53 protein-coding genes and 1 other RNA gene (1 of these 54 running past the window's edge) are annotated in these 56,672 nt (G+C 61.3%); 33 read left to right on the top strand and 21 right to left on the bottom strand.

The genetic code is table 11. The features are described from left to right. On the top strand, positions 1-576 hold the 3' portion of the coding sequence (gene fba / locus CON77_RS04660; protein WP_101047980.1) for a class II fructose-bisphosphate aldolase. The gene continues 492 nt to the left of window position 1, outside the view; the window shows 576 of its 1,068 coding nt (coding positions 493-1,068); the start codon falls outside the window, past its left edge; it ends in the stop codon at positions 574-576. A gap of 72 nt (positions 577-648) precedes the next feature. Continuing rightward, entirely contained in the window at positions 649-1,362 is a 714-nt protein-coding gene (locus CON77_RS04655; protein ID WP_101047979.1) for a Crp/Fnr family transcriptional regulator, read from the top strand. Positions 1,363-1,386: 24 nt separating this feature from the next. On the opposite strand, the gene lapB is transcribed toward CON77_RS04655, so the two are convergent. The 9 genes from lapB to gyrA form a co-directional block, all read right to left on the bottom strand. Next, complete coding sequence (lapB, locus tag CON77_RS04650) at positions 1,387-2,535, bottom strand: lipopolysaccharide assembly protein LapB (protein ID WP_101047978.1); 1,149 nt, start codon at positions 2,533-2,535, stop codon at positions 1,387-1,389. Beyond that, positions 2,525-2,815 carry a LapA family protein gene (locus CON77_RS04645; RefSeq protein ID WP_101047977.1) on the bottom strand — a complete coding sequence of 97 codons (291 nt, stop codon included), beginning with the start codon at positions 2,813-2,815 and terminating at the stop codon, positions 2,525-2,527. The genes lapB and CON77_RS04645 overlap by 11 nt, the downstream gene beginning before the upstream one ends. 55 nt (positions 2,816-2,870) lie before the next feature. Beyond that, positions 2,871-3,167 carry an integration host factor subunit beta gene (locus CON77_RS04640; RefSeq protein WP_101047976.1) on the bottom strand — a complete coding sequence of 99 codons (297 nt, stop codon included), beginning with the start codon at positions 3,165-3,167 and terminating at the stop codon, positions 2,871-2,873. A 73-nt stretch (positions 3,168-3,240) separates the two neighbouring features. Next, positions 3,241-4,917 carry a 30S ribosomal protein S1 gene (gene rpsA, locus CON77_RS04635; protein ID WP_101047975.1) on the bottom strand — a complete coding sequence of 559 codons (1,677 nt, stop codon included), beginning with the start codon at positions 4,915-4,917 and terminating at the stop codon, positions 3,241-3,243. A 168-nt stretch (positions 4,918-5,085) separates the two neighbouring features. Then, on the bottom strand, positions 5,086-7,131 hold the full coding sequence (locus CON77_RS04630) for a bifunctional 3-phosphoshikimate 1-carboxyvinyltransferase/cytidylate kinase (RefSeq protein ID WP_101047974.1): 2,046 nt from the start codon (positions 7,129-7,131) through the stop codon (positions 5,086-5,088). Between the two features lie 51 nt (positions 7,132-7,182). Then, positions 7,183-8,085 carry a prephenate dehydrogenase gene (locus CON77_RS04625; protein WP_101047973.1) on the bottom strand — a complete coding sequence of 301 codons (903 nt, stop codon included), beginning with the start codon at positions 8,083-8,085 and terminating at the stop codon, positions 7,183-7,185. Between the two features lie 11 nt (positions 8,086-8,096). Then, the gene (pheA, locus tag CON77_RS04620; RefSeq protein WP_101047972.1) at positions 8,097-9,215 is read right to left on the bottom strand and encodes a prephenate dehydratase; all 1,119 of its coding nucleotides are present in this window, start codon (positions 9,213-9,215) and stop codon (positions 8,097-8,099) included. A 28-nt stretch (positions 9,216-9,243) separates the two neighbouring features. Next, positions 9,244-10,350: a 3-phosphoserine/phosphohydroxythreonine transaminase gene (serC, locus tag CON77_RS04615; RefSeq protein WP_101047971.1), complete on the bottom strand. Its 1,107-nt coding sequence runs from the start codon at positions 10,348-10,350 to the stop codon at positions 9,244-9,246. Between the two features lie 58 nt (positions 10,351-10,408). Further along, a complete protein-coding gene (gene gyrA, locus CON77_RS04610; RefSeq protein ID WP_101047970.1) occupies positions 10,409-13,054 on the bottom strand; it encodes a DNA gyrase subunit A in 2,646 nt (881 codons plus the stop codon). Positions 13,055-13,331: 277 nt separating this feature from the next. Between gyrA and ompA the strand changes: the two genes are divergently transcribed. The 23 genes from ompA (at position 13,332) to CON77_RS04495 (ending at position 35,609) form a co-directional block, all read left to right on the top strand. After that, positions 13,332-13,976, top strand: a complete 645-nt coding sequence (gene ompA / locus CON77_RS04605; RefSeq protein ID WP_101047969.1) for an outer membrane protein OmpA — start codon at positions 13,332-13,334, stop codon at positions 13,974-13,976. An 82-nt stretch (positions 13,977-14,058) separates the two neighbouring features. Next, positions 14,059-14,772 (top strand): bifunctional 2-polyprenyl-6-hydroxyphenol methylase/3-demethylubiquinol 3-O-methyltransferase UbiG, encoded by a 714-nt coding sequence (gene ubiG / locus CON77_RS04600; protein ID WP_101047968.1) that lies wholly within the window; start codon positions 14,059-14,061, stop codon positions 14,770-14,772. Next, positions 14,769-15,428 carry a phosphoglycolate phosphatase gene (gene gph, locus CON77_RS04595; RefSeq protein ID WP_101047967.1) on the top strand — a complete coding sequence of 220 codons (660 nt, stop codon included), beginning with the start codon at positions 14,769-14,771 and terminating at the stop codon, positions 15,426-15,428. Before ubiG ends, gph begins: the two co-directional genes overlap by 4 nt. A 22-nt stretch (positions 15,429-15,450) precedes the next feature. Next, positions 15,451-15,826, top strand: a transfer-messenger RNA (tmRNA) gene (gene ssrA / locus CON77_RS04590). Between the two features lie 19 nt (positions 15,827-15,845). Next, a complete protein-coding gene (locus tag CON77_RS04585) occupies positions 15,846-16,406 on the top strand; it encodes a DUF6538 domain-containing protein (RefSeq protein ID WP_157826844.1) in 561 nt (186 codons plus the stop codon). 48 nt (positions 16,407-16,454) lie between these two features. Then, positions 16,455-16,949, top strand: a complete 495-nt coding sequence (locus CON77_RS04580) for a MaoC family dehydratase (RefSeq protein ID WP_101047965.1) — start codon at positions 16,455-16,457, stop codon at positions 16,947-16,949. Positions 16,950-17,075: 126 nt separating this feature from the next. Further along, positions 17,076-18,119: an ArsJ-associated glyceraldehyde-3-phosphate dehydrogenase gene (locus CON77_RS04575; protein WP_101047964.1), complete on the top strand. Its 1,044-nt coding sequence runs from the start codon at positions 17,076-17,078 to the stop codon at positions 18,117-18,119. Positions 18,120-18,121: 2 nt separating this feature from the next. Next, positions 18,122-19,351 (top strand): organoarsenical effux MFS transporter ArsJ, encoded by a 1,230-nt coding sequence (gene arsJ / locus CON77_RS04570; protein WP_198552267.1) that lies wholly within the window; start codon positions 18,122-18,124, stop codon positions 19,349-19,351. Between the two features lie 11 nt (positions 19,352-19,362). Beyond that, positions 19,363-19,689 carry an ArsR/SmtB family transcription factor gene (locus tag CON77_RS04565; RefSeq protein ID WP_101047962.1) on the top strand — a complete coding sequence of 109 codons (327 nt, stop codon included), beginning with the start codon at positions 19,363-19,365 and terminating at the stop codon, positions 19,687-19,689. A 10-nt stretch (positions 19,690-19,699) separates the two neighbouring features. After that, complete coding sequence (locus CON77_RS04560) at positions 19,700-20,152, top strand: ArsI/CadI family heavy metal resistance metalloenzyme (protein WP_101047961.1); 453 nt, start codon at positions 19,700-19,702, stop codon at positions 20,150-20,152. A 70-nt stretch (positions 20,153-20,222) separates the two neighbouring features. Continuing rightward, complete coding sequence (gene arsB, locus CON77_RS04555) at positions 20,223-21,257, top strand: ACR3 family arsenite efflux transporter (protein WP_101047960.1); 1,035 nt, start codon at positions 20,223-20,225, stop codon at positions 21,255-21,257. A gap of 2 nt (positions 21,258-21,259) precedes the next feature. Further along, positions 21,260-21,682, top strand: a complete 423-nt coding sequence (gene arsC / locus CON77_RS04550) for an arsenate reductase (glutaredoxin) (RefSeq protein WP_101047959.1) — start codon at positions 21,260-21,262, stop codon at positions 21,680-21,682. Between the two features lie 121 nt (positions 21,683-21,803). Next, entirely contained in the window at positions 21,804-23,249 is a 1,446-nt protein-coding gene (locus tag CON77_RS04545; protein WP_101047958.1) for a permease, read from the top strand. Between the two features lie 27 nt (positions 23,250-23,276). Next, positions 23,277-23,513 carry a thioredoxin family protein gene (locus CON77_RS04540; RefSeq protein WP_101047957.1) on the top strand — a complete coding sequence of 79 codons (237 nt, stop codon included), beginning with the start codon at positions 23,277-23,279 and terminating at the stop codon, positions 23,511-23,513. Between the two features lie 456 nt (positions 23,514-23,969). Continuing rightward, on the top strand, positions 23,970-25,373 hold the full coding sequence (locus CON77_RS04535; RefSeq protein WP_157826843.1) for a site-specific integrase: 1,404 nt from the start codon (positions 23,970-23,972) through the stop codon (positions 25,371-25,373). Between the two features lie 257 nt (positions 25,374-25,630). Beyond that, complete coding sequence (locus CON77_RS04530) at positions 25,631-27,127, top strand: type I restriction-modification system subunit M (RefSeq protein ID WP_101047955.1); 1,497 nt, start codon at positions 25,631-25,633, stop codon at positions 27,125-27,127. After that, positions 27,124-27,477, top strand: coding sequence for a hypothetical protein (locus CON77_RS04525; RefSeq protein ID WP_101047954.1), 354 nt, complete (start codon positions 27,124-27,126; stop codon positions 27,475-27,477). The genes CON77_RS04530 and CON77_RS04525 overlap by 4 nt, the downstream gene beginning before the upstream one ends. Beyond that, on the top strand, positions 27,474-28,961 hold the full coding sequence (locus CON77_RS04520; RefSeq protein WP_101047953.1) for a type I restriction-modification system subunit M: 1,488 nt from the start codon (positions 27,474-27,476) through the stop codon (positions 28,959-28,961). Before CON77_RS04525 ends, CON77_RS04520 begins: the two co-directional genes overlap by 4 nt. A gap of 40 nt (positions 28,962-29,001) precedes the next feature. Further along, on the top strand, positions 29,002-29,331 hold the full coding sequence (locus CON77_RS04515; protein WP_101047952.1) for a type II toxin-antitoxin system RelE/ParE family toxin: 330 nt from the start codon (positions 29,002-29,004) through the stop codon (positions 29,329-29,331). Further along, positions 29,324-30,448 carry a helix-turn-helix domain-containing protein gene (locus CON77_RS04510; RefSeq protein WP_101047951.1) on the top strand — a complete coding sequence of 375 codons (1,125 nt, stop codon included), beginning with the start codon at positions 29,324-29,326 and terminating at the stop codon, positions 30,446-30,448. The genes CON77_RS04515 and CON77_RS04510 overlap by 8 nt, the downstream gene beginning before the upstream one ends. Positions 30,449-30,843: 395 nt before the next feature. Next, positions 30,844-31,998, top strand: a complete 1,155-nt coding sequence (locus CON77_RS04505; RefSeq protein WP_232788406.1) for a restriction endonuclease subunit S — start codon at positions 30,844-30,846, stop codon at positions 31,996-31,998. Next, positions 31,991-34,978: a type I restriction endonuclease subunit R gene (locus CON77_RS04500; RefSeq protein WP_101047949.1), complete on the top strand. Its 2,988-nt coding sequence runs from the start codon at positions 31,991-31,993 to the stop codon at positions 34,976-34,978. The genes CON77_RS04505 and CON77_RS04500 overlap by 8 nt, the downstream gene beginning before the upstream one ends. Before the next feature lie 115 nt (positions 34,979-35,093). Then, positions 35,094-35,609 (top strand): hypothetical protein, encoded by a 516-nt coding sequence (locus tag CON77_RS04495; RefSeq protein WP_101047948.1) that lies wholly within the window; start codon positions 35,094-35,096, stop codon positions 35,607-35,609. 174 nt (positions 35,610-35,783) lie between these two features. Here CON77_RS04495 and CON77_RS04490 read toward each other — a convergent pair whose 3' ends face one another. The 3 genes from CON77_RS04490 to CON77_RS04480 form a co-directional block, all read right to left on the bottom strand. After that, positions 35,784-35,987 carry a hypothetical protein gene (locus tag CON77_RS04490; RefSeq protein WP_101047947.1) on the bottom strand — a complete coding sequence of 68 codons (204 nt, stop codon included), beginning with the start codon at positions 35,985-35,987 and terminating at the stop codon, positions 35,784-35,786. 35 nt (positions 35,988-36,022) lie between these two features. Further along, positions 36,023-37,012 (bottom strand): toxin-antitoxin system YwqK family antitoxin, encoded by a 990-nt coding sequence (locus tag CON77_RS04485; RefSeq protein ID WP_157826841.1) that lies wholly within the window; start codon positions 37,010-37,012, stop codon positions 36,023-36,025. Positions 37,013-37,116: 104 nt separating this feature from the next. Continuing rightward, positions 37,117-37,470 carry a hypothetical protein gene (locus CON77_RS04480; protein ID WP_157826840.1) on the bottom strand — a complete coding sequence of 118 codons (354 nt, stop codon included), beginning with the start codon at positions 37,468-37,470 and terminating at the stop codon, positions 37,117-37,119. A gap of 64 nt (positions 37,471-37,534) precedes the next feature. On the opposite strand from CON77_RS04480, the gene CON77_RS04475 reads away from it, so the two are divergent. Further along, positions 37,535-37,789, top strand: coding sequence for a helix-turn-helix domain-containing protein (locus tag CON77_RS04475; RefSeq protein WP_101047944.1), 255 nt, complete (start codon positions 37,535-37,537; stop codon positions 37,787-37,789). Between the two features lie 38 nt (positions 37,790-37,827). Here the strand turns inward: CON77_RS04475 and CON77_RS04470 are convergent, their stop codons facing one another. The 4 genes from CON77_RS04470 to CON77_RS04455 form a co-directional block, all read right to left on the bottom strand. Beyond that, positions 37,828-38,865, bottom strand: coding sequence for a recombination directionality factor (locus CON77_RS04470; protein ID WP_101047943.1), 1,038 nt, complete (start codon positions 38,863-38,865; stop codon positions 37,828-37,830). Between the two features lie 99 nt (positions 38,866-38,964). Continuing rightward, positions 38,965-40,008 (bottom strand): YqaJ viral recombinase family nuclease, encoded by a 1,044-nt coding sequence (locus tag CON77_RS04465; protein WP_101047942.1) that lies wholly within the window; start codon positions 40,006-40,008, stop codon positions 38,965-38,967. 145 nt (positions 40,009-40,153) lie between these two features. Then, positions 40,154-41,119 carry a DUF932 domain-containing protein gene (locus tag CON77_RS04460; protein WP_101047941.1) on the bottom strand — a complete coding sequence of 322 codons (966 nt, stop codon included), beginning with the start codon at positions 41,117-41,119 and terminating at the stop codon, positions 40,154-40,156. Between the two features lie 89 nt (positions 41,120-41,208). Beyond that, complete coding sequence (locus tag CON77_RS04455) at positions 41,209-41,598, bottom strand: hypothetical protein (RefSeq protein ID WP_101047940.1); 390 nt, start codon at positions 41,596-41,598, stop codon at positions 41,209-41,211. Positions 41,599-42,029: 431 nt separating this feature from the next. Between CON77_RS04455 and CON77_RS04450 the strand changes: the two genes are divergently transcribed. The 4 genes from CON77_RS04450 (at position 42,030) to CON77_RS15085 (ending at position 46,193) form a co-directional block, all read left to right on the top strand. Further along, positions 42,030-42,263, top strand: a complete 234-nt coding sequence (locus CON77_RS04450; protein WP_101047939.1) for a helix-turn-helix transcriptional regulator — start codon at positions 42,030-42,032, stop codon at positions 42,261-42,263. Positions 42,264-42,276: 13 nt separating this feature from the next. Then, a complete protein-coding gene (locus tag CON77_RS04445) occupies positions 42,277-43,575 on the top strand; it encodes a DUF3987 domain-containing protein (protein WP_157826839.1) in 1,299 nt (432 codons plus the stop codon). Between the two features lie 243 nt (positions 43,576-43,818). Beyond that, entirely contained in the window at positions 43,819-44,952 is a 1,134-nt protein-coding gene (locus tag CON77_RS04440) for a YagK/YfjJ domain-containing protein (RefSeq protein WP_101047937.1), read from the top strand. 380 nt (positions 44,953-45,332) lie between these two features. Further along, complete coding sequence (locus CON77_RS15085) at positions 45,333-46,193, top strand: hypothetical protein (RefSeq protein ID WP_157826838.1); 861 nt, start codon at positions 45,333-45,335, stop codon at positions 46,191-46,193. Between the two features lie 84 nt (positions 46,194-46,277). Here the strand turns inward: CON77_RS15085 and CON77_RS04435 are convergent, their stop codons facing one another. Continuing rightward, positions 46,278-49,046: a hypothetical protein gene (locus CON77_RS04435; protein ID WP_157826837.1), complete on the bottom strand. Its 2,769-nt coding sequence runs from the start codon at positions 49,044-49,046 to the stop codon at positions 46,278-46,280. 364 nt (positions 49,047-49,410) lie between these two features. Here CON77_RS04435 and CON77_RS04430 point away from each other — a divergent pair, with 364 nt between their 5' ends. Then, on the top strand, positions 49,411-49,707 hold the full coding sequence (locus CON77_RS04430) for a WG repeat-containing protein (RefSeq protein ID WP_157826836.1): 297 nt from the start codon (positions 49,411-49,413) through the stop codon (positions 49,705-49,707). 374 nt (positions 49,708-50,081) lie between these two features. On the opposite strand, the gene CON77_RS04425 is transcribed toward CON77_RS04430, so the two are convergent. Together CON77_RS04425 and umuD are read right to left on the bottom strand one after the other, a co-directional pair. Continuing rightward, the gene (locus CON77_RS04425) at positions 50,082-51,398 is read right to left on the bottom strand and encodes a Y-family DNA polymerase (protein WP_101047934.1); all 1,317 of its coding nucleotides are present in this window, start codon (positions 51,396-51,398) and stop codon (positions 50,082-50,084) included. Positions 51,399-51,437: 39 nt separating this feature from the next. After that, positions 51,438-52,214 (bottom strand): translesion error-prone DNA polymerase V autoproteolytic subunit, encoded by a 777-nt coding sequence (umuD, locus tag CON77_RS15475; protein WP_232788402.1) that lies wholly within the window; start codon positions 52,212-52,214, stop codon positions 51,438-51,440. A gap of 412 nt (positions 52,215-52,626) precedes the next feature. Between umuD and CON77_RS04415 the strand changes: the two genes are divergently transcribed. Further along, positions 52,627-53,304: an SOS response-associated peptidase gene (locus CON77_RS04415; protein WP_101047933.1), complete on the top strand. Its 678-nt coding sequence runs from the start codon at positions 52,627-52,629 to the stop codon at positions 53,302-53,304. Positions 53,305-53,836: 532 nt separating this feature from the next. Further along, positions 53,837-54,910 carry an ImmA/IrrE family metallo-endopeptidase gene (locus CON77_RS04405; protein WP_101047931.1) on the top strand — a complete coding sequence of 358 codons (1,074 nt, stop codon included), beginning with the start codon at positions 53,837-53,839 and terminating at the stop codon, positions 54,908-54,910. 2 nt (positions 54,911-54,912) lie between these two features. Here CON77_RS04405 and CON77_RS04400 read toward each other — a convergent pair whose 3' ends face one another. Further along, entirely contained in the window at positions 54,913-55,833 is a 921-nt protein-coding gene (locus CON77_RS04400) for an alpha-glutamyl/putrescinyl thymine pyrophosphorylase clade 3 protein (protein ID WP_101047930.1), read from the bottom strand. Continuing rightward, positions 55,830-56,672, bottom strand: an 843-nt coding sequence (locus CON77_RS04395) for a thymidylate synthase (protein WP_101047929.1), incomplete at its 5' end; no start/stop codon positions are given. The genes CON77_RS04400 and CON77_RS04395, both read right to left, overlap by 4 nt.

The raw sequence follows: 56,672 nt of genomic DNA, 5'->3' as shown, positions 1-56,672 counted from the left end.
CAACTCGACCACGCCCAACTGTTGACCGACCCCGACGAAGCCGCCGACTTCGTCCAGCAGACCGGGGTGGACGCCCTGGCCATCGCCATCGGCACCAGCCACGGCGCCTACAAATTCAGCAGCAAACCCACCGGCCAGGTCCTGCGCATCGACCGCGTCAAGGCCATCCATGCCCGCATTCCCAACGTGCACCTGGTCATGCACGGCAGCTCCAGCGTGCCCGAAGACTGGCTGGCCACCATCAACCGCCACGGCGGCGAGATGGGCCAGACCTACGGCGTGCCGGTGGCCGAAATCGTCGAAGGCATCCGGCACGGCGTGCGCAAGGTCAACATCGACACCGACCTGCGCATGGCCAGCACCGGCGCCATCCGCCAGCACCTGGCCGAAGACCGCAAAAACTTCGACCCACGCAAGTTCTACCAAGCCGCCACCCAGGCCATGCAGGCCATTTGCGCCGCGCGTTACCAGGCCTTTGGCAGCGCCGGCATGGCCAGCAAGATCACCCGGGTGCACAGCCTGGAGGCGATGCAGCAACGCTACGACCGGGGCGAGCTGGCCCCGTGCCTGGCGTGATGCCTGCCGAACCCGTGGGGGTATGCCGCTGACGGCCGTTTTACACCGGTATTGCGGCGACAATCGGCCCCCATGATCCCGATCAAAACCGAATCGGCTTGGCGCGGCACCGCCGACTGCCAGGCCTGTGGCATCCGCGACATGGTCCTGTTTGCCGACCTGAACGAACACGATTTCGGTCTGATCCACGCCCCGATCGACGATCTGAGCCACCGCGGCGGGCAAACCCTTTACCTGGAGGGCGCCTCGGCCACCGGCATCTTCACTCTGCGCTCCGGCCTGATCAAGCTCACCCGTTTCACCCCCGACGGGCGCCAGCGCATCCTGCGCCTGCTGCGACCCGGTGACGTGGCCGGTCTGGAAGCCCTGGCCACCGGCCGCTACGACAGCGAGGCCGTGGCCATGACCGACGTCAGCGTCTGCCGCATCCCGACCGACGTCATCCACCGCCTGAGCCAGCACTCGCCCCGCCTGCACTGGCGCCTGTTGCAGAAGTGGCAGCAGGCCTTGAAAGAGGCCGACGACTGGCTGGCGGCCATCAATTTCGGCACGGCGCGGCAACGCGTCTGCAACTTCGTCCTGAAGATGCGGCACGCCACCGACCCGGGCGTCACCACCCTGTTCGCGCGCGAGGAAATGGGCGCGATGATGGACCTGAAGCTGGAGACGGTGAGCCGCGAGATCAGTGCCCTGGTGCGTGAAGGTGCGATCCAGCCGCTGGACAAGGGCGGTCGGCTGTACCGCGTGCTCGACGTGTCGATCCTGATGCCCCACACCGCCGCTTGAGGGCGGTGGGGCTGGCGTCGCGCGTCAGAGTTCTTCGACGCGTTTGGGCGGGTAACTGTCCCAGCCTTGGCAACCCGGGCATTGCCAGAAGTACTGGCGGGCCTCGAAGCCGCAGGCCGCGCAGCGGTAGCGTTTGAGCGGTTCGCTGGCGCGGTCGATGGCCTGTTTGACCAGCTTTTCCGGCTCGGTTTCACCGAAGTGGGTGCCCGTCAGCCAGAAGCCGGCCGCCACCAGCGACGGTTCCTGCTGCAGGTGCTCCAGGTAAAGCCGGCGGCCTTGCTCTGGGTCGTTCTGCAGGCTGGCCAGGGCCTGTGTCACGTCGAGCGAGGGCAGGTGCTGCTGGCGGTATTGCAGCAGCAACTGTTCGGCACGCTGGGGCGCGTGGCACAGGCGGGCCCACTGCACCAGGTTGTGTGCCACCAGCGGCAAGTGCAGGGGGGCGTGCACGGCCAGGGCTTCCAGGGCCTGGAGACCGCCTTCGGTGTTGCCCAGCGACTGGCGCATGTCGGCCAGGGCCACCCACGCCCGGGCCGAGTCGGGCACCTGGTCCACCAGGCTTTCCAGCATGGCCAGGGCTTCGGTGGTGTGGCCTTGTTGGCGCAGTTGCTGTGCCTGTTCGCAGCGGTAGTGCGCCAGGCGCAGGCGAAAACTGCCTTGCTCCCGGCCTTCCAAGCGCGCGGCGGTGTCGGCGGCCTTGTCCCAGTCCCGGCTGCGCTCGTAAATGGCGAGCAGGGCCAGTTCGGCTTCGGCCTCGAAGGCCGTGCCCTGCAGTTTCAGTAGGGCCGCTTCGGCCCGGTCCAGCAGGCCGGCCTTCAGAAAGTCCTGGGCCAGCGCCTGCTGGGCGCGTTCACGGTCTTTGGTGGCGAGATCGCCCCGGGCCAGCAGGTGTTCGTGCACGCGCACCGCGCGGTCGTAGTCGCCACGGCGGCGGAACAGGTTGCCCAGGGCAAAGTGCAGTTCGGAGGTGTCGGGGTCGTGCTGCACGGCCTCGATGAAGGCGTCGATCGCCTGGTCCTGCTGTTCGTTGAGCAGGTGGTTGAGTCCGCGGAAATAGGCCCGGGGCGCTTGTCGACCCTCCAGCCGCCACTGCCGCAGGTCGAAGCGCGAGGCCAGCCAGCCCAGGGCAAACACCAGCGGCAAAGCCCAGAGCAGCCAGGTGAAGTCAAATACCATGGGGCACGCTGTCCTGGGCGTCGGGGCCGGTGTCGGGGGAGGGCGCCGGTTCGGCCACGGCGCGCTGGGCCTGCCGGCGCGCGCGCAGCCACAGGGGCAGCATCACCGCGATCCCGAGGAACACCCCCAGGGTGAGGGCGGCCAGCAGCACCAGCACCAGCGGGGCGTGCCAGTAGGCGCCGAACAGCAGGTTCAGGCGCACGTCGTCCTGGTTGTTCAGGGCGAACGCGAACACAAGAAAAAAAATGGCTGCCTTGAGCAGCCACGCGAGGTATTTCACACAATCCCCTCAGTGGTGGGGGCATTGTAGCGGCCCCTGTCGGGTCCGCTGGGGGTCACGGGGCCTCGCCCGTGGCCGCGTCCACGGCCTGGCGCAAGGCCTTGCCCGGCTTGAAATGCGGCACCCGTTTTTCCGGGATCGCCACGCTTTCACCGGAGCGCGGGTTGCGCCCGATGCGGGGCGGCCGGTGGTTCACGGAAAAGCTGCCGAAACCGCGGATTTCGATGCGCTGGCCGCGCACCAGGGCGTCCGACATCGCTTCCAGGATGGCCTTGACCGCCCATTCGGCGTCGCGCTGGCCCAGTTGCGCAAACCGTGCCGCCAACGCTTCCACAAGATCGCTTCGGGTCATGTCATCGACGGGTTGAAACCATGAAAAAGGGCCCGACGCGTAGCGCACCGGGCCCCAGTGCAGCGGTTAAGAATTAACCGTTGTTGTCCAGCTTGGCGCGCAGCAGTGCGCCCAGGCTGGTGGTGCCGGCGTTGCCGGAGTTCTGGCTCAGGCTGGCCATGGCTTCTTGCTGTTCGGCCATGTCTTTGGCTTTGACGGACAGCTGGATGTTGCGGGTCTTGCGGTCCACGTTCACCACCACGGCGGTCACTTCGTCGCCTTCCTTCAGCACGTTGCGGGCGTCTTCCACGCGGTCGCGGGAGATTTCCGAAGCGCGCAGGTAGCCGACGATGTCTTCGCCCAGGTCGATTTCAGCGCCCTTGGCATCCACGGTCTTGACCTTGCCGGTCACGGTCGCGCCCTTGTCGTTGATCGACACGAAGGTGGTGAAGGGGTCGCTGTCCAGCTGCTTGATGCCCAGGCTGATGCGCTCGCGCTCGACGTCCACGCCCAACACGATGGCTTCGACTTCCTGGCCCTTCTTGAAGTTGCGCACGGCGGTTTCGCCGGCTTCGTTCCAGGACAGGTCGGACAGGTGCACCAGACCGTCGATGCCGGCGGCCAGACCCACGAACACGCCGAAGTCGGTGATGGACTTGATCGGGCCCTTGACGCGGTCGCCGCGCTTGGTCTGCTCGGCGAACTCGTGCCACGGGTTGGCCTTGCACTGCTTCATGCCCAGGCTGATGCGGCGCTTGTCTTCGTCGATCTCCAGGACCATGACTTCGACTTCGTCGCCCAGCGACACCAGCTTGTTCGGGGCCACGTTCTTGTTGGTCCAGTCCATTTCGGACACGTGCACCAGACCTTCAATGCCCGGCTCCAGTTCCACGAACGCGCCGTAGTCGGCGATGTTGGTGACCTTGCCGAACATGCGGGTGCCGGAGGGGTAGCGGCGGGCCACACCCATCCACGGATCGTCGCCCATCTGCTTCAGGCCCAGGCTGACGCGCTGCTTCTCGGCGTCGAACTTGAGCACTTTGGCGGTGACTTCCTGGCCAGCCTGCACCACCTCGGACGGGTGACGCACGCGGCGCCAGGCCATGTCGGTGATGTGCAGCAGGCCGTCGATGCCACCCAGGTCCACGAAGGCACCGTATTCGGTGATGTTCTTGACCACGCCGTTGACGATCGCGCCTTCGCGCAGGGTTTCCATCAGCTTGGCGCGCTCTTCGCCCATGGAGGCTTCGACCACGGCGCGGCGGCTCAGCACCACGTTGTTGCGCTTGCGGTCCAGCTTGATGACCTTGAATTCCAGGGTCTTGTTTTCGTACGGGGTCAGGTCCTTGGTCGGACGGCTGTCCACCAGCGAGCCCGGCAGGAAGGCGCTGATGCCGTTGACCATGACCTTGAGGCCGCCCTTGACCTTGGTGCCGGTGGTGCCGGTCACGAAGTCGCCGGATTCCAGGGCCTTTTCCAGGGCCATCCAAGAAGCCAGGCGCTTGGCCTTGTCGCGCGACAGGATGGTGTCGCCGTAGCCGTTTTCCACGGCTTCCACGGCCACGGACACGAAGTCACCCACTTGGACTTCGAGTTCGCCCTGGTCGTTCTTGAATTCTGCGATGGGCACGTAGGCTTCGGACTTCAGGCCGGCGTTGACGACCACGTGGTTGTGCTCGACGCGAACGACTTCGGCGGTGATGACCTCGCCCGGGCGCATTTCGGCGCGTTGCAGCGATTCTTCAAACAGGGCGGCAAAAGATTCAGACATGTGGTTTCCTAGACCGCGCACCCGGCTGAATGGAGGATTGGCGCGCGGCGAGTACAAAGACGCTCGGCCTAGCGGCCAAACGGGTTGCAGGTTGAGATCCCTCGGGCCTGCGGATTCAGAAACATCCGGCGGGGCCGTTGGGGCCATCGCCCCTTGCGGGGCTGGGGGTCACGCCCCCGTGAAGGGGCGCTGCGCCGCCCACCAGGCCAGCACCTGCTCCACCGATTGCTCGATGGTTTGCTCGGAGTTGTCGAGGTGGAAGGCGTCTTCGGCGGGCTTTAACGGGGCGTCCTGACGCGATGAATCGCGCAGGTCGCGGGCCTTGAGGTCCGCCAAAAGGTTTTCGAGTTTAGCAGGAGTGCCCTTGGAAATCAATTGCTTATGGCGCCGTTCGGCGCGTTGCTCGGCGCTGGCCGTCAGAAACACCTTGAGCGGCGCGTCCGGGAAGATCACGGTCCCCATATCGCGCCCGTCGGCCACCAGGCCGGGCAGGGCGCGGCAGCGGTGCTGCAGTTCCAGCAGGCCCTGGCGCACTGCCGGCACGGCGGACACGCGCGAGGCGGCCATGCCGGCGGCTTCGGTGCGCACCGCGTCGCTCACGTCCTCGCCGTTGAGCAGCACCCGGTCGCCGGCAAAGGCCACGGGCATCTCGCGCGCCAGCGTGCCCAGGCGCTCGGCGCTGTCCGGTTGTCGCAGCGCGGCCTCGTCGGTGGCCAGGCCGGCGCGTTCGGCGGCCAAGCCCACCAGCCGGTACAGCACGCCCGAGTCCAGCAGGCCAAAGCCCAGCGCCTGGGCCACGGCGGCCGCCAGCGTGCCCTTGCCCGAGGCGGTCGGGCCGTCGATGCAGATCACCGGGATGGCCGCGGGCGCCGCCTGGCAGACGCCGAACAGGGTTTCGAAGTAGTCGGGGAAGGTCTTGGCCACGCACTTCGGGTCTTCGATGCGCACCGGCACGCCGCCCGGGTTGAAGGCCGCCAGCGAGAAGCACATGGCCACCCGGTGGTCGTCGTAGGTGTGGATGGACGCGGCGCGCCAGCCGGCGGCCGCCAGCGGCCAGACGCGGATGAAGTCGGCCCCTTCCTCCACCTGCGCGCCCAGTTTGCGCAGCTCGCAGGCCATGGCGGCGATGCGGTCGGTTTCCTTCACCCGCCAGCTGGCGATGTTGCGCAGCGTGCTGGGGCCGTCGGCGTACAGCGCCATCACCGCCAGCGTCATCGCCGCGTCGGGGATGTGGTTGCAGTCCAGGTCGATAGCCCGCAGCGGCCAGGCGCCGCGCTGGATGTGCAGCGCATTGGCCGAGCCGCTGACCTCCGCGCCCATGGCCTGCGCGGCTTCGACGAAGCGGATGTCGCCCTGGATCGAGGCCAGTCCCACGCCCTGCACGGTGATGCCGTCGTGCCCCGCGCGGGCCGGCGCCAGTGCGCCCAGGGCGATGAAGTAGCTGGCGGAAGAGGCATCGGCCTCGACGTGGATGCTGCCCGGCGAACGGTAGCGGCTGCCGGCCGGGATGGTGAAGGCGGCCCAGCCCTCGCGCTGCACCACCACGCCAAAGCGCGCCAGCAGCTGCAGCGTGATCTCGATGTAGGGTTTGGAAATCAGTTCGCCCACCACCTCGATGCGCACGTCGTGCCGCGCCACCAGCGGCAGGGCCAGCAGCAGGGCGGTGAGGAACTGGCTGGAGACGTCGCCGCGCACGCGGATCGGCTGGTCCAGGGCCAGCGTGGTCGCCTGCCCATGGCCCAGGCGCAGTGGCGGGTAGCCTTCGTTGCCGAGGCATGTCACCGGGCAGCCCAGTTGGCGCAATGCGTCCACCAGGTCGCCGATCGGGCGTTCGTGCATGCGCGGGATGCCGCTGAGCTCGAATTGACCGCCGTGCTGGCTCGCCAGCAAGGCCAGGGCGGCGGTGAGCGGGCGCATGGCCGTGCCGGCGTTGCCCAGGAACAGCCGGGCCTGGCGCACCGGCAGCTGACCGCCCAGGCCGCGCACCTTCACGGTCTGGCCGGGCAGGCGCTCCACCCCGCAGCCCAGCGCGTCCAGGGCGTCGAGCATGACCCGGGTGTCGTCGGAGTCGAGCAGGTCGTGGACGGTGGTGTCGCCCTCGCTCAAGGCCGCCAGCAGCAGCACCCGGTTCGAGATGCTCTTGGAGCCGGGCAGGTGCACCGTGCCGCCGGCGCTGTGCAGGGGAGGGAGGTCGAGAAAATGGGTCGAATACATGGCCGGGTCAAGCGGGATGGCGGGGCGCCGATGGCGGCCCAGCCGGGTGGGTCAGGGCGAGTCGGTGGAGGCTGCGGGCAGGGCGGGTGTGCCGGCCGGTCCGGGCCAACCCGCGCGCGCCGCGCTGGCCTGGCGGATCAGGCGCTGCAAGGCCAGCGGGTCCTGGTCGCGCATGGTGGCCTCCAGCGCGTCGAGCGCGGCGCGGAAGTGTCGGGACTGGGTCAGCACCTCGGCCTGGTTGGCCAGCAGGATGTCGCGCCAGACGCTGGGGTCGCTGGCCGCGATGCGGGTGAAATCGCGAAAACCCGGACCGGCCAGGGCCAGGAAGCGCTGTGCCTCGGGCTGGGCCTGGATGGCGTTCATGGCCGCAAAGGCCAGCAGGTGCGGCAGGTGGCTGACGGTGGCGTAGGCGGCGTCGTGGTCCTGCGCGCTCATCTGGCGCACCCGGGCGCCCAGGGCGGTCCACACCGCGCTGGCCCGTTGCACCTGGGTGGGGTCGGTTTCGGGCAAAGGGGTCAGCACCACCTGGCAGCCTTGGTACAGGTCGGCGTCGGCGTGGTCCACGCCCGCCGTTTCCTTGCCGGCGATCGGGTGGGCCGGCACGAAGCCGGCCAGGTGCTCCTTCAGGGCACGCCGGGCCGCGGCCACCACGTCGCCTTTGGTCGAGCCCACGTCCATCAGCAGGGTGTCCGGGCCGATCAGGTGGCGGATGGTTTTGAAGGTGTCTTCGGTGGCGGCCACCGGCACGGCCACCAGCACGATGTCGGCGCCCGACACGGCCAGCAAGGCCGACGGTGCCTCCACGTCGATCACGCCCAGTGCGCGCGCGCGCTGCAAGGTGCTGGGCGACTTGCTGTACCCCGCCACCCGCTTGACCAGACCGGCCCGTTTCAAGGCCAGCGCAAAGGAGCCGCCCATCAGGCCGCAGCCGATCAGACCCAGTTGTTCGAACATCGCCGCGGTCCTCAGTCCGACACCGGGTAGGCGCCCAGCACCTTGTAGAAGGCGCACAGGCCCTGCAGTTCGCGCAGGGCGGCGGCCACGTGCGGCTGGCTGGGGTGGCCGGCGATGTCGATGTAGAAGTAGTACTCCCACTGCCCCGATTTGGCCGGGCGCGATTCGAAGCGCGTCATCGAAACGCCGTTGTTCTTCAGCGGCACCAGCAAATCGTGCACGGCGCCGGGGCGGTTCGGTACCGACACCACGATGCTGGTGCAGTCCTGGCCCGAGGCCGGCGGGGTGGCCAGCGTCTGCGGCAGGCAGATGACGGCGAAGCGGGTGCGGTTGTAGGCCTCGTCCTGGATGGCGTGCGAGACGATGTGCAGGCCGAATTGCGCGGCGGCGCGTTCGCTGGCGATCGCCGCCCAAGCCGGGTTGGTGGCCGCCAGACGGGCGCCTTCGGCGTTGCTGGCCACAGCGCGGCGTTCCGCGTTGGGCAGGTATTGCGTCAGCCAGTTCTGGCACTGGGCCAGCGCCTGGGGGTGTGCCATCACCACCTCGATGCCGTCGAGGGCGTTGGTCTGGCACATCAGGTTGTGGCGCACCAGCAGGCTGACTTCGCCCACCACGTGCACGGGCGAGCGCAGGAACAGGTCCAGCGAGCGCGCCACCACCCCTTCGGTCGAGTTCTCCATGCCCACCACGCCGTACTGGGCGGTGCCTGCCGCCGTGGCGTGGAACACCTCGTCGAAGTTGGCGCAGTAGATCAGGTTGGCGGCGCTGCCGAAGTATTCGATCGCGGCTTCCTCACAGAACGTGCCTTGCGGGCCCAGCACCGCCACCCGCTGCGGCGCCTCCAGCGCCAGGCAGGCCGACATGATTTCGCGCCAGATGGCGCCCACATGCTGGTTCAGCAGCGGGCCCTGGTTGGCGTTCTGGATTTTTTCAATGACCTGGGCCACGCGGTCGGGCCGGAAAAAGGGCGAGCCCTCGGCGCGCTTGATGGCGCCCACCTGTTCGGCCACCAGGGCGCGTTGGTTGAGCAGGCTCAGCAGTTGCTGGTCGATGGCGTCGATCTGCACGCGCAGGGTGCCCAGCGCCTCGCTTTGCACGGGGCCGTTGCCGGTCGGTTGGGGGTCGGTCATGTGGGGGGGTCTCCGCGCGGGTGGGGCTTTAAGCTTGGGTGCGCTCGAATTCGCGCAGGTAGTCCACCAGCGCCTGCACGCCTTCGATGGGCAGGGCGTTGTAGAGGCTGGCGCGCATGCCGCCCACCGATTTGTGGCCCTTGAGCTGCAGCAGGCCGCGCGCCTTGGCGCCGTCCAGGAAGGCGTCGTTGCGGCTTTCGTCCTTCAGGAAGAAGGGGATGTTCATGCGCGAACGGCAATCCTTGGCCACGCGGTTTTCGTAAAACGCCGATTGGTCGAGGAAGTCGTACAGCAAAGCGGCTTTGGCGGTGTTGCGCGCCTCCATGGCCGCTACGCCGGTCTTGTCGCCTTCGCGCTGGGCCTTGAGCCACTGGAAGATCAGCCCGGCCATGTAGATGCCGTAGGTGGGCGGCGTGTTGTACATGGAGCCGTTGTCGGCCACCAGCTTGTAGTCGAAGGCGCTGGGGCAGATGGGCAGGGCGTGGCCGATCAGGTCTTCGCGCACCACCACCAGCGTCACGCCGGCCGGGCCGATGTTCTTTTGTGCGCCGCCAAAGGCCAGGCCGACGCGGTTCCAGTCCACCGGGCGCGACAGCACGTTGGAGGAAAAATCGATCACCAGCGGGGCGTCGCAGCCCAGCGCTTTCAGGTCCGGCAGTTCCTGGAATTCGACGCCGTGGATGGTCTCGTTGCTGCACAGGTGCACGTAGCTGGCGTCGCGGCCCAGTTGCCAGGTGCCGGGGGCGGGCAGGGTGGTGAACTGGCTGGCCTGGCCGCTGGCCGCGGTGCGGGCCTGGCCGTATTTCTGCGCTTCTTTGGCCGACTTCTGGCTCCAGCTGCCGGTGAGCACAAAGTCCATCGGCTGGCCGCGCGACAGGTTCAGCGGCACGATGGCGTTTTCGGCCAGCCCGCCGCCCTGCATGAACAGAATTTTGTAGTGCGCGGGCACCGCCAGCAGCTCGCGCAGGTCGGCTTCGGCCTGCTCGTAAATCGAGATGAATTCTTTGCCCCGGTGGCTCATTTCCATCACGCCCATGCCGCTGCCGTGCCAGTCCAGCATCTCGGCGGCGGCCTGTTGCAGCACGGCCTCGGGCATGGTGGCGGGGCCGGCGGAAAAATTGTACGGACGGGTCATGGGCAATCGGTGGTGGGGGCCGGGCAGGGCCCGGCGGAGTCATCGGACAACGAAAGGCTCAAGCGGTGGGTGCATCGGCCTCGCCAGAGGCATCCGCACCGTCGCCACCCGCGTCCACATTCGCGTCGTTTTCCACGATGCGCTGCAGGCCGCTCAGTTGGGCGCCTTCGTCCAGGCTGATCAGCGTCACCCCCTGGGTGGCGCGGCCGAGTTCGCGGATTTCGCTGACCCGGGTGCGTACCAGCACGCCGGTGTCGGTGATGAGCATGATCTCGTCGTCCGCGTGCACCAGGGTGGCAGCCACCACCTTGCCGTTGCGCTCGGATTGCTGAATGGCGATCATGCCCTTGGTGCCGCGGCCGTGGCGGGTGTATTCGCCGATCGGGGTGCGCTTGCCGTAGCCGTTTTGGGTGGCGGTCAGCACGCTTTGCTGTTCGTCCTCGGCCACCAGCATGGCGATCACGCTCTGGGTTTCTTCCAACATCATCCCGCGCACGCCGCGGGCGTTGCGGCCCATGGGGCGCACGTCGTTTTCATCGAAGCGCACGGCCTTGCCGCCGTCGCTGAACAGCATCACGTCGTGGGCGCCGTCGGTCAGCGCCGCGCCAATCAAAAAGTCGCCTTCGTCCAGGTCCACCGCGATGATGCCGGCCTTGCGCGGGTTGCTGAATTCGTCCAGCGCGGTTTTTTTCACCGTGCCCATGCTGGTGGCCATGAACACGTAGCGGTCGTCCGGGAACTTGCGCATCTCGCCGGTCAGCGGCAGCACCACGTTGATTTTTTCACCGTCTTGCAGCGGGAACATGTTGACGATGGGGCGGCCACGCGAGCCGCGCGAACCCGCCGGCACCTCCCAGACCTTGAGCCAGTACAGCCGGCCGCGGTTGCTGAAGCACAGGATGTAGTCGTGCGTGTTGGCGATGAAGAGCTGGTCGATCCAGTCGTCTTCTTTGGTGGCGGTGGCCTGTTTGCCGCGCCCGCCGCGCTTCTGCGCCCGGTATTCGCTCAGCGGCTGGCTCTTGATGTAGCCGCTGTGACTCAACGTCACCACCATGTCGGTCGGGGTGATCAGGTCTTCGGTGCTCAGGTCTTGCGCGCTGTGCTCGATTTCGCTGCGGCGCGCGCCCAGCTTGGTCTGGCCGAATTCGGCCTTGATGGCGGTCAGCTCGTCGCCGATGATGGTGGACACGCGCTCGGGCTTGGACAGGATGTCGAGCAGGTCGTCGATCTCGGCCATCACGTCCTTGTACTCGGCGACGATCTTGTCCTGCTCCAGCCCGGTCAGGCGCTGCAGGCGCATTTGCAGGATTTCCTGCGCTTGCGTTTCGCTCAGGCGGTACAGGCCGTCGCCCTGCATGCCGAAGGCGCGCTCCAGGCCTTCGGGGCGGTAGTCGTCGGCATTCACCACCGTGCCATCTTCCTTGGCGCGGGTCAGCATCTGGCGCACCAGCTGGCTGTCCCAGCTGCGGTTCATCAGCTCGGCCTTGGCCACCGGCGGTGTCGGGCTTTCGCGGATGATGCGGATGAACTCGTCGATGTTGGCCAGCGCCACCGCCAAGCCTTCGAGCACGTGACCGCGGTCGCGTGCCTTGCGCAGGTTGAACACCGTGCGGCGCGTCACCACTTCGCGGCGGTGCTGCAGGAAGATGTCAATCAGGTCCTTCAGGTTGCACAGTTTGGGCTGGCCGTCCACCAGCGCCACCATGTTCATGCCGAAAGTGTCCTGCAACTGGGTCTGCTTGTACAGGTTGTTCAGCACCACCTCGGGCACTTCGCCGCGCTTGAGCTCGATCACCACCCGCATGCCGTCCTTGTCGGACTCGTCCTGGATGTGGCTGATGCCTTCGATCTTCTTCTCGTGTACCAGCTCGGCAATGCGCTCCAGCAGCGTCTTCTTGTTCACCTGGTAGGGGATTTCATCGACGATGATGGCCTGGCGCTGGCCTTTGTCGATGTCCTCGAAGTGGCACTTGGCGCGCATCACCACCCGGCCGCGGCCGGTGCGGTAGCCGTCTTTCACCCCGGTGATGCCGTAAATCAGGCCAGCGGTGGGGAAGTCCGGCGCCGGCACGATTTCCATCAGGTCGTCGATGGACGCGTCCGGGTGCTGGAGCAGGTGCAGACAGGCGTCCACCACCTCGTTGAGGTTGTGCGGCGGGATGTTGGTGGCCATGCCCACCGCGATGCCGGCCGAGCCGTTGATCAGCAGGTTGGGCAGGCGCGCTGGCAGCACCAGCGGTTCCGATTCGCTGCCGTCGTAGTTGGGCCCGAAATCGACGGTTTCCTTGTCGATGTCGGCCAACATTTCGTGGGCGATCTTGCTCAGGCGGATTTCGGTGTAACGCATGGCCGCGGCGCTGTCGCCGTCCACCGAGCCGAAGTTGCCCTGGCCGTCCACCAGCATGTGGCGCAGGGAAAAGTCCTGTGCCATGCGCACGATGGTGTCGTACACCGCGCTGTCGCCGTGCGGGTGGTATTTACCGATCACGTCACCGACGATACGGGCCGATTTTTTGTACGGCCGGTTCCAGTCGTTGTTCAGCTCGTGCATGGCGTACAGCACGCGCCGGTGCACGGGTTTCAATCCATCGCGCGCATCGGGCAGGGCGCGGCCCACGATCACGCTCATCGCGTAGTCGAGGTAGCTGCGGCGCATTTCCTCTTCGAGGCTGATGGGCAGGGTTTCCTTGGCGAAAGAGGTCATGGGCGCGGGCGTGGATGGTGCAGACAATCTGCCATTTTAAGAGGGGTCGGCACCGGGGGCGGGAAAGGCCGGCGTGGCCCAGTGGCGAGGCATGTGTTGCGATCGTGCAACATTTGCCTTTTACCGGCGCAGGCCATGGCAGCCTGTCGCCTCGGTCCCGCCCCCTTTCATTGGCTTGTGGCAAAATAAATTCCGCAGTAAAAAGCCATGGCCTGCAAGTCTTGGCCGACCAACCCCCAGTCGCAGAGTCATCTGTGCCAACATCAAGAGGAAATCGATGAAACAACTCAACAAGATCGCAGCGCTGTTCGCCACTGCCGCCCTGGCCACTGCCGCTGGCGCCCAGTCCATCGACAACTGGAAGAACGGTTCCGGCGACCTGGTGTGGAAGAACGGCACCAACGAACTGTGCTGGCGCGACGCCAACTGGACCCCGGCCACCGCCGCCCAAGGCTGCGACGGCGCCATCGTGCCCGCCGCTCCGGCGCCCGCTCCGGCTCCTGTGGCCGCCCCGGCTCCCGCCGCTGCCGCTCCGGCACCTGCTCCGGCTCCGGCACCCGTCGCCGCCTCCAAGGTGACCTACGCCGCCGACGCTTTCTTCGACTTCGACAAGGCCGTGCTCAAGCCCGAAGGCAAAGCCAAGCTGGACGATCTGGCCGGCAAGGTCAAGGGCATCAACCTGGAAGTGATCATCGCCGTGGGCCACACCGACGCCACCGGCGCCGACGCCTACAACCAGAAGCTGTCCGTCAAGCGGGCCGAAGCCGTGAAGGCCTACTTGGTGAACAAGGGCATCGAAGCCAACCGCGTTTACACCGAAGGCAAGGGCGAAGCCCAGCCGGTGGCCGACAACAAGACCAAGGAAGGCCGTTCCAAGAACCGCCGCGTTGAAATCGAAGTGGTGGGCACCCGCGCCAACTGATCGGTTCTTTGCTCCGACCCGAGAAACCGCGCTTCGGCGCGGTTTTTTCTTGGGGTCTTGCTTTCGTGGCCATAATCTGCGCATGGACAAAACCCTGAACGCCGATCCGGCCGAACTGGCCAAATTTTCCGAGTTGGCCCACCGCTGGTGGGACACCGAGAGCGAATTCCGCCCGCTGCACCAGATCAACCCCCTGCGATTGGACTGGATCGACCGCCAAACCCCTTTGGCCGGCCAACAGGTGCTCGACGTGGGTTGTGGCGGCGGGATTCTGGCCGACGCCATGGCGCGCAAGGGGGCGCGGGTGCTGGGCATCGACCTGGCCAGCAAGGCTTTGAAAGTGGCCCAGCTGCATGCCCTGGAGGCCGAGACCCCGAACGTCAGCTACCGTGAAATCAGTGCCGAGCACCTCGCCGTTGAATGCCCCGGCCGCTTTGACGTGGTCACCTGCATGGAGATGCTGGAGCACGTGCCCGACCCGGCGTCGGTGGTGCAGGCCTGCGCCACCCTGGTCAAACCGGGCGGCTGGGTGTTCTTCTCCACCCTGAACCGCAATCCCAAAGCCTTTCTGTTCGCCATTCTGGGGGCCGAATACCTGCTGCAGCTGCTGCCCAAAGGCACCCACGAGTACGCCAAGTTCATCAAGCCGAGCGAACTGGCCGCGCATTGCCGCTCGGCAGGCTTGGACCTGCAGGCCACCCGGGGCATGGAGTACAACCCCTTGACCCGCCGTTACTGGCTCAGCGCCGACAGCAGCGTGAACTACATGTTCTCCACCCGGAAGGCGGCCGCATGACGTTCACCGGTGTGCAGGCGGTGCTGTTCGACCTGGACGGCACCCTCATCGACAGTGCCCCCGACCTGGGGTACGCGGCCGACCTGATGCGGCTGCGGCGCGGGCTGCCCTCCTTGCCCATGGTGCATTACCGTCCGCTGGCCGGCGCCGGTGCGCGCGGGATGATCCAGGTGGCTTTCGGTCACGGCCCCGACCATCCCGAGTTCGAGGGCCTGCGCCAGGAATTCTTCGACAATTACCAGGCCTGCATGACGCGCAGCACCCAGCCTTTTGACGGGGTGGCGGACATGCTGGAGGCCTTGTGCCGCCAGGGTTTGCGCTGGGGGGTGGTGACGAACAAATCCGAACGCTTTGCCCTGCCGCTGACCGCAGGCATGCCCTTGTTTGCCAGTTCTTCCACCGTGGTGGGCGGCGACACCACGCCGCACCCCAAGCCACACCCGGCGCCATTGTGGGAGGCCGCGCGGCGCCTGGGTGTGGCGCCAGAGGCCTGCCTGTACGTCGGTGACGACGAGCGCGACATCGTGGCGGGCAAGGCCGCCGGCATGCCGACTGTGGCCGCCTGCTACGGCTACCTGGGTGTGCAGGCCGACGTGTCTGGCTGGGGAGCCGACGCGGTGATCGAAACACCGCAGGCGCTCTTGAACTTTCTGTAATTGCCTTAAACTAACGGGCATAGGGGCTGCATTGGTTTCGACGTGGGTTCGGGCACGCAGCAGGGCATGTCGAGGTTCTGTCACCTCGTAAAACCGCAGAAAAAAACTAACTGCAAACGACGAACGTTTCGCACTCGCCGCTTAATCCGGTGAGCCTCGCAACAGTTGGCCGATGGGCTGGGTGAGGGTGGTCGCAAGACTGTCCTGACTGCGAGGGAACTTACATGGGCTGGCCGTTGAGCGGGCAACTTGCTTGGCGGTGAGACTTTAGGTTGCTGGTTGGGCTGGCAGCGTGTCGCTGCGCGGCTGGTCCGACGAGATCAAATCAGACGACTACACATGTAGAACTGCGCGAAGAAGGCTTGCGGACGGGGGTTCAAATCCCCCCAGCTCCACCACATGCTTTGTAAGTCATTGATGGACTTGCAATTTTCGTCAAAGGCGTGGGCGTTTTCCAAACTGGTGTGCCATCTTGGTGTGCCATTGGAGAACCGCCGTGCCCTTGACGATCCCTCACACTTGTACTGCAACCGACACGGTACGTTTTATTTTCGTCTGTGCATCCCCCGCGACTTGCGGGGCTATGTCGGTGCCACTGAGGTTCGCCTCAGCATGGATACCGAGCAAAGGCGTGCGGCGATAATGCACGCTTTTCCTCTGGTGCTCGATCTGCCCAACCTTTGGGCTGGTCTCCGTGTCATATCAGCAAACGACGAGCTCATCCCTCCCGACTACTTCAAGCTTTGGCGACAGCAACTGCTTGAAAACGCCAGACTCAAGATGAGCGTCGTTCAGCTCAAAGAGCAGCTGGAGCAGCAACCAGTGCGCATCTGGCGGATGGTGCCCAAGAATCAGGCCTGCCTGGTGGTCAAGCAAGCCTATACGAAGAGGCGCACCTTGTATCGACATCAACGACATCGAAGCATCGGACATTGGGATGTCGCCTGCGGCGCAAAGGTGACGGGGGATTCGCGCTAGATTGTGGCGTTGGCCGCCCTTTGGCCCGTCCCTTCACCTGGAGCCCCCATGACCGCGATCAGCCCCGAACTCAGCCCGCACATCGAAATCTGGTGGGAAGATCTGCCGCTGGGGGAGGTGCGAGAGATGGGCAGCGTCAGCCCCACGGCCGAGGAGATCGTGAACTTCGCCCGCCAGTACGATCCGCAGCCTTTTCACCTGGACCCGGAAGCGGCCCGCCATTCGGTGTTCGGCGGCTTGTGCGCCAGCGGCTGGCACACCTGCAGCATGGCCATGGGCCTGATGGTGCGCAACTTTCTGCACAAAACCTCCAGCCTGGGCTCGCCGGGGCTGGAGAGCCTGAAGTGGCTCAAACCCGTTTACCCTGGGGATGTGCTCAGTCTGCGGCAGACCGTGACCGAAAAGCGCGGCATGAGCAAGCGGCCCGATGTGGGCCTGGCGCGCACCGTTTGGGAAATGTTCAACCAGCACGGCGACAAGGTGCTGCACATGGAAGGCTACGGCATGTTCCGGCGGCGCGAACCCGGCGCGGCGGAGGCTTGACGGCCGCCGCAGGACAGGCACCGCCATCGCCCGGAAGGATGGCTGGCTTCACCGGTGCCTGGGTGTTTGGCACACATTGCTATACAATAATTCAACATTTGTTTAAATATTGCAATTGGAGCTGGCATGAAAGTAGGCATCAACGGCATGGGTCGCATCGGTCGTTTGGCGCTGCGGGCCGCCATGGGCGCGGCAGAGCGTCCTTCAGACGACCCACGGGCGGGTCACCGCTTGGACGTGGTGGCGGTGAACGAACTCAAAGGCGGCGCGGCGGCCACGGCCCACCTGCTGGCCTTCGATTCGGTGCAGGGCAAGTGGCGCGAGCACATCCACGCCGAAGGCGAGGACGCAATTCGGATTGGCGACAAGCGCATCGCCTTCAGCAGCCACAGCGCAGCCGCCGACATCCCCTGGGGCGACTTGGGCGTGGACGTGGTGCTGGAGTGCACCGGCAAGTTCCTGACCCCCGAAACCCTGCAAGGCCACCTGGACCGCGGTGCCCGGCGCGTCATCGTCGCCGCACCGGTCAAGACCGGCGGTGTGCTCAACATCGTGGTCGGTATCAACGAACATCTCTACGACCCGGCCAAAGACCGCATCGTCACAGCCGCCAGCTGCACCACCAACTGCCTGGCCCCCGTGGTGAAGGTGGTGCACGAGGCGCTGGGCATCAAGCACGGGCAAATCACCACCATCCACGACCCGACCAACACCAACCTGGTGGTGGACGCCCCGCACAAAGACCTGCGTCGCGCCCGCAGCGCCATGATGAGCCTGGCCCCCACCACCACCGGCAGCGCCACCGCCATCGCACTCATCTACCCTGAGCTCAAGGGCAAGCTCAACGGCCACGCCGTGCGCGCCCCGGTGCTCAACGCCTCGCTCACCGACTGCGTGTTCGAGCTGCAACGCGCCACCACCGCCGAAGAGGTGAACGCCCTGTTCAAGGCCGCCGCCGAGGGCCCACTGCAAGGCATTCTGGGCTATGAAGAGCGCCCGCTGGTGAGCGCCGATTACGCCCGCGACACGCGCAGTTCCATCGTCGATGCGCTGTCCACCCTGGTGACCGACGGCACGCTGCTCAAGGTGTACGCCTGGTACGACAACGAGATGGGCTACGCCTGCCGCATGGTGGACCTGGCCAAGCACATGGAAGCCCAGGGTCTCTGAGGATGCAACACGCCGCCCGCAACTACGCCATCGTCACGGCGTCGTACTGGGGGTTCACCCTCACCGACGGCGCCCTGCGCATGCTGGTGCTGCTGCACTTCTACCAGTTGGGCTATTCGCCGTTCACCCTGGCGTTCCTGTTCCTGCTGTACGAGGCGGCCGGTATTCTGGCCAACCTCATCGGTGGCTGGCTGGCCACACGCTACGGCATCACCCGCATGCTCACCGTGGGGCTCACGACCCAAATCATGGGCTTCTTGGTGTTGTCGCTGCTGAACCCCGAGTGGACCGCTGCGATGTCGGTGGCCTGGGTGGTGGTGGCGCAAGGCATTTGCGGTGTGGCCAAAGACCTGACCAAGACCGCCAGCAAGTCGGCCATCAAGGTGACTCAAGCCGCCGCCAAGGAACAGGACAACGGCCAGCTGTTCAAGTGGGTGGCCTGGTTCACCGGCAGCAAGAACGCCATGAAAGGCTTCGGCTTTTTCCTGGGTGGTGTGCTGCTGCAGACGCTGGGTTTCCGGGGCTCGCTGTGGCTCATGGCCGGTCTGCTGGCCGTGGTGCTGCTGGGTGTGGTCACCTCGCTGCCGCAGATGATGGGCAAGAGCAAGGCCTCCAAGAACGCCAAGGAACTGTTCGCCAAGAACGCCGGCATCAACGCCCTGGCCGCCGCCCGCGTGGCGCTGTTCGGTGCGCGCGATGTGTGGTTTGTGGTGGGCGTGCCGGTGTTTCTGTACTCGGTGGGCTGGACCTTCACCATGGTGGGCACCTTCCTGGCCGCCTGGACCATCGGCTACGGACTGGTGCAGGCGCTGGCGCCGAACCTCGTCAAGCGCAGTGCCGACGGCCTGAGCCGCGAGGTGCCCGCCGCGCGCCTGTGGTCGGCCTTGCTGGCATTGGTGCCGGTGGCGCTGGCCGCCGTGGTGGTGCTGGACGTGCCCCACCTGGAATGGGTGGTGGTGGCCGGGCTGGGCGTGTTTGGCTTTGCGTTCGCCGTCAACTCGTCGGTGCACTCCTACCTGGTGCTGGCCTATGCCGGCAGCGAAAAGGCCGCCGAAGACGTGGGCTTTTACTACGCCGCCAACGCGCTGGGGCGCTTTCAGGGCACGCTGTTGTCCGGCCTGTTGTACCAATGGGGCGGGCTGCTGTACGCGCTCATCGGCTCGGCCGCGATGCTGGGCCTGTGCTGGCTGCTGACCCTGGGCCTGCCCACCCGATCCGCGCACGCGACCTGAGGAATAAAACCGTGAACGAACCTGAAGTCGTCAAAGCGCTGGGCGCCCTGGCGCAAGAAACCCGTCTCAAGCTGTTTCGCCTGTTGGTGGTGGCCGGCAAAGACGGCCTGACCCCCGGGCACATGGCCGAGACCCTGCAGGTCGCGCCCACGGCGTTGTCGTTCCATCTCAAAGAACTCAGCCACGCGGGCCTGGTGCGTTCGGAGCGGGAGGGGCGCCACATCATTTACCGGGCCGAATTCGCCGCCATGGACGCGCTGCTGGCCTTTCTGACCGCCGAGTGTTGCCAGGGGCAGCCCTGCCTGGCCTCGACCCCACCCACTTGCACCCAATGCTGAGAGGAACCGCATGAAACGCTTTCACGTCCACCTGCACGTCAGCGATTTGCCACAGAGCATCGCTTTCTACCGCCAGTTGTTCGCCAGCGAGCCGACCCGCACCGAGTCCGACTACGCCAAGTGGATGCTGGACGACCCACCGCTGAACTTCGCCATTTCCACCCGCGGTGAGGTGGCGGGCATCGACCACCTGGGCATTCAGACCGACAACGAGCAAGAGTTGTTGGAGCTCAAGCAGCGCGCGCAATCGGCCGACATGGCTCTGCTGGACGAGGGCGCGACCACCTGCTGCTACGCCCGCAGCGAGAAGCACTGGGTCACCGACCCCCAGGGCATGGCCTGGGAGCACTTCCACACCTTGGGCGACATCCCGGTGTTCCGTGAAAAGCAGGACGCGCCGGTGGCCGCTGCCTGCTGTGCCCCTGCGGACCAGCGGGCGGCCACATCCGGCCGCTGCTGCTGAGCGCCAGCCACAACCATGGGAGGCCGGGCGGGCCTCTTGCAGTGCAGACGGAGTTTCAAGGGGAAATGGGATGGGTTTGTTCGAGCGATTTCTGACCGTGTGGGTGGCGCTGGGCATCGCCGCGGGCGTGGGTCTGGGCCTGTGGTTGCCGGGGGCGTTCGAGGCCGTGGCGGTGTTGGAATACGCGCAGGTCAACCTGGTGGTGGCCGTGTTCATCTGGGTGATGATTTACCCGATGATGATCCAGATCGACTGGCAGGCCGTCAAGGGCGTGGGCCAGCGGCCGCAAGGCCTGTTGCTCACGCTGGTGGTCAACTGGCTCATCAAGCCCTTCACCATGGCAGCACTGGGGGTGCTGTTTTTCCAGCACCTTTTCGCCCCGTGGGTGGACCCGCAATCTGCGAGTGAATACATCGCCGGCATGATTTTGCTGGGCGTGGCGCCCTGCACCGCCATGGTCTTCGTCTGGAGCCAGTTGGTGAAGGGCGACGCCAACTACACGTTGGTGCAGGTGTCCATCAACGACCTGGTGATGGTGGTGGCGTTTGCCCCCATTGCCGCCTTCCTGCTGGGCGTGACCGACGTGACCGTGCCCTGGGAAACGCTGGTCCTGTCCACCGTGCTCTACGTGGTGTTGCCGCTGGCCGCCGGCATGCTGACGCGCCACCTCTTGCTCCAACGCTCTGTGCAGGCCTTGACGGCCTATGTGGCCGCGCTCAAACCGTGGTCGGTGGTGGGGCTGATCGCCACCGTGGTGCTGCTGTTTGGCTTCCAGGCCCAGACCCTCGTGGCCCAGCCGGGCGTGATCGGGTTGATCGCGGTGCCCCTCGTCCTGCAGAGTTACGGCATCTTCTTCATCGGCTGGTGGGGGGCACGGCTGCTCAAGCTGCCGCACGAGGTGGCCGGACCGGCCTGCCTCATCGGTACCTCCAACTTCTTCGAGTTGGCGGTGGCCGTGGCCATTTCGTTGTTCGGCCTCAACTCCGGCGCGGCGTTGGCCACGGTGGTGGGCGTGCTGGTGGAGGTGCCGGTGATGCTCTCGCTGGTCGCCATCGTCAACGCCTGGCGCCCGAACGTCGCCGCCTCGCCTGTTCCTGGGAAATGACCATGACCGACATCACGATCTACCACAACCCCCAATGCGGAACTTCCCGCAACACCCTGGCCATGATTCGCAACAGCGGGGTGGAGCCACAGGTCATCGAATACCTGAAAACGCCGCCCAGCCGTGCCGAGTTGATGGCCCTGGTGGCGGCCATGGGCCTGCGCCTGCGCGATGTGCTGCGCCAGAAGGGCACGCCCTACGAGGCGCTGGGCCTGGGCAACCCGGCGCTGAGCGACGAACAATTGCTGGACTCCATCGAGCAACACCCCATCCTGATCCAGCGGCCCATCGTCCGGACACCGCTGGGTGTGCGCCTGTGCCGGCCGTCTGAGGTGGTGCTGGACATCCTGCCGGCCCCGCAGCAAGGGCCTTTCACCAAGGAAGACGGCGAGCTGGTGGTAGGGCGGGCCGGGCAACGTGTCTGAGGCTGTGGGCGGGCCCTTGCGGTTCGCCACAGTCGGGGGTGAATCACCTGGGCATGGGTTGACGCGGGTCAAACGACTGCCCAGGTGTTGAAATTAGACTGAGCCGGTCAAAGGGAATCACATGGACCAGGTTTTTCACTTGTTGGGCGGTGGAGTTGGCAACCTGGCGGCTTACTTGGCTGCCCATGTGCTGCTGTGTCTGGTCCCCGCGTTTTTTATTGCAGGGGCCATGACCGCGCTGATTCCCAAGGCCAGCATCACCCGCTGGTTGGGGCGCCATGCGCCGACCTATGTGTCCTACCCGGCGGCTGCGGCCGCGGGTTCGCTGCTGGCGGTCTGTTCCTGCACCATCGTGCCGCTGTTCGGGGGCATCTACCGCAAGGGCGCGGGCATCGGGCCGGCCATCACCTTTCTGTTCTTCGCACCGGCCGGCAACGTCATGGCCTTGGCGTACACGGGCAGCATCCTGGGGGTGGAGTTCGCGTTCGCGCGCTTCTTGCTGTGCCTGCTGTTCGGCATCGGCATTGGCTTGCTCATGGCCACGCTGTTCTGGCGGGACGATGCCACCCACGACGCCCAGACCAACACCTTGTTTGCCGAACGGGCACGCGTGGGGCCCGCCGCCACCGGCTTGTTGTTGTCCATGGTGGCGCTGCTGATTGCGGGAACGCTCAAACTCTGGCCGCTGACCACCACCGTGGCGACGCTGAACCTGCCCCTGGGCTGGGCAGAGGCGTGGCAAGCCACCTTGTTCCGCTGGGTGCCGTTCGATGCGGCCAAGGGCGAAGAGGGCGTGACGCTCCAGGGTTCCATGCTCATCCTGCTGCTGCTCGCCATTGCGCTGACCGCCTGGAAGGGCCTGGAAGACATCATCGAGGGGCCCAACCGCTGGACCTGGGCGACGCTGGGCCTGACCGCTGCCACCTTGCTTGTGGCCGCCTTGCGGTTCACCCCGCAGGCGGGCGGGTTGGAACTGGCCGTCACCGGCCGATTTTTTGGGGTGGCGGTCTGCCTGTGGGCGGTCTGGCGCTGCGCCAATGCCCTGAACGCCGATGAGCGGCAAGCCTGGCTGTGGGAGGCGTGGCGCTTTGTGAAGCAGATTTTTGGGCTGCTGGTGGTGGGCGTATTTGTTGTGGGCGTGGTCCGCCAGCTCATCCGCCCCGAGTGGATAGAAACCCTGGCCGGCACCAACAGCCTCACCGCCAATCTGGTGGCGGTGGTGTTCGGCGTGTTCATGTACTTCCCGACGTTGGTCGAGGTGCCGGTGGCCAAGATGTTCCTGGACCTGGGCATGCACCCCGGCCCGTTGCTGGCCTACCTGATGGCCGACCCGGAGCTGAGCCTGCAAAGCATCCTGATGGTGATGGCCGTGATGGGCCGCCCGAAAACTTTCGCCTACGTCGGCTGGGTCGCCCTGTTCGGCGTCGTGGCCGGTTGGCTGTACGGTTCATGGGTGGACGGCATGTCCGTCTGGCGGCTTACGTGGGGCCTCGTTGCCTTCTTGGCCGTGCTGGGTGCCTTGTTGCGGGTCTTGCACCGGCGCCAGTCCGCCGCGGTGGGGGCTTGATGGTGTGTGATTGACCAAGGAAAACCGATGTTGAAAATCAAGATTCTGGGTTCGGGTTGCGCCAACTGCAAAAAGTTGGAAGCGGTGGCGCGTGACGCCGTGGCCGCCTCTGGTGTGGAGGCCGATGTCGAGAAGGTCACCGACATGAAGGCCATCCTGGCCTACGACATCCTGTCCACGCCCGCGCTGGTCATCAACGAGCAGGTGGTGGCCAGCGGCCGCATACCCGCCAAGGCAGAAATTCAGCGGTGGTTGACGGCTTGAGTCGCCCACCGCAGCACCTCTGCAGAGGTGTCAGCTTGAGCCAGCCGGGTTCTTTGAAGCCTGGGGCGGCTCATTCAGCGGTGACGCTGTCCTACACAACCGGCGCCAACTGTGGCGGGTAAAAGTGCAGCCCAACCCTGAATAACAAAACGGGTTACAGACTTGTGATCTGTAACCCGTTGTTTTTTATGGTCGGCGTGGCGGGATTCGAACTCGCGACCCCTTGCACCCCATCTAATTAAGGTACTTTCCAGGGGTGTCCAGGGAGGTCTAGCCTGGTCATGATAAGTCATTGTAAAACAACAACTTATGTTGTTTTTGTAGACTTTTTTGTACAGCCGCGTCCAAGCCGGTACACTCCAATCCAGCGCTCAGAGTTCCTACAACGGTTCCTACATTGGTTCCTACATTCAAAGCCAAAGGAACTCGATCAGCGCTCTCTGGAGAACCCTCACCTTGACTCTCACCATCAAAGAGCTTGAAGCCCTGAAACCCGCTGATGGGGGGCGCATCCTGTCGGATGGCCAATCGGTCTGGGGGAGGGTACATGTCGCCAAAGACGGTGGGGTTAGCGTCAATTTTTTTCTGACTTACAAGTTTCAGGGGCTCAAGCGTAACGTCCGTCTGGGAACTTGGCCTGATCGTGGCATCACCGATATTCGAGCAGAGCGCGACAAGACCAAAGGGTTGGTCAAAAGTGGGATAGACCCGGTTCAACAGAGCCAGCTTGCCCGCGAGCAAGAAGAGGTCCAAAAACAAGCAGATCGCCTGCGACTGGAGGCCGAGCGCGAAGCAGAGCTGCTCAAGATCGAGGCCGACCGACAAGAGGCCATCCTCGTTCAAAAGCAGCGGCTACAACAATTGGCTGAGAAAGAGGCCAGGCTCAGCGTAAAGGGGCTGTTTGGACAGTGGCAGAGACTGGAGTTGATCCAGCGTGCGGACAAGGGTGCAGAGGTGGAGCGTTCATTCAACCGGGACGTTTTTCCACTGATCGGAGAGATGGCTGCAGAGGACGTGACCAAGGCACACATCCAAGAGATCGTGGACACCATCAAAGGCCGCGCCACCGAAACCATGACCATGGTGCGGACTGCCAAGAAGACCTTGGCCGATCTGCGGCAAATGTTCGGGTTCGCACTCGACCGCGATTACATTCCAGCGGATCCCACGGCTCGCATCAAGAAGGCTCGCCTGGGGGCAGATGTAGAACGTGATCGGGTGCTCACTGAGGACGAGGTGATCGAGTTGTTCCGCAGGCTTCCGTCGTCAGGCTTGACCGACACCGCCCAGCTGGCCTTGATGCTGCAGCTGGGGACATTGGCTCGGATTGGGGAGGTCCTGAGTGCTCGCTGGGAGCACGTGGATCTCACTCGACGTCTTTGGACCTTGCCTGAAACCAAGAATGGCCGTCGGCATGACATCTACCTTAGCGACTTTGCTGTGGATTGCCTGAAGCGCCTGAAGGAGATGACCGGACTGACACCTTGGTTGTTTCCTGCTCGGCGGCAGAAGAAGGACCAGCCAGATTTTGCTGATCACGTTTGCGAGAAAACCGTGACCAAGCAGGTGGGTGATCGCCAACGCTCAAGTGGAAAACCGATGTCAGGTCGCTCCAAGGTCGTCGACGGGCTGGTTTTGCCGGGTGGTCGATGGACGCCGCACGACCTACGGCGTACAGGAGCGACTTACATGGCCGAACTGGGCGTGCTGCCTGATGTGGTGGAGCGTTGCCTGAACCACATTGAGGAGAAGAAGGTCAAGCGAATTTACCAGCGGGCGCAGTATGAAGCACCGATGCGCAACGCCTGGGCCAGTCTGGGTGACCGTATCCAAACCCTTCGGTCAAAAGCATCCAGGTGACATTCCAACCGCCCGCTAGGCGATTGGTCGTCCAGAGTTGCAGTACCGTCGTTCATGGACAACTGGAGGACAGACCGAGCGGTCGTTGTTTGTGACACCCAATTGCCCATGTCTTCGATGACACAGAGGGCAGTTCTGAATACTCGAATTGAACTGATAGGGCCCACGCTATGCTTGCAAGGCCTGTTCGGAGTTGAAAATGCCCAGCTGGCGCCCGGCCTGCAAGAGCCAGCGAAATGCACAAAGGACAAGTAACAATGAGTGCTGACCAAGTCACTCTCGGCCAACTCGAAAGCCACCTCTGGGAATCCGCCAACATTCTGCGCGGTCCGGTGGATGCTGCCGACTTCAAAACCTACATCTTCCCACTGCTGTTTTTCAAGCGCATCTGCGATGTCTGGGACGAGGAGTACCAAGACATCGTCGACGAGACGGGTGATGAACAGTTGGCATGGTTCCCCGAATCGCACCGATTCCAGATCCCAGAAGAATGCCACTGGGTGGACGTCCGGGCCAAACCGACCAACGTCGGCGCGGCTCTGCAGCACGCCATGCGTGGCATCGAGAAGGCGAACCCAGACACGCTCTACGGCGTGTTCGGTGACGCGCAGTGGACGAACAAGGAGCGTCTGTCGGACGCGCTGCTCAAGGACCTCATCGAGCACTTTTCCGCGCTTCCGTTGGGTAACCAAAACGCCACGTCCGACTTGGTCGGCGATGCCTACGAGTACCTGATCAAGAAGTTCGCCGACGCCACCAACAAGAAGGCAGGCGAGTTCTACACCCCACGCAGTGTGGTTCGGCTGATGATCGACATGCTCGACCCCAAGGAAGCCGAGACCATTTATGACCCCGCCTGCGGTACCGGCGGGATGCTGCTCGCTGCCGTACAGCACGTCAAAGAGATGCACGGTGACGTGAAGCGACTGTGGGGCAAGCTGTATGGCCAGGAGAAAAACCTGACGACTTCTTCCATCGCCCGAATGAACCTGTTCTTGCACGGCATTGAGGACTTTCAGGTGGTGCGAGGCGATACCCTGCGCAGTCCCGCTTTCTTTGATGGCGACCGACTCGCCACCTTCGATTGCGTCATCGCCAACCCGCCGTTCTCCTTAGAAAAATGGGGTGAAGACCAGTGGATGAATGATCCCTTCGGTCGCAACTTCGCCGGTTTGCCGCCCTCGTCAAGTGGCGACTTTGCCTGGGTGCAGCACATGGTCAAGTCCATGGCTGAGGGTTCTGGCCGGATGGCCGTGGTGCTCCCCCAGGGCGCTCTTTTTCGCAAAGGCGTTGAAGGTGACATCCGCCAGAAACTGCTGCAGATGGACCTGATCGAGGCCGTGATTGGCCTGGCCCCCAACCTGTTCTACGGGACAGGCTTGGCTGCCTGCATACTCGTACTGCGAAAGCGCAAGTCAGCGCCCAGCCGCAAAAAGGTCCTCGTCGTGGATGCCTCGCGCCTGTTCCGACGCGGTCGGGCCCAGAACTACCTGGAGTCAGAGCAAGCAGCCGAAATCCTGTCCTGGTATCGCAACTTCAGCGACGTGCAGGACGCGGCTCGGGTCGTGACGCTCGATGAGATTGCAGCGGAAGACTGGACATTGAACATTTCGCGTTACGTTCTGCCACCGCTCCAGGAGGATATTCCCCCCTTGCCTGAGGCCATCGCCGCTTTCAAGGAGGCGTTGACTCGGTGCCGGGAGGCAGAAGCGCGACTCGACCATGTCATGACCGAGGGAGGCTGGTTGAAATGAAAAAACAAAGTTCAAGCCTGACGCCGGATGTGCTGAATGCCATCGTCGAGCGCTACGATACAGACAGACTGGTGGTCTCAACTGCCTACGCCGACGGCGGCACGGAACCTTTGAGAGGTCGACTGGAAGGCGGTTTGATCAATCAAATGGAAGGGGGCGACGCCATGGCCGCCCGCTATGCCATCTGGGCCAACACCGTTCGCGACAACATCATCGCGGGCATGAACGCACTGAAGGCCGGTGAGCCCTCTGAAGGCTACCGACACCTGATTCGCGCGGCCAACAGCCTGTCCGCCTTTTCGGATGCTCAGGCCTACCTTGACCCTCTCAATATGGGGGCACGCTCATGAGCCGCATCACTCAACAAGAACTCGAAAGCTACCTCTGGGGCGCCGCCGTTTTGCTGCGCGGCCTGATCGATGCAGGTGACTACAAGCAGTTCATCTTCCCCCTGCTGTTCTACAAGCGTGTGTCCGATGTGTGGGACGAGGAGTACCAAGCGGCACTGGCGGATTCGAACGGCGATCTGTCCTATGCGCAGTTCGCTGAAAACCACCGTTTCCAGATCCCCGAGGGGGCGCATTGGAACGATGTGCGGCAAACACCCAAGAACGTGGGTGCAGCCATCCAGCGGGCCATGCGCGCCATCGAGTCGGCCAACCCGGACATGCTTGACGGCATCTTTGGGGATGCGGCTTGGACCAACCGCGAGCGCCTGCCTGATGAAACGCTGAAGAACCTGATCGAGCACTTCTCCACGCAGCGGCTCTCGGTGGCCAACGTCCCCGAGGATGAGTTGGGGAATGCCTACGAATACCTGATCAAGAAGTTCGCGGACGACTCTGGCCACACGGCAGCCGAGTTTTATACCAACCGCACCGTTGTCCACCTGATGACGAAACTCCTGGCGCCGCAGGCTGGCGAGTCGATTTACGACCCCACCTGCGGCACTGGCGGCATGCTGATTTCAGCGTTGGACGAAGTGAAGCGGTCGGGTGGCGAATACCGCACGCTCAAGCTCTACGGTCAGGAGCGCAACCTCATCACCTCATCCATTGCCCGCATGAACCTGTTCCTGCACGGCGTGGAGGACTTCGAGATCATTCGCGGTGACACCCTCGCCGACCCGAAGCACATCGAAGGTGATCGTCTGCGCCAGTTCGACGTGATCCTGGCCAACCCGCCATACTCCATCAAGCAGTGGAACCGCGAGGCTTGGAGCAGTGACAAGTGGGGCCGAAACTCCCTGGGCACGCCCCCGCAGGGCCGGGCCGACTACGCTTTCCAACAGCACATCCTGACCAGCCTCACTGCCAAAGGGCGGTGTGCTGTCCTTTGGCCGCATGGTGTGCTGTTTCGCAACGAAGAACAGGCCATGCGCGCCAAGATGGTTGAGCAGGACTGGGTCGAAGCCGTTGTCGGTTTGGGCCCAAACCTGTTTTACAACTCTCCGATGGAATCGTGCATCGTCATCTGCAACCGCAAGAAGGTCGCCGCTCGCCAGGGCAAGGTGATCTTCATCGACGCTGTGAATGAGGTCACACGGGAACGGGCGCAGAGTTTTCTGAAGCCAGAGCACCAGCAGCGCATCCTGGGGGCTTACACGTCCTTTGCGGATGCCCCGGGCTTTGCCAAAGTCGCGACGGTGGCAGACATCATCAACAACCAAGGCAACTTATCGATACCGCTGTACGTGAAGCGTCAGGCCCTGATCCACGATGGCACAACGGCCTCCTTGCCTGCGGCATGGTCGGCTTGGGTGAGCGACAGGCGGGCTTTTTGGCAGCAGATGGACGCCCTCGTGGAGACCTTGGAGGGGCTTGAGAAAAATTAAAATTTACCTGATTGGTAAAGATTGTTAGAATGGAGGGCTCTTGCAGATTCGTTACAAAGACAAGAAGGTTCGCGAGCTGTGTGAGAAGAAAGCTGTCGCCGAGAAGAAATTGGGGGCTGCATGCGCAGGCAAACTGCGCAGCCGCTTGAGTGATTTGGAGGCGGTTGGTCGGGTGTCCGAGTTGGTCGCTGGCAACCCTCACCCGCTCAAGGGCAATCTGGCTGGGCAGTTTGCTCTCAACCTCGCGGGTGGGTGGCGGCTCGTGTTTTCACCGGGTCATGACCCTTCGCCAACCCGACCAGATGGTGGGGTTGACTGGTCCCAAGTGACCATCGTCTGCATTGAGTACATAGGGGATTATCATGACTGAGCTGAGTGCTCCTTTCGCGCCAGACTGGGTCTCCCCACCTGGCGAAACTGTCCTCGACATTGCCGAGGATCGCGGCTGGACGCAAGCCGAGCTGGCCCACCGACTGGGCTACACCGAAAAACATGTCAGCCAACTCATCAACGGCAAAGTGCCGCTGAGTGTCGATGCCGCTTTGCGCCTTGAGCGGGTGCTGGGCAGCACCGCTGATTTTTGGTTGGCCCGTGAAGCCAATTTTCAGAAGCACAAAGCGCGTCTCGAAGCCGCTGAGCGCCATGCCCGCTGGGCGGGTTGGCTTGACGAACTTCCCCTCAAAGAACTGATGGCTTGTGAGGCCGTCCCCAAGCTGCGCGCAGATGCCAAGAACAAGCCTGGCTTGGTTGAGGCATGCCTCAAATTCTTCGGCGTCGCGTCGCCCGACGAATGGCGGAGCCACTACGGTGGCATGCAAGTGGCTTTTCGTCGCAGCCGTGAAGACCAAAGTGATGTGGGTGCGATATCGGCTTGGCTGCGGCTCGGAGAACAGCAAGCCGAAAAACTGGATGGCCCCAAGTACGACAAGACAGCCTTCGAAAAAGCACTGGCGGCCATTCGAGGTTTGACCCGCGAGCAGCCTCAGGTTTTTGAGCCTCAACTGCGCAGCCTGTTGCACGACGCGGGCGTTCTTCTGGTGCTGGTGCCCGCCATACCCCGTGCCCATGTGAGTGGGGTAGCCCGCTGGCTAAGCCCCACCCGTCCCTTGATTCAGCTGTCGCTTTACGGCAAGACCAACGACAAGTTCTGGTTCAGCTTCTTCCATGAGGCGGCTCATATTCTGCTGCACGCCAACAGCAAGGAAGACAAGCGGTCCATCTTTCTGGACGACCCCAACGCGGCCCACACCGATGACCCCAGAGAGCACGAGGCCAACACCTGGGCAGGCAATTGGCTCATTCCTGAGCGGCATGTGTCGGTACTACCGGAGCTTCGCACCAAAAGAGCTGTGGACGAGTTTGCACAAGCCATTGGCATCCATCCCGGTATTGTGGTGGGGCGCTTGCAGCATGACGGGCTCATAGATCCCTCGTGGATGAATGACCTCAAGCAGAGCTTCAGCCTCAAGGTGGCCGGCCGTGGCTGATTGGCATGTGCTCGCTCGGTTGCGAGTTACTCCATCGGGGGGAATGGCACCCGCAGTTGAAACGTTCACTTTGGAGCGTCGAGAAGACACCTTCCGATTGGTCATCGTTGAGCGAAATGGGTTCACACGACAGCAAACGGGACGTCGAGTACCAATCAGCACCGCCATAGCCGAGGAGCGTTTAGGGACGCTGCGACAGCTCACCGTACCCGCTTATCCCATCAGCCCTGTGGTGTGCGACGGGGAACACCTGGAGCTTACGGTTGAGGGCGAGTCCAGCAAACTGACGGTCAGTTGGTGGACGCTGGCACCAAAGGGCGCCGAAGGCCTTGCAGAGTTTGCCCATTGGCTCCGTGATGTGGGCTCAAGGAAAAGAGAAGATCAAGAGCGTGGAAATGACTGAAGGGACCATGAAGCCTGGTTGGCGAAAAGTGAAGTTTGGCGATGTGGTGCGCCTTTCGAAAGCTCGCAGCCAAGATCCGTTGGCCGATGGCATTGAACGCTACGTCGGTCTGGAACACCTAGAACCTGGTGACTTGCGCATCCGCAGTTGGGGCAGCGTCGCTGACGGCGTGACCTTCACCAGCGTGTTCCAGCCTGGGCAGGTGCTGTTCGGCAAGCGCCGCGCTTACCAGCGCAAGGTGGCTGTGGCGGATTTCTCGGGGGTGTGCTCCGGTGACATCTATGTGCTGGAGACCAAGGATGCGCAGGTCTTGCTGCCGGAGTTGCTGCCATTCATTTGCCAGACCGATGCCTTTTTTGATCACGCGGTGGGTACGTCGGCAGGCTCCTTGAGTCCCCGCACGAATTGGACGAGTTTGGCGGATTTTGAGTTTGTGCTGCCGCCGGTTGCAGTACAGAAAAAATGTGTCGCACTGCTACAAGCTATTGAAGGGCTGCGAGTTGAACTGAGTAATGCGTTTAACGCTGCTTGGTCACTGCGGCTTTCCGCTTACCAAAACCTGATGTTTCACGACTGGCCGGATGAGGCTCCGGCGCACTGGAAAAGGTCGACGATTGGCAAGTCCTTGAGGATTTCAAATTCGCTAAGAAAGCCGATCAGTGCGGATATCAGAGCAAAGATGCAAGGCGAGTTTCCTTACTATGGTCCGACGGGAAGGTTGGATTCAATTAATGAGTACCGACTAGACGGAAAGTACGTGCTCCTTGGCGAGGATGGTGATCATTTCCTCAAGTACAAAACGTGGTCCATGACGCAGCTGATCGTCGGTAAAGCCAACGTTAATAACCATGCGCACGTTATCCAAGGAAGCGAAACGTGCTCAACGGATTGGTTTTTCCATTTCTATCGCCACAAAGATGTCCGCGAGTTCCTTACCAAACAGGGAGCGGGACGCTTAAAGTTGAAGAAGGGTGATTTGGAGCGGATGCCGATCCTTGTTCCTCCGCTTGCAGAGCAAGTGGAGATCGTGACTCACATCCAAGAATGCGTAGCCAGTACAGAAGGAATCAAAGCACGAATGGCTGCAGTCTCGGATTTTCTTCGTATTGCTCGCGAAGAAGTAGTGAGAGGGGAGGCAAATGTTTAACGAAGCAAATACCGTCGAAGCCTACGTCCGCGATCTGCTCGCCGGCCCGATCAAGGCCGTCCCGGCAAACACCGCTAAAGAACCTCAAGCCAGCTACGGCCCCAGTCCCAAGGGCATCGGCTGGCGCTACGCCGCCCCGGCTGAGGTGCCGCGCCAGATTCAGGAAGTGCTGGTCGAGCCGTGGCTGCGTGAGGCGCTGATTCGGCTGAACCCGGAGATTGCCGCCCAGCCCGACCGCGCCGATGAGGTGCTCTACAAGCTGCGCGCCATCGTGCTGTCGGTGCGATCGGATGGGCTGATCCGCGCCAACGAGGAAATGACCGCCTGGATGCGTGGTGAGCGCTCGATGCCCTTCGGCCCCAACAACGAGCATGTGCCGGTGCGGTTGATCGACTTGGATGACCTGGCGCAGAACCAGTACGTCGTCACCCAACAGTACACCTACCGTGCTGGCCCCACCGAACGCCGTGCTGATCTGGTGCTGTTGGTGAATGGTCTGCCGCTGGTACTGATCGAGGCCAAGACGCCGGTCAAGAAGTGCATCAGCTGGGTCGATGGCGCGGTGCAGGTGCACGACGACTACGAGAAGTTCGTACCCGAGCTGTTCGTCTGCAACGTGTTCTCGGTGGCGACCGAAGGCAAGGCTTACCACTACGGGTCCATCGGCCTGCCGGTCAAGGATTGGGGGCCGTGGCATCTGGATGGCAATGGGGATGATGGTCAGCACCACCCGCTGAAGTCGCTCAAGCTGTCGGCCGAGAGCATGCTGCGCCCGCATGTGGTGCTGGATATTCTCGGCAGCTTCACCCTGTTCGCCACCAACAAGAAAAAGCAGCGCATCAAGATCATTTGCCGCTACCAGCAGTTTGAAGCGGCCAACAAGATTGTCGAGCGCGTGCTGGCGGGCTACCCCAGGAAGGGCTTGATCTGGCACTTCCAGGGCTCGGGCAAATCTCTGCTGATGGTCTTTGCCGCGCAGAAGCTGCGCATGCATGCCGGCCTGAAGAATCCCACCGTGCTGATCGTGGTGGACCGGATCGATCTCGACAGCCAGATCACCGGCACCTTCACCGGGGCGGACATTCCAAATCTGGAAAAGGCCGACACCCGCGAGAAGCTGCAGCAGCTGCTGGCTCAGGACGTGCGCAAGATCATCATCACCACGATCTTCAAGTTCGGCGAGGCCACCGGCAGCCTGAACGACCGCAGCAACATCATTGCCCTGGTGGACGAAGCCCACCGCACCCAAGAAGGCGACCTGGGCCGCAAGATGCGCGAGGCCCTGCCTAACGCGTTTCTGTTCGGCCTGACCGGTACGCCGATCAACCGTGCCGACCGCAACACTTTCTATGCCTTCGGTGCCGAAGAGGACGAAAAGGGCTACATGAGCCGCTATGGCTTCGAGGAGTCAATCCGCGACGGCGCCACCCTGAAGCTGCACTTCGAGCCCCGGCTGATCGACCTGCACATCGACAAGGCAGCACTGGACGCCGCCTACAAGGACCTGACCGGCGGCCTGTCAGATCTGGACAAGGACAACCTCGCCAAGACCGCCGCCAAGATGGCCGTGCTGGTGAAGACGCCTGAGCGCATTCGCAAGGTGTGCGAGGACATCGTCCAGCACTATCAAAGCAAGGTGGAGCCCAACGGCTTCAAGGGCCAGATCGTCACCTTTGACCGCGAGAGTTGCCTGCTGTTCAAGGCCGAGTTGGACAAGCTGTTGCCGCCCGAGGCCACGGACATCGTCATGTCGGTGCAGGCGGCCGACAAAAAAGAACACCCGGAGTACGCGCCCTACGACCGAAGCCGGGATGAAGAAGAGCGACTGCTGGATCGTTTCCGCGACCCGGCCGACCCGCTGAAGCTGATCATCGTCACAGCCAAATTGCTGACGGGCTTCGACGCGCCGATCTTGCAGGCGATGTACCTGGACAAGCCGCTGCGCGACCACACGCTGCTGCAGGCGATCTGCCGGGTCAACCGCACCTACTCCGAACAGAAGACCCACGGCTTGATCGTGGATTACCTGGGGATCTTTGATGACGTGGCGGCAGCGCTGGAATTCGATGACCAGAGCGTCAAGCAGGTGGTCAGCAACATCCAGGAGCTGAAGGACAAGCTGCCCGAGGCGATGCAGAAATGCCTGGCTTTCTTTGCTGGCTGTGACCGCAACTTGCAAGGTTATGAGGGTCTGATCGCCGCGCAGCAGTGCCTGCCCAACAACGAGGTGCGAGACAACTTTGCCGCCGAATACAACGTGCTCAACAAGATCTGGGAGGCGTTGTCTCCAGACACTGTATTGGGCCCGTTCGAGAAGGACTACAAGTGGCTGTCACAGGTGTACCAGTCGGTTCAGCCGTCCAGCGGACACGGTAAGCTGATCTGGCATTCGCTGGGCGCTAAGACGATTGAGCTGATTCACCAGAACGTGCATGTCGACGCTGTGCGCGATGACCTTGAAACTCTGGTCCTGGACGCCGATCTCCTGGAGGCTGTGCTCTCCAACCCCGATCCGAAGCAGGCCAAGGAGATCGAGATCAAGCTCAAGCGCCGACTGCGCGGGCATGGCGGCAACCCAAAGTTCAAGAATCTCTCGGAACGGCTTGATGCGTTGAAGGACCGCTTCGAGTCCGGTCAGATTAACAGCGTCGAGTTTCTGAAGCAGTTGCTGGAGATTGCCAAGGAAACGTTGCAAGCCGAGAAAGAGGTCCCGCCCGAAGAGGACGAGGATCGTGGCAAGGCCGCGCTCACTGAACTGTTTAACGAGGTCAAGACCGCTGAAACACCCATCCTCGTGGAACGTGTCGTGGCTGACATAGACGAGATTGTCCGGTTGGTTCGTTTTCCTGGCTGGCAAGGCACACAGGCCGGTGAACGTGAGGTCAAGAAGGCACTGCGCAAGGCCCTCTTCAAGTACAAGCTGCACGCAGACGAGGAGCTATTCGACAATGCGTATGGCTACATCCGGCAGTACTACTGAATATGGGTTGCACGATGTGTGCAGAAGCTATGTCCGGACGAGAGGGCTTGCTGGGAAGATTCGCTCCGGTCCCAAGCTACCGTTTAGCTGCTGCCCGATGATTGAGCTGCCTTGAATGAACTGGGAACCGTTTTCCTACACCGATTTGGCTGCTGTGGTCATCGCGTGCATCGCCTTGGGCGCCACGCTTTGGCAAGCTCGGATCAGCCATCGACACAACCGTTTGAGTGTTCGTCCGGTGATCGAAACCCACGTCGCATGGTCCCATGACAGAGAGGGGCTGTTCTTGACGGTCACTCTGGAAAACAGAGGCATCGGTCCAGGCACCATTACGGACCTGTTCCTGAAGCGAGCCGACCAGAAGATGGCATCGCCTTCGAGCGCCGACGACATAGTCGAGGCCTACGTGGCTGAACTGTTTCCTTCCGACATCAACCCGATCGTGCTTGACACCGCATGGCCGCTCGGAAGAACTATCAAGGCCAATGAATCTGTGACTGTGGCACGCCTGCGCTTTTACCTGGAGCACACGCAGGGAAGTGTCATGGCCGCATTGAATGCAAACGGCGGACCGCCCATCCTGGCTGGTCGCTACCGGTCGATGTACAACGATCAGTGGGATTTCGGTTGATGAGCTGGACGGCCAACGTCCGATCCACCATGAGGGATCTTCAGACAGACCTTTTCGGATGAGGATGAAACCAAAAAAATAAGGACCGGCACCTCCCGAAGAAATGCCGGACCCCCAGGTCGGGTGTTGGCCAAACCTGACCAGCAAGTTGCGGCTGAACCCTGCCTCAGGCCATCAAGCCGGATAGACGCTGAAATCTTCATCCTCCAGGATGCCCCGGGGACCGTGACCGTCAAGGTCTTGGGGTACCGGCCCATCTCCGGGCACGATGCCGAACTTGCACAGCGCCGCACACCGGGCCAGTTCTTCACTGACTTCCTGGACCTGGCCCAACTCGATCATCACGCCGCGTTGGACCACCACGTTCCACGTCCGCATGCTCGGCGTCGTCGGTAGGCGGTGATACGAGGAGGTCACCGAGCCACCTTGCCTTGGCGGCACCAGTCTTCCCATTCACCCAACTGATCCATGGTCACCATGGCATCGTCGCCGTTCTCTTTGCGAAATGCGGCAGTCCATCCGTCCACGCATCCTGTAGACGATGCACCGGTTGCCTGAGGGGTTGGTGATTCGTTCGATCCGCCGATGAGCCGACCAAAATTGTCAATCAGTTGCCCTTGCTCATTCCAAAACTCCTGCTTGACACTGCGACCTTCCACCCATTGAATCCGCCTCATCAGTTGGCCCTCCCGGTAGTAACCTTCTTCAATCCCGTGGGGCTTGCCTGCGACAAAATGGACCTTGCTGAGGAGCTGTTCGCCGTCCGACCGGTATGACAACACCTCCCCGTCGGGCTGACCATCAACAAACGTGGCCTTGTATATCAGCTTCCCGGTCTTCAGCGAATATGTCTCTTCCGATCCATGCTGCTTGCCCACTCGCCAGTGGCTGCTGCTCAACAGCTTGCCCGTTTCCGGATGATTGATGATCAGTTCCCCCTCGATGGCATCGTCCTTGTAGGTGGCCTGTGCAAGCGTTACGCCTTTTGCCTTGATGCTGGCAACTTTCACAGCGCCCTCCAGTGAGCCTTTCTCATAGCGCATCGTCATGTAGGGCCCGTCCATTCCACGGAGCGTGCAGGCAGCATCACCGTCCAGCAAACCCTCGTCCAAGTCGGCATCGCAGTGTAGGTTACGGAGCTGCTTAGCGACTTCAATGCCGTCTCTGTCCTCCGTAACGTGTGAGACTGAATGGAACATCTTCATCAAGGGGGATGTCGGAAGGGTTGAGAACGGGATGTTGGTCACCTTGCCCGAGAAAGGTTCGTTGGCATTTCGTTTGTAGAGCTTGCCATTGACCAGCTCCGCGTTACGGAAGTCCAGTACCTCCTTACCACAGCCGATCAACCCCACACACATCAAAGCCAGTATGGCCGCACGACCCGATACATAAAACCGTTTCATTTCCTTACTCCTTGTCTTCTATCCAAAGAATTGGCCTCCAGCCATCCACCTCAAAGGCAGACCGCCGGAGACCGTCGTTTATCCTCAGCAGCCAGGCTGCGCACTCATCCAAGCTCTTCGCTCTCGACTTCCTGTGCCTCGATCTCGCGCAGGCATTCATCGAAGATGGCGTCGTCCACCATCTCGTTGCGGTGCAAAGCCAGCAGGCGCCGCCGACGCACCGATGCGGGCGTGGACTCGTCGCCCACGTAGTGCCAGACCGAGGCGATCACCTCGCGCCGCACCCTGGGGCGGATGAACAGGTAGGCCAGGACCACCAGGGGCCACGCCAGCACACAAAACGCCCACCAGGCCAGTGCGGGCAGGCCCACACGGTTGACCCGCAGGCGGCGCATGTCCCAGGAAATTGCAGCCGCGACCAGCAGCGCTGCCGTGAGCCAGATCAGAAACTTCAACATCATTCGCTCCAAGATTAACAGATGCGCATATGGGATATTTCAATGCGCATTTAGAATTTTTGAAATGCCAGCCCCCATCAGTGATCCCCGACACAAAGCCATCGCCCAGAAGCTGACGCAACTGCGCAAGGACCGGGGGATGCTGCAGCTGGACGTGGCCCAGCGCCTGCATCGGCCGCAGACCTTTGTCTCGAAGGTGGAGAGCGGTCACCGCCGCGTGGACATCCTCGAACTGCTGGACATCCTCAAGGCACTGGAGGCCGACCCACACGCCTTCGTCGACGAGGTCATGACCCTGTCGAAGTACGACCCGGTGTGAGCCGAGGCGGCAGCCGAGCAGTCACAACCCGTTCCGCTTCAGTCCACTGGCGGAAACACCGGCCCGGGTGGGGGGATCCCCCGATCAGATGCGAGACCCGAACCCAGAACAGAGGCTTTCTGCGCCAGCTTGTGGCGCAGACCACGTCGCAGCGGCGGTGCAGCTTGAGCTGCTGTCGGTGAGGCGTTGGAAGCATCAGGATCGACCGGATCGCCTGGACCATCCTCCCCCGTGTCATCGGGGTAGAACTCCTCCAGTAGTGCGACGCCGTCTTCTTCCGATTCCTCGAACACGCCACAGGCAAAGCCTTCGCGGGCGGCCTGGTCCAGCGCTGCCTGGTCCCAGCCAGCCTCTGTCCGTGCTTGCCGTTCCGTACGGGCTTGCCCCATCGCTTCAGCGAGTGAGGTCCCGCTACGCAAGGTCAGGTCGACGTAGTAGATCGGGGCCCGGTGTGACATCGCAGTTGACTTGCCGCGCAATCGCAGTTCCAGCGGCAGGTTGGACAACAAGCCACCCGAGACCGCGTGCAGGTAGCGCTGGCGCGTGGCGAGCGTGCGGATGCTGTTGAACCCCGTCGTGCGAAACACGAAAGTGCCCAACTCGTCCTCATCACCGACCCGGACGTTCAACCGCCCGAAGGCCTTGCATTGGCCCTGCGCATAGGCACAGAAGTCCGGGCCGTCACAGGGCAGGGTGGTGGCTTCCGCGCTGTTTCCATGACCTTCCACGCCAGAGCCCACCCGTTTGCAGGTCTGCCCATTGCCGACACACAGCGGTCTGCCCGTCTGCCGGTCAAACAGGGTGTAACCCACACGCAGGTTCAAGTCCGGATCGTCGAACAGCAACTTCACCGGGATGCTGCGCAGCTTGGCACTGCCCGTACTGGATGCCGAGCCTGCCGCTTGCCGCAAGGTCTCGTACATGGGGTGCAACACCCAGCCTCCACGTGCCTGCACCTGCGATGTCAGGGTGAACTCGTCGTCTTTCTCCGGCAGACGCTTGCCGTTCTTCTCCACCACCTTGCCGATGGAGATGCGCCCCACCACCGGGGGCGTCAGTGCCAAACCTTTGAGCATGCTGTGCTCCTTTCCGTCAATTCGGTTGAACCAAACAAAAGGCCCCTGGAAATCCAGGGACCTGTATGCCAGGGGCTGTGAGTGGGTAGCTCATGACCTTCAGTCGCCAGCTTCTTGCGCATGGCGGCTTTGCACCAGAAACCGCCGCGAGCCCGGTTTCGTCATCGTGTAGCCTTTCCAGACTTCCGGTCTCTCCTGCTGCAGCCGCAAGGCGTCCAGCGTCTGCGCGTCCTTGCTGCGCTTCCAGCTCACTTCACCTGTCTCGAACAAGGCCCGCGAGGCGTCACCCATGCGTTGTTGGATGCGTTGCTTCAACTGCGCTTCCAGGGTTTCGTGCCGCTCCAGCACCTGGCGCACCGCGATCAGGTCCGAGAAAACCGACGACATCTCCAGGTCCTGCGTACAGTCCAGCACCGTGCCTGCGTCACGTGGAAACAGGCAGCGCAGCGCCAGATCGGCCGAGGCTGAACCGTCTGCCGGTGGCGGGGTGTCCGATTCCACAAAGGCCCAGAAACGTCTTTCCAGCGCGATGAGATGGGCGATCATGGATTCGTCGCGTTCGATCCGGTGAATCTGTAACTCCTGACCGCAAATGAGCACCGCCACTTCGGCGGCCTGCTTGCCGGTGACGGCGAGCTGGTGCATCACTTGCAACTGCACGTACTCCGGCACCCCGTCTTTCCAGAGCCGGGCCCCGTTGAAGCCTGCCGTCTTGCACTCCAGGATCTGGACAGACGGGTCACCCACAACCTCTCGGTCCAGGTTGGCCAGCATCCACGGGTAGTCTGGGTGTTGCAACACCGCGTTGACCCGGCGCACCTTGCGTCCGGTGCGCTTGGTGTAGTGGGCGGCGACGATGGGCTCCAGCAGCGTGCCCCAGTACATCGGAGACGATTCATCGTTCGGATCGACCTGGGGCAAGGCGTCACCGCGTCCGGTCTTGTCCATCCAGAGTTCCAGGGCTGAGCGGTAGGGGTTCAGGCCGACCGCCGCAGACGCGTCCGAGCTGCCGATGCCGCCCTGGCGCACCGACAGCCACTGTTCGCGGTTGAGTTCCTGCGTCTTGACCAGGCGCAGGGCTGGGCGGGCTTTGGAAGCACGCGCGTGAGCGGTGCCCGCTTCATTCATCAATGGCTGGGCCATGGGAAATCCTTTCAAACGTCAGAAGTCAGAAAGCACAAAACCCCGGTCTCACACTCCTGAGGACAGGAGGGAGCCGGGGTTTATGCCGTGGTGGTGAAAAAAGTGACGGTAAAGTGCAGAGAAACCCGGTCGGTAGGACATCCGTTCACGCCACCATCTGCAGCGCCGCATCAAGTGCCCTTTGCTTGAGTTGCGCTCCTTGGCCGAACCAGGCACTGTCCAGGCGGTATTCCTGGGACCGTGCCCGGCGTTCGTGGTCCACGAACTCGGTGATGGAACACAGCAAGCCCCAGGCGGTGCCCTTGGCTGCCCCCAGTTCTGCTCCCCGGCCGTGGCCGTCATAGAGCTCCTGCACCTTCTTCAGGGCGCGCTCGTTGGTCAGTGCACCGGAAGGATCCTGACCGTCAGAGGCACACAGCACCTTGAGGAAGTAGTTCATCGCCTCGTGGCTCTTGACCTTGCACTCGGCCAGGGTCTTCATGCGGTACATGAAACCGTCCCACTGGGAGACCGCAATGCCCAACTGCTTCTTCACCGCTTGCGCGTCGAAGCTGGTGCTGTGGGGCACCTTGATGGCGTGGGCCGCCCCGTTCAAGGCAATGGACAAGGTGTTGTTGCAGACGACGCGCACCGTGGTCGGTGTCGCGGTGGTCGCCAGCGTCCCGTCGCAGGACGTGGCCAGCAGCAGATAACCCTTGACCACGTCGTGGCCCTTGAGGGCGGTTTCTTTGCCCGTGCGGGCCAGCGCCCAGAACTTGCGGCCTTCCTTCAGTACACCGGCGGTTTCCAGCTCGTAGCCGGAGACCTCGGACAGGTCGCGGTAGAACTCCAGCACCTCTTTGGGCTGCACCACCTGGTAGCGGCGGCCCACCACCGACAGGGGCGATTTGGTGTCGCTGCGGTAGAGCACCTTGTGGTCCTCGTAGGAATGGATGGTGCCCAGCGCCCCGATCTGGTCGGTCAGGAAGCGCACCGGGGACTCGCAGATGGTCCAGTCCATGCCCGCTTCACGGGCCCAGACCTCGATGGATTGTTTGGCAGGCAGGGCATTGCCCAGGGCATGCCAGGGGGCCTCACCGACGTAGGCCATGGATTGAACGGCGTGTGCCATGGAAAAACTCCTTCAAAAAAACAGAGACAAGAAAACGAACAGGAACAGCGGAAGCAAGACGAAGCAGAGAAGCGAGAACGGCGAGCGGATCAGGGCGACTCGGAGACCGGTTCATCGCTTTGAAAGGTGTGGCCACAGGCCACGCACTCGACGTTGTCCAGGACCTTGCGGTCGATGACGTCACCGAGTTGGGCCCCGGCCAGGCCACCGGTGGCACCACCGATGAGGCCGCCCAGCAGGGCACCGGCCAGACCACCGATGGGGGCGCCCAGGGGGCCTGCGATCAGGCCGACCAGGGAGCCCAGACGGGCACCGGTGGCTGCACCCGCTCCGGCGCTGGCAATGCCACCGGCGGTACCGGCAGCGGCACCGAGCACACCACCGACCTTGCGGGCGGTGGCGCGCTGCACCAGGTGGGTCGAGTGGCAACGGGGGCAGTGCAGCTCGTGGGGAGCGTGGGGTGTTTGGGGTGAAGACATGAAGAACTCCTTGGAAGACAGACGGCAAAAAGCCCCAAACCGGCAGGACCGGATGGGGCTCAATGGCGTGGGGGTTGAGGGTGGGGGAGAAGTGAGTGGTGGAAGCCGGAGGGGCAGCGCTTGGTCAACAGACTGACCGGGAGCACGGTCCAGAAACGCTCTCGGAAAGGGCGTGTTTCATGACCATTTGGGGCTCAGCAAGTGCAGACCTTCCCGGTTTCCAAGGGGGTGATATGTGGCTGAAATTTTTTGGAATCGGCTACGCCTGCAAGATGTTTTGGCTCTGACGGGCCGCCAGGAGTTCATCCAAGTCCAGCTCAATTTCCGAAGACCCCCCGATTTTTTACATCTAGCACGTCACTTTCTCGAAAAGTCGTCCTACGGAAAAATTCGACTTACGTCATGTGACGCACCACTGAAAGGATACAGAAATGGACGCCAGCCAAAAAATCTACCTGCTGAAGGTACCTGCTGTGGAGGATCGCTTCCAGGTGAGCAAAGCGGGGATCTACGCCCGACTGAACCCCGCCGACCCAGCCTATGACCCGGACTTTCCGGCACCCATCCGTATCGGAAAAAACGCGGTGCGCTTCATCGAGCACGAGCTGGAAGCGTACTTTGCAACACGCCCCCGTACAGGTTCCAAGACCGCAGCGTCTAAATGATCAGGAAATCAACATGTCATACATGATTCCCCACACACAACCTCTCTTCCCAGGACTGTTGGGAAAATTTGAACAAGACCTGGTTGCAGGAGGCATTGACCCTGTCATCGTGCGTGGCGAGCTGATCGGCTTCGTTTCGATGCTCACTCAAGGAGTAGCAGATATCACTTGGCCCAACGGACAAGCTGCCCGCATAGGCAGTTCGTCTTTGGTGATCGCTCCCTCAGGCTACGGCAAGTCGATAGTGTTTCGTCAAGGTATGGACCCCATCGAGGAAGCCCTTCGACAACACGCTGATGCCCCCCACTTCGCCGAAGGCTTTCTGACGGACGACCCGACCCGCGAGGCAATTACTCAAGACATGTCGCAATGTCCAGTGAGCTGTGTGGCCGCAGAGGAGGCGGGCGTTTTGAAGCGACTGATCCGTGAATCAGCCACACTGGTCAAAATGATGGACGGTAGCACCGTGCGTAGCGCGCGGGTCTCCTCGGGGCGCGTGACGATAAAAGAACCACGACTGGCCGTGTTGATTCTGGCTCAGCCGCAAGTCGCATCTGAGCAATTGGATTTGCTCAGGGCTTCGCAGAGCAGTGTAGGGATGCCCAATCGCATGTACATAGCCTGTGGTGACCGTCCTCCCCATAGCGCAGCTATCCGGATGCTAGGACTGTCGCCTGAGGTACGCCGGCAGTATGGCGAACGGACAAGCGCATTGCTTGCTGCGACCCGTCGCCACTTGGATCCGGACTGCCCTCGACCCAAACTGTCACTTACCCTCGCAGGGCAAGAGTTCCTGCAGTACCTGACAGAAGACGTCCGACGCATGCAGCACCCCAGTTCGCAGTACAGCATCATCCCGCAATACGTACAGCGCCATCCGGAGCGCGTGCTGTCACTGGCAGGAGCACTCCATGCTTTCGTGTACGAGCCAGAAGGTGAGGTGGACTTAGAGATGCTGCAGATAGCGGATTGCTCGGGCCGTAGCAGCATTGACACCTTCCACGCTTTGAGCTTCCAACCACCAAAGCCCACACAGGTCCAACTAGATGCTCAGACGATTGCTCATCTGATATACGACCATCGCCATGCCTTTCACTACAACAAGATCACAACAAAGGTCCTTCGTGTGCTGGCGAAAAATGCAGGGATCTCCACGGCCCAATTCGGTCGAGCTTTGCCATGGCTGGCTAAGCATGGCCTGATTCAAATCGGACTTGAACGCCATACAGAAACCGTTAATGCCAGTCCGTTGCTCCAGCGTGCCACGTACTCTGGCGGCGAATACATGCAACTGTATTCCCGTCCGTACTGAGGACAAAGGGAGAAGTTAAAAGGATATTACTGTGAACAATTCTATGCCATCGATATGGGATTTGTGAAGCGGGAATTCCAATGTTCAGTGGTGAAAGTATTCGTACTCAAGTGAAAATCTCAGAGGTGAAATTATGGTAAGTAATAAGATGTCATGTAATGACAATATAGCTGTAAGGGTTAGACTACTTGTGATGATATCTGCCTCGTAGGGTGGTGATTTCTCACAGTGGGAGTGTGCTTTATGAATGAAAACTACTTGGCCATTAAAGGGGAGTCAGGAAAGACGTACTTATTTTCATCAGGTTTGGAAAGCCTGGCAAGCTTGGAGCGCTTCATGAAGGAAGTGCTGAAAGGAGAGAAGTTCTACCATGAGGTATTTACCACTCTGGGTGGTAAAGAGATGAGGCGTGTGTCTGCATTTGGGAAACACTGCAGTCGTTTGTCAGACTATGCATTGTCCTTTAATCCAGAATTCAGTTACTCGCCTCTTTTGAGGCATTTTTATCAGGAGTATGAACGTCACCCTATCAGGGCTTGGGGTGATGCAGGGATGATGATATCTGGGAAAATTGGTCAGAAGGAGATTGAACTATTTGATGATTTCGTAAAGGTGCTGCGAGATGTTGCAGTGAAGGAGAGATTGAAGGCAAAGGTGCTGGACTGGGAAAGTAAATGGCGAAAGAACAAGTCGCGGATCGAAAAAATGGAGACTGAGTTATTTGAGAGACATGCCCGGCTGGTCGTTGTTCGGGTAGATTTCATGTACCACAAGGAAGTACTTTCGGAGGAGGAAGTTGGAAAGATGGTTGCTGCGCAAAATCACATGCACAGCAGATTCAGGGGCTCTGATCGACAGCAGAATGGCTCGGGAAACTTAATTTGTCTGGTTCCGTTTGAAGAGGTCCAGAAAGACCGTCAAAAATTTACTGAGAAGATGAGGAGTCATCCTGAGATATTCAGATACTTGGTTGGTTACGCATGGCGTATAGAGTACACGCCAAGGGTCGGATACCACATGCACTTTGTTTTGTTCTTTGATGGCTCTAAGGTCCAAAGGCACGAATATTTGGCTGAGCAAGTCGGTCATTTATGGGTCCAGGAAATTACCCAAGGCCGCGGCTATTACCACAATGTCAACCGAGACAGGGACAAGATCTGGGAAAAAAAGTGGGTGTTGGGACCGATCGATCATTGGGATCATGACCGACGAAAAATACTGGTTGAGGACGTGCTCAGCTACTTCTATAAGGGCCGTCAGCGCATTCAGATGCTGCCTTACAAAGGGGCCAACCTGTTTGGAACGATGACACTCAAGCGACGTGCAACACGTCGCGTCGGTAGACCACGGTCTATCCGGTCAAGCACGACACCATAACCAGCGGAGCTGGCCAGTGTCACTGTGCTCCCGAAATCGTCCTTTTGTAAGTAAATCAACGACTTGTGGGATTGTCGATATCGCGGTCATCGTGTTGGATGGAGACCTATGAGTGACCTTGAGCTTGTGATCAGCGTCTAGTCTGGGGCCGCTCATGGTGGCTTTGGTCTCTCAAGCGAGAGGCGCTACGTCATTCGGAGCAATCTTTATTGGAGCCAAGCGATTGTTGGTCGTATACTCAAATCGAGCATGTATCCAGCCCCATCAGTTGATGTCCGGGTTCTCGCAAATTTCGCTGACGAGCATGAGATCTATGTTCATGTTGGGTTTGGTCTCGGTCTTTATTCAATTTCCTGAGTTTTGTGGCTGTGGGTGAATTTATGAGCGCTAGAATCAAAAGAGTTATTTTTGATAGAGCTGAAGACTTGTGGAAAGCCTTTGGTAAGTTCATGAAAAATAAGTCTGCGGTTCGGTTTGTGGTTTTTCTTCGTCTGCATTTTGCGGATGATGATAAACCTTATAGTTACTCTTTAAAGGGGAGTCGCGGTAAGGACGGTAGGTGGATGTATCCACCACCCGATTCTTTAAAAGATACAGAGCCAATGACTGAAGAGCAGATTCGGCAAGGTGTCAAGTCTATAGTCGATTTTGTAGATGGTTATGTGCGTAAGCATCGGCTCGAGAAGCGATGGGAAGAGCTTTTAATCAAGTATGACCCGATTTTTCGAAAGTGGGGAAGTGTTGAGGATTGCTTGGATGGCACGCAGTTGGGGGTTTACGCACTTGTCGGTCTTGGGTACAACGGTGCCCTTTGGGCTCCTATGGTGGCCAGGCAGTTTGCTCTCGAAGCTATTGAGGCACTGCAAAAAAGCGATCATCTTGCTGCGACGATACTGTTGGGTAAGGGGATGCATTGGATCGAACCTGGGGTCATCATTCCAGATCCCTCTAAGCTCTATTCAGAAAGGGCCAGATCTGGGGGTAAGGCTTTGGCTGATAAGGACATTGAACCTATAAAGAAATTGACTGAGGCTTATCTTTTGCAAAGGAGTGACCATACTTGGGGTACCTTTCGCGCCGTTGCGGAGGAGGTCAGTTCTTATTTGATTAGAAACCATGAGGAAGCGTTTCATCATTCTAGGATCTTGCCAGAAAATTTACCTGTTACTCTTGTTGGATGGTTTCGAGAGAGCCCTGAGAGATTCTTAATTAAACTAAGTTCAAATTCTAAGCGGGTTTGATTTTTACTGGGATAAATCCTGCAAGGCAAATGACCGTGAATGCCCTGGCGGTTTTCTGTTGCTGGATCGCCATCTCCTGTGACTTCAGTGCCCAGTTTCAAGACCACCAGAATCGATAGGGCATGACTGAAGCAAGTTGATAAGCTCTGGGGCATTCTTCCCGGCTGAAGGCAGGCGACTTCGTGCCCACGAACACCTCTCCAGCAAGGAAAAAAGCGCCGGACTTTCGTTGAGCACCTCGATGGCGACAGCTAGCTTGTCGGCTGGAAAGGTGTGCAAGAGATTTTCGCGAGCTGGCAGACCCGTTGCTTCATCGCGGAACAACCGTTCGGCTGTGGCAGCATCCCAAGTCCACAGGAATTCTGCGGCGGCCACCCCTAGCCATTCGTGCGTCAGAAGTTCAGGCAGAACGGGGCTGGCGCTTTTGCCGAAACTGGCTATATCTGGTCCGGTGTCAACAAACGACTGAAAGCTGATGGACTGGGACCGAGCCAGCAGCAATGGGGCTCTAAACTCAGGCGGCAAACTCTGAGGAAATGAAGCCAGGTGTCCCAAAGCAGCAGGCGTCAAATCGACCAAGGCTTCGGCTGGAGACAGCTGAGAAAGCAGCCAAAGGCGAACGCTTGAGCGCTGATAAAAAGCAAACAGGTTGCTCTTGCGCTCCTGCGCTCCCATTTCAAATTCAAGGTACGAGCTCCAGAGTTGGGCTGCAGAGCCTTTTCCGGCCGATCTGAACGATTGCAGCAGGACTTCTTCGGTCCATCGATCCTCAAGTGTGATGAGATCTTCCCACCAGGTGGTGTCTGCGGGCCAGGCGCCATGAGCGGCGCGTCCCAGCAAAGCAAGTCTCAAAATGCGTGGGGCGTTTTCCACCGGTTGATCCCAGTCCTTCACCAGCTCGTCGGCCACCTTGAAGAAGTCTTTCCAAGATCTCGATAGCTGTTCGACACCTTTTTCGGGCCAAAGCGAATCCAGCCAATCGGGAGCGGGTGGCAGCGACTCGCTCCAGCCAGGAAACAGCCATTTGGGTGGTGACTTATCGACCAGTTTGTCCGGCACTGTGACCAGCAAGCTCCATGCCCAGCATGCACCGATCCAGGCCAACTGCTGAGAGGGTGATTCCAGGGGTCTTGTCCAAGGCGCCGGTAGACTGAAAGCAGCCAAATCAAGATCAAGCCTGCCGATCACTGCTTCGGCCAAGTGCATCAGTGCAGGCTTCAGCGTGTCGTGGATCACTTCTCGGTTGGAAATGCGCCGCCCGATCGCGACAAACAACGCCTCAGAAGCCCCCAGCGCCGCTGCCGAGGTGGCGTTGTCAGCCATGTCATGCGTCAGCGTTTGCACCGCCTGCATCAAAGTCTCCATGGGCACGGCGTCCAGTGCCGCGTCGACCTGAGCTCTTCGGTCTGCGTCAAAACAAGCCAGGCCCCAGGATGATGACTCCTCCGCGATCTGTCGCATCAGCTTGTCGCGCACGACCAGTCTGACCCATGTGGGGTGCGCAAAAGCGAACTGCCCCACGGGCCCCTCTGTCAGTAGCTCGTTGCCGTGCAAAGCTCCTGCGTTGCCTGCTTTCAAGAGAGCCACAACGCGGTCGGCAGCCTTTTGTCTCTCAGGCGCGGTTCTCGCTGATGCAATTGCATGCACTTCCTCAGCCGATGGCGGAAGCTGACTGGGGGGCACCAGTGTCAACCAATCATCCGCCGACAGGGAGCCACGCCAAGCCAGTTCCAGGCGGCTCCAGCGTGTAACGGCCCATTGTTGCAACTGAGCGCTGTGCCGTGAAGTCTTGTCAGTGAACAGCAATTGGGTGAGCTTTTTCCCTGCCTTCGCGTCGTTCGGTTTGGGGAGCTTGGTGATGGGCTGTGAGTGCGCCACTGCACACAATTGCAAGAGGTCTGACGGAGTCTCAAACCACTGGCCCAGTGGGTCAAATTGCTCCAGCCAATGGCCCATGCTTTGTGCGTCAAACAGCGTATCTGCTCGTTGCCAGTTCAGTCGTTTTTCAACCCACTTCAACAAGGCAGGTCGCCAGTCATGTCGGAGAGTCCAGGTCCAATGCTTCAGGGGGTTTGGGGTCGCCAGGTCAAACAACCGTCGCTGCTCGTCTGGCAAGCTGAGCCGCTCCCAGCTCATCGACTCTATGTAAGCGTCCAACTCGGTTGTCACCTGACGGACCGGAACGGGAGCGATCACGAGCAATCCGGCCGATCTATGCCGAAGACCAAGCGCTTTGTAGTCCTCCTCAGTAACGTCTCCTTCGACCACAAGGATCAAGGGTTTAGGGTCCCGCAACTGGTCGCTGGCATCTTCCAGTGTTGGTGAGACGACCACCCTGTACCGGCTGGTGGCAAGCAAATGGTGGGTCAGTAGCCGCCTCTCCAGCGCATCGGCGATGTGCAACCAATGGTGCTCATAAGGTGCGCGCCATTGCGTTGGTTCCGGTCTGAGCCACTCATCGAGGGTAGGTCTGCCATAACGATGGCCTTCAGGCTTCTCGTTTACTTGCTCATTGCCAATTGCCCACGGTTCTTCACGTCTCAAATCCAGCGGCTTCAAGCCTGGAAACCCTGGAAAGCTGAATGCAAAGTTTGTGGCAGAAGGACTGTCGTGCAGTCCCAGATCTGGCAGCGACAAGTCCAACAACGACCCGAGCGCTTGTGCAACTTCGATATGGTTGATCCACCAGGTGGTTACTCCTTTGTCGAGCTTGCCAAGCTGTGTTTCCAGTGATCGGGGTTGCATCCCCCAGTCGTTGTCAGGGTGCGCTTGGAGCAGTGCTCTGGCTGTCGCCCCAAATGATGAAAACCCCTTGGCATGCTGGGCTGTTTTGATGGGGTTGAGTGATGGCATGGATGGGTGATGGAGCGGTATTCCTCGCAAGAAGAATATCTTCTACAGAAGCTGGTATGCATCGGATTATGCATCTATGCATTGTCGATGCATCTGTGATGCTCATGTCGAGATTTGTTGGTTCAATATCTCCCATCGGACCGAAACACATCGTCCGTTCAGCATCAGATCCGGCACCTCCCTAGGGTTTCATGCTGTGTGTTTTGGAGGTGAACTGAAAGATGAAACATGCGTAACACCACACTTGAAAACGCTCCCAGCAAGACAGGCAAGCCATCGGGTGACCGTCGCGGCAACAACCCGCCGGCAAAACGGTAAAGCACCCCGGACATCCCCTGCAACGGACTTGCAAGGGATGTCCCTCATGGCCCACTTTCTGGAAATCACCATGTCCAAGTACCTTTTCGGCGCAGCCCTGTCCGCATGTCTGCTGCTGAGCGCATGCAGCGCACCCGGTCCCAAATTCCGAAACGTCAGCTCCTACAGCGAAGGATTGGCTGCTGTGCAGCACACAGGCGGCAAATGGGGCTTTGTGAACGAGCGCCAGCAATGGGTCATCCAGCCGCGCTTTGATGAGGCCAAGTCATTCCAGGCAGGCCGTGCGGCTGTGAGGCAAAACGGCAAATGGGGGTTTATCGACAAACGAGGCGACTGGCTCTGACCGCTCGTACACATTCGGCGCACGCCTGGTGCTATGAAATACTGCACGAACAAAGATTTCAATCAGTTTGTGAAGCAGCTTGTTCATGAGGGCTGGCTGTTTCGGCGAGGTGCCAGGCATGGCAGACTGACCTCCCCAATTGGGGACCTGACGCTCACGGTTCCCTGCTCACCCAGCGATCATCGTGCGTTGCAGAACTTCCGCAGAGATGTGCGCCACGCCCAGCGTTAGAACTCGATTTGGTGCGTGGAACATTGACACCCGTTTGACGGTCCGTTGAGTGATCTGGGCTACCCATGATGGGCATTTGTAAGCCCCCTTTGTAAGAGGCGCGGGCCTCAACGGGTGACGGAATCGATGCCAAGACACAGCGGTCACGTGACAGCCATGACCTCATCCCACCGCGTCGTATACCGAGGTGTGCGCCGCTCCTGCTTCATCACCCAGCGGCTGCGCTGCCTCGCGTCCCGACCCTCCACCAATGCCGAACCCAGCTTGAGCGTGCCCCTGCCGTAGCGGTCGTTGAGCGCATCCAGCGCCGCCATCAAGCGTCCGTTGCGCACCTCCGTCTCCCGCGCATCGTCGCCCAGGTCCAGCTCCTGCTGCGCCACGGTGGCCGCCTGCAAGTCCAGCAACATCACCCCCGCCTTGGCGTAGTTGTAGCCCGGCCTGAAGATGCGCTCCAGCCCCATCAGGGCCGCCCCCACAATGCGCAGCGTGTCTGCCGTGGGCAGCCGCAGTGGCACGGTGATGGACTTGGCGTACTGTTTGTCCTGTACCCTGAAGCGGCTGGTGTGGATGAACACCAGCACGGCATTGGCTTGGCTGTTCTGGCCCCGCAACTTTTGCGCTGCCCGACCGGCAAATTCCGTCACCGCTTCTTTGAGTTCGGCCAGGGCCGTCACCTTCTGTCCAAAAGAGCGCGTGCAGGCGATCTGTTGCTTGGGCTCTGGGACGTTGTCCATGGAGAAGCACGAGACGCCATTGAGCTCGCGCACCGTTCGTTCCAGCACCACCGACCAGTTGCGTTTCACCGTGGCCGGGTCCAGTCGCTTCAAATTCAGCACGGTGTGGATGCCTGCCGCGTTGAGCTGCTTGCCAATGCGGGGACCCACTCCCCACACCTCGGTGACGGCGGTGCGATTGAATAACCAGTCTCGCTGCCTGTCCGTCATCTCGGCCAGGTTGCACACCTTGCCCAATTGAGGCGGGTAGCTCCCCGGCTTGCGGTCGGCCGATTTGGCGATGTGGTTCGCCAGCTTGGCCAGGGTTTTGGTGTGGGCGATCCCGATGCAGGTGGGAATGCCTATGCCTTGCAGGATCTCCGCTTGCTTGCGCCGGGCTCGCTCGGTGGCATCCGGGATGCCCGTCATGTCCAGGAAACACTCGTCAATGCTGTAAACCTCCTGCCCACAGCCCAAGGTTTCCGCCATCGTCATCATGCGGTGGCTCATGTCCCCGTACAGCTCGAAGTTGGCCGAATACGCCTTCAGGCCCGCTGTCTGCTCCAGGTGTCGGATCTGAAACCAGGGCGCCCCCATCTTGATTCCCAGGGCTTTGGCCTCGTCAGAACGGGCAATCGAACAGCCGTCGTTGTTGGACAGCACCACCATCGGCTGACCGTTCAGGGAAGGGTCAAACACCCGTTCGCACGAACAATAGAAGTTGTTGCCATCAAGCAAGGCAAACACCGAAGGCGATGAGACAGCGAACCCCATGGATTCATACCCTCAAATCTTGCGACCGAAGAGCTTCACACAGGCGGTCATCACACCCCAGACCGTCAAGGTCTGTCCTTCCTTGAGCACGATGTCCGGGAAAGCGGGGTTGGCAGCCACCAGCTTGGTGAGCCCATCCTTCTGGTACAGGGTCTTGAGCGTCAGCTCGTTGTCCACCGCCGCCACCACGATGTCACCGTGCTTCGGTGTCAGCGACCGGTTGACCACCACCAGGTCGCCGTCATGGATGCCTTCGTTGACCATGGACTGACCCCGCACACGGGTCATGAAGCAAAAGGGCTCGTCCAACGCCAGCATCTCAGCGAGGTCCACCCGATTCACTTCAAAGTCAGCCGCCGGGGAGGGGAACCCAGCAGGGGTGCTGTGCTGCATCCAGGGCATCTCCAAAGCGGCCTTGGGCCCCAGGGCTTGCAACAGCACATGGCGCGACGGACTCTCCAGCGGCTCAATGTCCGTCCACTGGGGGCCGCCATCCGAGGGCTCAGCATCGGCAGAGGGCGATTGCCTCACCCCATCGTGCGACTGGTCCAGCCAACCGGCCTCCACCCCGCAGGCGGCTTCCAGACGCCGCGCCAACTTCGGCCCCAACGGGGTGCCGGCCTTCAGGCGACTCCAGTGGGCGTTGTCGATGCCCACGGCGTCGGCAAAGGCCTTGTCGCCACCACCGCGACCCTCGGCGATCTCTTGGAGACGCCAGCGCACGAACAGCGCCAAGGCGTTATGGCGGCGCAGGGCCTGCAGTTCAGCAGATATCGGTTTGACGGGCATGGGCAGAGTCAGTCAGGCAGGAAAGAATTGAAACTCAACGAAATTGAGTTGATATTACACCGCCTGCGGATCAAAATCCGATACGCAGAAACCTCCAGGCTGCGATCCGGGCTGATCAACACGTCTTCAAGCGGGAGACACCTCCCCGAGCCAATTGCTGTTAGATTCACGGGGCTGGCTTCAACCAGCCCCGTTTCACCTCCCTGAACGGGGGCGTGCCTGGCACGTCTTCAACCCGGCCCGGCACACAGCGCCTTGGCCGGGTTTCTTTTGGGTGGGGCAAACACATCCCCATTTACCGTGGGCAGCCCTGTGGATAAGCCCAGGCAAAGTGGTACAAACCGTTGATTTGCAAGCCGCCCATTGAAGCTGCTCATCTTTTGGGCAGTGAGCAGACAGATTCGTCCAGCCCATGTGCACCAACTTCACCCCCACCCGCAACGACCGCTGGAGCCGTGAAACCTTGGGCGTGGACGTCTCGGGCCTGAACTGCCCGCAGGAGACCTACCCAGGCTATGCAGCGCCGATCGCCTTGTTGGACGATCAAGCCCGCATCACCTGCCAGGCAGCCAGGTTTGGGTTGATCCCGCACTGGGCCCAGGACGGCCAGGCCGCCACGCAGATCGGCCGCAAGACCTACAACGCTCGCACCGAGACGGTGGCCGAGAAACCCAGCTACCGCACGCCATGGCGCAAGCGGCAATTCGCCATCGCACTGCTCGATGACTTCTTCGAGCCCAGCTGGGAGACGGGCAGGGCGGTGAGGTGGCGCATACGGCGGGAGGACGGCCAACCCATGGGCGTGGCCAGCATCTGGGACCGGTGGACCGATCCAGGCACCGGTGAGATCGTGACGACGTTCTCGATGCTTACCGTCAACGCGGATGGGCACCCGGTGATGGGGCGGTTTCACCGGCCGGGGGATGAGAAGCGCAGCGTGGTGGTGTTGGAGCCAGTGCAGTTTGGGGCTTGGTTGAAAGCCGATATCCGCGTGGCGTCTGAATTGCTCAATGCGCCAGGTGCCGGAGTGCTACAGGCGAGCGAGGCGCCGACGGCAGGGCAGGTGGGCGTGACGCGGGTGCTTTTTTAGGCTGGGAGCGGAAGTCTACCGACGTCCGCTGTGCGCACGTTAGCGCTGGCCAGTGCGGCGGAGTAAAGGCCGCGTGCTGAAGCCCCAACTTTCGGACCCGTGCGACTCCAAGAGCCGGCTGCGAACGGGAAATAGGGCCGGCACCTACGACCTGGTGATGTTGCTCGCGCTGCGCTGCGATATTCGAGGACAATCGACTGATGGGGCTTGAAGTCGCGTTCCAGTCAATAGCGTTGCGTTCCACGTGTGAGAGTCCCGCGAGGGCCAAGCGTGAGTTCGGGAATAATGCCGCTTATGCCTTACGTAGGTATCTCGCCGATCTGGAAGCCGTTGAATCGGTCGCAGAGCTAATGGAGATGGGGCTGGAATTTGAGAATTGCGGGTTGAAGGTGGGACTGATACGGTTTGAACTCAGTGAAGGGCGATACCTCTACTGCGAAGTGAACCATCAGCAAGTACCGATGACGGGCGAAACGGTTGACTGGGCTAAAGTCTTTAGGCTAAAGATCGTCCATATTGGAGGTGACCTTTGATGCGCTCCAATGAGTTTTTTCCAGCATGGGCGTCTCCTCCGGGTGAGACCGTGCGACATCTTGCCGCCAAGAAGAACCTTCGATCCGACGACCTGGCGCAGGCGTTAGGGGTTTCTCTAGAAAGCCTCTCACAGCTTTTCGACGGGGAGTTGCCCATAACGGCTGCTCGCGCAAAGTGCCTGACCGGCGTGGTTGGAGCCAGCGAGCGTTTCTGGCTCGCACGGGAGGCGCAGTACCGGCGCGATCTTCAGACGCTGCAGGCTGACAACAGACAGTGGGTCTCAAACCTCCCCTTCGCAGATATGGCGCGGTACGGCTGGCTGAAGGCAGCGACTTCGACTAACGAAAAACTCCAGCACGCGCTGGAATTTTTCCAAGTCAGCACTGTCGACGAGTGGCGCGATGCATGGCTTTCGGATCAAACCGGCATTACTGCTTATCGCACGTCCCCTGCTTTTACGACGCAGTCGGCGTCAGTCGCCGCATGGCTAAGACAAGGGGAGCTGGCGGCGGCCGAGTTGTCCGTGGGCACTTGGTCGCGTGAATGCTTTGAACGCTTGCTGCCATCGTTGAAGCCGCTGACCCGACTTCACGAGCCTGCTGAGTTCATCCCACAGCTGCAGGAACTGTGTGCCGCCTGCGGCGTCGCGGTTATCATCGTGCGCGCGCCAAGGGGGTGTCCGGCTAGCGGCGCGACGCGCGTCAAGAACGGCAAAGCGATCTTGCAGCTCAGCGTTCGCTACCTACGTGACGACAGCTTTTGGTTCACCTTCTTCCACGAAGCCGGTCACTTGGTTCTCCATGAAGACCGGTTGTTTCTCGAATGGTCCGACCGGCGTGAGCTCGATAGCCACGAAGAGGGCGAAGCGAACAAGTTTGCTGGCCAGTTGCTAATCCCGCCGTCCGAAGAAGCGGCCTTGCGGACGTTGCCCCATGAGTACCGCAACATCATGAGGTTTGCAAAGAACTTGTCCATCTCGCCCGGCATCGTGGTCGGTCAGCTTCAGCACCGTGGGTTGCTGCGTCAGGACAAGCTAAATTTCCTCAAGAAGCGGTATTCTTGGGCTGAGTAGGCCTAGCCGCGGAAGGGCTTGTAGCGATTTGGGCTTTTCTGCCAGTTGCACATGGCGTCCTCCATGACTTGCATACCGACGCCGAGATGCTGCTCAAGTGCGGCCACCCGTTCCTCCAACACGCGGGCTCCTGTGTTGGAGTCGATCTGGCCGTCGAACAGCAACTTGGCACCGCGCTTCGGTCCGGTTGCCTCGTTCATGTATGTATAGTCCGCTTCGATGTTGGCGAGTCCAACCTTGCTAAGCATGGTGAGGTAGTCGAAGCGGCCCGTGCGGCCAAAGCGCAGCACTGCTCGCATTTGTTTATAGAGCAAACCGAAGGCGTGACGTGCATTCCCTTTGGTTTGGGCGTGAGCCTGAGCAATCATTGCAGCGTGTGAGCCAAAGCCGGTGATCCAGGCGACGTAGCTGCGAACGATAGCACCCGTCCCCTTGGGCCCCGGCTTGAGCGACTCGTACTTACGGTGATTGCCGAACTTGCCGACGAAGGTCCCGTGATAATCCTCGATCCAGTGGGCATAGGACTGTGGATCGTTTAGGATCCGGGCCCACGTCCATGGCACCGCTTCGGAGGCACCATAGAGCTCAGCAGCAAGCTGCCACCCGGTCCTGAGGTGGCGACCGCAGTGGGTAGCCAAGAAGACAAGCCAGAAGGCCTCCTCCGCCTGTTCCGCAGACACGGCCACGGCCGCCCTAATGGGGTCGAAGAACGGGCTCTGCGGGTCGGCACGTGACGCGCTGATAGGGCGGGTACGGACGGTCTGTACATACGACACACGTTGAATGCTGTCGATGAGTTGCCAGACGAAGGCAAGCATGTTCTCGGGAGGCACCACTCCTCGCAGTGGCATATTGTGCTGATGGAATGTAAGGAGCTGGGCTTCCAGGGCTTGCGCCCGCTGTTCCTTTTCGTGCGCATTCATACTGCGGCCTTTGATGCGTTGTTGCTGCTATCGAATATCGTCACTTGGTCTTTGACCGAAGGTACGACCCCGTAGCGCTTGTTGATGTACATGGCGTAAACGTCGTCGCACAGACGCCGCTTTAATCGCTTGATCTCGTTTTGGTTGCCAGTTGTCTTACCGGACTTGTAGATCGCCAGTAGGGTGGCCAGGTCCGCCCAGTATGGCTCCATGGATTCCCGCGGGTCTACGGCACTCGCGTTGCCGTTCCTCACCGCCTTCTCGAAATCCAAGAGCGTCTGCACGGAAGCCCATGGGTCGCCCTTGGGCATCGGAGGCATCGGGCGCCTGGGCTGCCAGCCCTCTTCAAGGTAGCGAATGGCTTTTTTCTCGTCCCCTTCGTACAGGTGCAGGCTACCGACAGAGTGCCTGTACTCTCCCAACTCGACATCCAGCGACCGGGCTACAAGCTCCTGGATCATGGTGAACGCAAACACGTCGTGCGGCAGGCCAACCCAGGCGTCGTTCGACCGCATGGATGTCAGCATGTGAAGCCGTCGATCCCGGATGACGAACTGCATAGTGCAGGTGCAGGGGATGTCGTTGTGATACTCAAGCGTGTCATGGCGATCGAACAACTGCACCACTGCCTGACGCGAGTCGGGCTTGCTCTTCAGCGATGAAATGACGCGTGCCAACTGGTCGTTTGGGCGTTTGCCAAACATCCTGGGACCGTACGCGCCGTGGATGGTCAATCCATCATCCGATGACTTCGTGTACTTTGAGATGTAGTGCTCGATGAAGTCTAGTGCGTTGCTACCGGATAGTATCCAGAGCAGCTCCCCGATGGCCAGGTCAAA

This window comes from Macromonas nakdongensis (genome assembly GCF_002837145.1).
GTDB classification, from domain to species: domain Bacteria; phylum Pseudomonadota; class Gammaproteobacteria; order Burkholderiales; family Burkholderiaceae_C; genus Macromonas_B; species Macromonas_B nakdongensis.
The sequence above is the reverse complement of the archived record's forward strand: the minus strand, read 5'-3'. Positions and strand labels throughout refer to the sequence as shown.

What these genes read in the sequence shown, in the direction of transcription:
- CON77_RS04655 (WP_101047979.1), top strand. Translation starts at nt 649, where the DNA reads ATGATCCCGATCAAAACCGAATCGGCTTGGCGCGGCACCGCCGACTGC.
- lapB (WP_101047978.1), bottom strand. Translation starts at nt 2,535, where the DNA reads ATGGTATTTGACTTCACCTGGCTGCTCTGGGCTTTGCCGCTGGTGTTT.
- CON77_RS04640 (WP_101047976.1), bottom strand. Translation starts at nt 3,167, where the DNA reads ATGACCCGAAGCGATCTTGTGGAAGCGTTGGCGGCACGGTTTGCGCAA.
- rpsA (WP_101047975.1), bottom strand. Translation starts at nt 4,917, where the DNA reads ATGTCTGAATCTTTTGCCGCCCTGTTTGAAGAATCGCTGCAACGCGCC.
- CON77_RS04630 (WP_101047974.1), bottom strand. Translation starts at nt 7,131, where the DNA reads ATGTATTCGACCCATTTTCTCGACCTCCCTCCCCTGCACAGCGCCGGC.
- CON77_RS04625 (WP_101047973.1), bottom strand. Translation starts at nt 8,085, where the DNA reads ATGTTCGAACAACTGGGTCTGATCGGCTGCGGCCTGATGGGCGGCTCC.
- pheA (WP_101047972.1), bottom strand. Translation starts at nt 9,215, where the DNA reads ATGACCGACCCCCAACCGACCGGCAACGGCCCCGTGCAAAGCGAGGCG.
- serC (WP_101047971.1), bottom strand. Translation starts at nt 10,350, where the DNA reads ATGACCCGTCCGTACAATTTTTCCGCCGGCCCCGCCACCATGCCCGAG.
- gyrA (WP_101047970.1), bottom strand. Translation starts at nt 13,054, where the DNA reads ATGACCTCTTTCGCCAAGGAAACCCTGCCCATCAGCCTCGAAGAGGAA.
- ompA (WP_101047969.1), top strand. Translation starts at nt 13,332, where the DNA reads ATGAAACAACTCAACAAGATCGCAGCGCTGTTCGCCACTGCCGCCCTG.
- ubiG (WP_101047968.1), top strand. Translation starts at nt 14,059, where the DNA reads ATGGACAAAACCCTGAACGCCGATCCGGCCGAACTGGCCAAATTTTCC.
- gph (WP_101047967.1), top strand. Translation starts at nt 14,769, where the DNA reads ATGACGTTCACCGGTGTGCAGGCGGTGCTGTTCGACCTGGACGGCACC.
- CON77_RS04585 (WP_157826844.1), top strand. Translation starts at nt 15,846, where the DNA reads ATGGACTTGCAATTTTCGTCAAAGGCGTGGGCGTTTTCCAAACTGGTG.
- CON77_RS04580 (WP_101047965.1), top strand. Translation starts at nt 16,455, where the DNA reads ATGACCGCGATCAGCCCCGAACTCAGCCCGCACATCGAAATCTGGTGG.
- CON77_RS04575 (WP_101047964.1), top strand. Translation starts at nt 17,076, where the DNA reads ATGAAAGTAGGCATCAACGGCATGGGTCGCATCGGTCGTTTGGCGCTG.
- arsJ (WP_198552267.1), top strand. Translation starts at nt 18,122, where the DNA reads ATGCAACACGCCGCCCGCAACTACGCCATCGTCACGGCGTCGTACTGG.
- CON77_RS04560 (WP_101047961.1), top strand. Translation starts at nt 19,700, where the DNA reads ATGAAACGCTTTCACGTCCACCTGCACGTCAGCGATTTGCCACAGAGC.
- arsB (WP_101047960.1), top strand. Translation starts at nt 20,223, where the DNA reads ATGGGTTTGTTCGAGCGATTTCTGACCGTGTGGGTGGCGCTGGGCATC.
- arsC (WP_101047959.1), top strand. Translation starts at nt 21,260, where the DNA reads ATGACCGACATCACGATCTACCACAACCCCCAATGCGGAACTTCCCGC.
- CON77_RS04545 (WP_101047958.1), top strand. Translation starts at nt 21,804, where the DNA reads ATGGACCAGGTTTTTCACTTGTTGGGCGGTGGAGTTGGCAACCTGGCG.
- CON77_RS04540 (WP_101047957.1), top strand. Translation starts at nt 23,277, where the DNA reads ATGTTGAAAATCAAGATTCTGGGTTCGGGTTGCGCCAACTGCAAAAAG.
- CON77_RS04530 (WP_101047955.1), top strand. Translation starts at nt 25,631, where the DNA reads ATGAGTGCTGACCAAGTCACTCTCGGCCAACTCGAAAGCCACCTCTGG.
- CON77_RS04525 (WP_101047954.1), top strand. Translation starts at nt 27,124, where the DNA reads ATGAAAAAACAAAGTTCAAGCCTGACGCCGGATGTGCTGAATGCCATC.
- CON77_RS04520 (WP_101047953.1), top strand. Translation starts at nt 27,474, where the DNA reads ATGAGCCGCATCACTCAACAAGAACTCGAAAGCTACCTCTGGGGCGCC.
- CON77_RS04510 (WP_101047951.1), top strand. Translation starts at nt 29,324, where the DNA reads ATGACTGAGCTGAGTGCTCCTTTCGCGCCAGACTGGGTCTCCCCACCT.
- CON77_RS04505 (WP_232788406.1), top strand. Translation starts at nt 30,844, where the DNA reads ATGACTGAAGGGACCATGAAGCCTGGTTGGCGAAAAGTGAAGTTTGGC.
- CON77_RS04500 (WP_101047949.1), top strand. Translation starts at nt 31,991, where the DNA reads ATGTTTAACGAAGCAAATACCGTCGAAGCCTACGTCCGCGATCTGCTC.
- CON77_RS04495 (WP_101047948.1), top strand. Translation starts at nt 35,094, where the DNA reads ATGAACTGGGAACCGTTTTCCTACACCGATTTGGCTGCTGTGGTCATC.
- CON77_RS04490 (WP_101047947.1), bottom strand. Translation starts at nt 35,987, where the DNA reads ATGCGGACGTGGAACGTGGTGGTCCAACGCGGCGTGATGATCGAGTTG.
- CON77_RS04485 (WP_157826841.1), bottom strand. Translation starts at nt 37,012, where the DNA reads ATGAAACGGTTTTATGTATCGGGTCGTGCGGCCATACTGGCTTTGATG.
- CON77_RS04480 (WP_157826840.1), bottom strand. Translation starts at nt 37,470, where the DNA reads ATGTTGAAGTTTCTGATCTGGCTCACGGCAGCGCTGCTGGTCGCGGCT.
- CON77_RS04475 (WP_101047944.1), top strand. Translation starts at nt 37,535, where the DNA reads ATGCCAGCCCCCATCAGTGATCCCCGACACAAAGCCATCGCCCAGAAG.
- CON77_RS04470 (WP_101047943.1), bottom strand. Translation starts at nt 38,865, where the DNA reads ATGCTCAAAGGTTTGGCACTGACGCCCCCGGTGGTGGGGCGCATCTCC.
- CON77_RS04465 (WP_101047942.1), bottom strand. Translation starts at nt 40,008, where the DNA reads ATGGCCCAGCCATTGATGAATGAAGCGGGCACCGCTCACGCGCGTGCT.
- CON77_RS04460 (WP_101047941.1), bottom strand. Translation starts at nt 41,119, where the DNA reads ATGGCACACGCCGTTCAATCCATGGCCTACGTCGGTGAGGCCCCCTGG.
- CON77_RS04455 (WP_101047940.1), bottom strand. Translation starts at nt 41,598, where the DNA reads ATGTCTTCACCCCAAACACCCCACGCTCCCCACGAGCTGCACTGCCCC.
- CON77_RS04450 (WP_101047939.1), top strand. Translation starts at nt 42,030, where the DNA reads ATGGACGCCAGCCAAAAAATCTACCTGCTGAAGGTACCTGCTGTGGAG.
- CON77_RS04445 (WP_157826839.1), top strand. Translation starts at nt 42,277, where the DNA reads ATGTCATACATGATTCCCCACACACAACCTCTCTTCCCAGGACTGTTG.
- CON77_RS04440 (WP_101047937.1), top strand. Translation starts at nt 43,819, where the DNA reads ATGAATGAAAACTACTTGGCCATTAAAGGGGAGTCAGGAAAGACGTAC.
- CON77_RS15085 (WP_157826838.1), top strand. Translation starts at nt 45,333, where the DNA reads ATGAGCGCTAGAATCAAAAGAGTTATTTTTGATAGAGCTGAAGACTTG.
- CON77_RS04435 (WP_157826837.1), bottom strand. Translation starts at nt 49,046, where the DNA reads ATGCCATCACTCAACCCCATCAAAACAGCCCAGCATGCCAAGGGGTTT.
- CON77_RS04430 (WP_157826836.1), top strand. Translation starts at nt 49,411, where the DNA reads ATGGCCCACTTTCTGGAAATCACCATGTCCAAGTACCTTTTCGGCGCA.
- umuD (WP_232788402.1), bottom strand. Translation starts at nt 52,214, where the DNA reads ATGCCCGTCAAACCGATATCTGCTGAACTGCAGGCCCTGCGCCGCCAT.
- CON77_RS04415 (WP_101047933.1), top strand. Translation starts at nt 52,627, where the DNA reads ATGTGCACCAACTTCACCCCCACCCGCAACGACCGCTGGAGCCGTGAA.
- CON77_RS04405 (WP_101047931.1), top strand. Translation starts at nt 53,837, where the DNA reads ATGCGCTCCAATGAGTTTTTTCCAGCATGGGCGTCTCCTCCGGGTGAG.
- CON77_RS04400 (WP_101047930.1), bottom strand. Translation starts at nt 55,833, where the DNA reads ATGAATGCGCACGAAAAGGAACAGCGGGCGCAAGCCCTGGAAGCCCAG.